The organism is Streptomyces lusitanus, from assembly GCF_042647945.1.
In the GTDB taxonomy this organism is placed as follows: domain Bacteria; phylum Actinomycetota; class Actinomycetes; order Streptomycetales; family Streptomycetaceae; genus Streptomyces; species Streptomyces pseudogriseolus.
The window spans coordinates 1-55,442 of the sequence record NZ_JBHRWL010000003.1 but is presented as its reverse complement, the minus strand read 5'-3'; the positions used below and the strand labels follow the sequence as shown (position 1 = coordinate 55,442).

The following is a 55,442-nucleotide window of genomic DNA, read 5'->3' as shown; positions in this document are numbered from 1 at the left end:
CCGCAGCCGCCGGCCGCCCGGACCCGCCCCACCACCAGGCCCCCGGCGCCCGCACGACCCGCGCGCGTCCCACCCGCCGAATCCGCTCCACACACGGCCGGAACGCCCCTGGCGGCGTCGGCCGCCCACCTCTGTCACCTGGAGGGAACAGTGAAGGCTCTTGTGCTCGCGGGGGGATCCGGTACGCGACTGCGACCGATCACCCACACGTCCAGCAAGCAGCTGGTCCCGGTTGCCAACAAACCGATCCTCTTCTACGGACTGGAGTCCATCGCCGCCGCCGGCATCACCGAGGTCGGCGTCATCGTCGGCAGCACCGCCGCCGAGATCGAGGCCGCGGTCGGCGACGGCTCCGCCTTCGGCCTCGACGTCACCTACATCCCGCAGAGCGAACCCCTCGGGCTCGCCCACGCGGTCCTCATCGCCCGCCCCTTCCTCGGCGACGACGACTTCGTGATGTACCTCGGCGACAACTTCGTCCTCGACGGCATCGGCGACGTCGTCGACGAGTTCCGCAAGAACCCCTGCGACGCGCAGATCCTGCTCACCCGCGTCGGCGACCCCAGCGCCTTCGGCGTGGCCGTGACCGACGACCAGGGCAACGTCGTGGACCTCGAGGAGAAGCCGAAGGCGCCCCGCAGCGACCTCGCCGTCGCCGGCGTCTACCTCTTCACCCCCGTCGTCCACGACGCCGTCCGCGCCATCCGGCCCTCCCCGCGCGGCGAGCTGGAGATCACCGACGCCCTCCAGTGGATGATCGACGAGCGGATGACCGTGCGCTCCACGGTCATCACCGGCTACTGGAAGGACACCGGGAACGTCACCGACATGCTGGAGGTCAACCGCACCCTCCTGGAGCGTCTCCAGCCCCGCGTCGACGGCTTCGTGGACGAGGAGAGCGAAATCATCGGGCGGGTCCGGATCGAGAACGGCGCCCAGGTCCGGCGCTCCCGGATCGTGGGCCCCGCCATCATCGGCGCGGGCAGCGTCGTGACCGACTCCTACGTCGGACCCTCCACGTCGGTCGCCGAGGACTGCCGGATCAGCCACAGCGAGATCGAGTACTCCATCCTCCTGCGAGGAGCGTCCTTCGACGGCATCCGCCGGGTCGAGGCCTCCCTGGTCGGACGGGACGTCAAGGTCACCCTCGCGCCCCGGCTGCCCGCCACCCACCGCCTCGTGATCGGAGACCACGGGCAGGTCCAGATCTCCTCATGAGCGCCATCCGTCTCCTCGTCGTCACCGCGGTCGCCGCCGAACGCGACGCCGCGGCCCGCGGGCTCTGCCCTGTCAGCACCTGCCCGCCGCCCCCGACTCCGGGACGCAACACCGTCCGCGTCACGACGGGCCGCGCCGGCCTCGGCCACCGGCCGATCCGCGCCGACCTCGTCGCCGGGGGAGTGGGCCCCGCCGCGTCGGCGGCCACCACCGCGGCCGCGCTCACCGCGGCGGCGGCCCGCGACGAGCCCTACGACCTCGTCATCTCCGCCGGCATCGCGGGCGGGTTCGCCCCCGTCGCCGCCCTGGGGTCCGTCGTCGTCGCCGACCGGGTCGTCGCCGCCGACCTGGGCGCCGACTCGCCCGACGGCTTCCTGTCCGTCGACACCCTCGGCTTCGGCGCCACCGAGTACCGCAGCGCACCCCACCTCGCCGCGGCCGTCGCCCGCGGCCTCGGCGCCGTCCACGCACCCGTCCTGACCGTCTCCACCGCCACCGGCACCGCCGAACGCGCCGCCGAACTGCGCGAGCGTCACCAGGCCGCCGCCGAGGCGATGGAGGGCTTCGGCGCCGCCGAGGCCGCCGCCGGCCAGGGCACGCCGTTCCTGGAGATCCGCACCGTCTCCAACGCGGTCGGCCCGCGCGACCGCTCCGCCTGGCGAGTCAAGGAGGCCCTGGCCGCCCTGCGCGACGCCTTCGGGGTCCTGCACACCGTGCTCACGCGGGGCGCTCCGCCGCCCTACAGCTGACCGCGGGCAGGCCGCCGGGGCGGCGAGGCCCCCCGGCCGGGCCATGGAGCGCCGCGGCCGGATCGGATCCGACGCTCCGGCCCGTATCCCGTACGGTGCTCCGGCCGCGTCCGATACGACGCTCCGGCCTGCGCGAACAGCGAGGCGCGGACGATTTCCAAGGGTTTCCCCAGACAACCCCGCCGGGAGCCGAAATCGGGTGACCGCGCGGGTCATGCTGTCCCCACCGCACGAGGAGATCACCACCGGCCGGGCCCACCCCTCGGGCCACCGGACCCACCGGACGACTGGACCACCGGGCGTCCGGTCCGGCACCCGACCTCCCCGCGGCACCACCCGTTCCGTCATCGAACCGAACAGCATGGGGGCAGTCCATGACGAAGGAAGCGCAGCTTCGGGACTACCTCAAGCGGGTCACCGTCGATCTCCACACCACGCGCCGCAAGCTGCGGCAGCTGGAGGCCCGCGACCAGGAGCCCATCGCCGTCGTCGGCATGAGCTGCCGGCTGCCCGGAGACGTGCGCACCCCGGACGACTTCTGGAACCTGCTGGTCTCCGGGACGGACGCGGTGACGGACTGGCCCGCCGACCGCGGCTGGCCCACCGCCCTCGGTTCCGACTCCGACCCCGGCCATCGCCGGGGCGGCTTCGTCCATGACGCGGACCGCTTCGACCCCGCCTTCTTCGGCATCTCCCCGCGCGAAGCCCTCGCCATGGACCCGCAGCAGCGCCTGCTGCTCGAAGTCGTCTGGGAGTCCCTCGAACACGCGGGCATCGACCCGGCCACCCTGCGTGGCAGCCGCTCCGGCGTCTTCGTCGGATGCAGCGACCAGGGCTACACCTCCGGTCTGACCGAGGTGCCCGACGACGTCCGCGGACACCTTCTCACCGGCAACTCCATGTCGGTCCTCTCCGGCCGCGTCGCCTACACCCTCGGCCTGGAGGGGCCCGCCGTCACCGTCGACACCGCCTGCTCCTCCTCCCTGGTCGCCCTCCACCTGGCGGCCCAGTCGCTGCGGTCCGGCGAGTGCTCCCTGGCGGTCGTCGGCGGAGTCACCGTCATGTCCAGCCCCGGCGCGTTCAACGAGTTCGCCCGCCAGGGCGGCCTCGCCGGCGACGGCCGCTGCAAGGCGTTCTCCGACGACGCCGACGGCACCGGCTGGGCCGAGGGCGCCGGCATCCTCGTCGTGGAGCGCCTGTCCGACGCCCGCCGCAACAACCACCCCGTGCTCGCGGTCGTGCGCGGCAGCGCCGTCAACCAGGACGGCGCCTCCAACGGCCTCACCGCCCCCAACGGCCTGTCCCAGCAGCGCGTCATCCTCGCCGCCCTCGCCAACGCCGGACTGCCCGCCGCCGAGATCGACGCCGTCGAGGCACACGGCACCGGCACCGCGCTCGGCGACCCGATCGAGGCGCAGGCACTGCTCGCCACCTACGGCCAGGGCCGCCCCGCCGACCGGCCCCTGCTGCTCGGCTCGGCCAAGTCCAACCTCGGCCACACCCAGGCCGCCGCCGGCGTCGTCGGCGTCATCAAGTCCGTCCTCGCCCTGCGCCACGGCGTGCTGCCCCCCACCCTGCACGCCGAACGGCCCTCCACCCGCGTCGACTGGGACGCCGGCCACGTCCAGCTCCTCACCGAAAAGCACGACTGGCCGGAGACCGACCACCCGCGCCGCGTCGGCGTCTCCGCCTTCGGCGTGTCCGGCACCAACGCCCACGTCATCGTCGAGCAGGCCCCGCAGCCGGCGGCCGAGGAAGGCGACGAGGCTGCCGCCCCGGAGCCGCGAGCGGCCCTTCCCGCCCTGCCGTGGGTCCTGTCCGCCCGTGACGAGGAGTCCCTGCGCGCCCAGGCCCGCCGCCTGGCCGACCACCTCGCCACCCGGCCGGACGCCGACCCCTACGACGTGGCCGCCTCGCTCGCCACGACCCGCACCGCCCACCCGTACCGCGCCGCGGTCGTGGGCGCCGACCGAGCCGAACTCGTCGCCTCCGTCGAGGCGTTGGCGCGCGGCGAAGCCGCCGCCGACGTCTTCACCGGCACCGCCCAGGGGCCGGGCAAGGTCGCGTTCCTGTTCTCGGGTCAGGGTGCGCAGCGTGCGGGGATGGGGCGTGAGCTGTACGAGGCGTTCCCGGTGTTCGCGGGGGCGTTCGACGCGGTGTGCGCGCAGGTCGGGGGTGAGCTGAAGGACGTCGTCTTCGGTGAGGACGCGGAGCGGCTGGGGCGTACGGAGTGGACGCAGCCCGCGCTGTTCGCGGTCGAGGTGGCGTTGTTCCGGCTGCTGGAGTCGTGGGGTGTTCGCCCGGACGTCGTGGGCGGGCATTCGGTCGGGGAGATCGCGGCCGCGCATGTGGCCGGGGTGCTGTCGCTGGAGGACGCCTGTGCGCTGGTGACCGCGCGCGGGCGGTTGATGCAGGCCCTGCCGGAGGGCGGGGTGATGGTCGCGGTGGAGGCGGCCGAGGACGAGGTGCTGCCGCTGCTCGAGGGCCGTACCGGCGAGGTGTCGGTGGCGGCGGTCAACGGCCCGCGGGCCGTGGTGCTCGCCGGTGCCGAGGCGGCTGTCACCGACGTGGCTGAGGCTCTGGCCGCACAGGGCTGCCGTACCTCCCGTCTCCGTGTTTCGCACGCGTTCCACTCGCCGTTGATGGAGCCGATGCTGGCGGAGTTCCGCCAGATCGCCGAGAGCCTGACCTACGCCGCTCCGGCCATCCCGGTCGTCTCCAACCTGACCGGCCGCCTCGCCGCCGATGGCGAGCTGACCACCGCCGACTACTGGGTCCGCCACGTCCGCGAGGCCGTCCGCTTCGCCGACGGTGTGAGCACCCTCGCGGCGGAAGGCGTGACCCGGTTCGTCGAAGTCGGCCCGGACACCACCCTCACCGCCCTCGCCCGCACGTGCGTGCCGGACGACCGGGGGATGCTCTTCCTGCCCGTCCAGCGCAAGCAGGGAGCCGAAGTCCGGCACCTGGTGGGTGGCTTCGCCCGCCTCCACCTGCACGGGGCGGCGGTGTCGTGGCCCGCGCTCCTCCCGGGCGCCGACGTCGTCGACCTGCCGACCTACGCCTTCCGGCGCGACCGCTACTGGCTGGAGCGTTCGTACACCGAGGACGGCGCGGCCGTCCCGTCCCTGCGGTCCGGGCCGCACCACGAGATCATCTGGACCCCGGCCCAGGGGCTTCCCGGAACGGCACGCCTGTCCGGCCGCTGGCTGCTCGTCCGGTCCACCCCGCTCGACGGCGACGACACCTGGCACGACGCGCTGACCACGGCGCTGCACGAGGCGGGGGCCGACGTGGTCACCGTCGAGCAGCACCACCTGGACAGGCGGACCGAACTCTCCCGTCGCATCACCGCCGCCGTCGAGGACGCCCCGGTGACCGGGGTCCTGTCCGTGCCCGCCGTCGACGGTCCGGCGGACGACATGACCGCAGGCGCGTCCGCGACCCTGGTTCTCCTCCAGGCCCTCGGTGACGCCCGTGTCGAGGTTCCGCTGTGGACGCTCACGCGCGGCGCCGTCGCCGCCGACGCCAACGACCCGGCGTCCGACCCCACGCAGGCCGCCGTCTGGGGCCTGGGTCGCGTGGCCGCCCTGGAACACCCCGACCGCTGGGGCGGTCTCGTCGACCTTCCGCCTCAGCTCGACCGGCGCTCCGCCGAGCGGCTCGTCGCCCTGCTCGCCGACAGCACGGACGGCACGCGCCGCACGGGGAGCACGGAACCCTCGTACCCGCGCGAGGACCAGGTCGCCGTCCGCGCCGACGGCACCTTCGCCCGCCGACTGATCTCCGCGGCCCCGTCCGCGGAAGCGGCCTGGCAGCCGGCCGGCACCGTCCTGGTGACCGGCGGCACCGGAGCGCTGGGAGCCAGGGTGGCCCGCTGGGCCGCACAGCAGGGAGCCGAGCGCCTCCTCCTCGTCAGCCGGCGCGGCGCGCAGGCCCCCGGCGCGGAGGCCCTCGGCGAGGACCTGCGGCGGCTGGGAGCCGACGTCACGTTCGCCGCAGTGGACCTGACGGACCGTGAGGCCGTCCGCGAACTGCTCGACGCCCATCCGGTCGACGCCGTGGTGCACACGGCCGGAGTCATCGCCGACGGGGTGCTCGACGGCCTCGCCCCGGAAGCGTTCCGCTCCGTCTTCGCGGCCAAGGTCACCGGTGCGCGGCACCTGGACGAACTGACCCGGGACCGCGACCTCTCCGCCTTCGTCCTGTTCTCCTCCTTCGCCGGAACGGTCGGCTCCGCCGGGCAGGGCAACTACGCCGCCGCCAACGCCGTGCTGGACGCCCTGGCCGAGCAGCGGCGGGCCGCGGGCCTGCCCGCCAAGTCCATCGCGTGGGGCCCCTGGGCCGGCGGCGGCATGGCCGCCGACGCCGGAGCCGAAGGCCGCCAGGTGCGCGGCGGTGTCGGCCTGCTCGACCCCGACCGGGCCCTGGAGGCCCTCGCGGCCCAGGCCGCCGGAGGCCCTTCCGCGTCCTTGGTCGCCGATGTCGACTGGAACCGCTTCGGCGCCGCTTTCACCGCCGTCCGCCCGAGTCCGCTGCTCGCCGAGGTCCACGACCGCCCCGCCGAGACCCGCACCGCCCCCGCCTCGACGGCACTGCGCGACCGCCTCGCCGGCCTCACCCCCGAGGACCGCCGGCGCGAGCTGCTGACCGAGGTGCGCACCCGTGCCGCCGCCGCCCTCGGCCACGCCGGCCCCGGGCAGGTGGGTGCGGAACTGGCGTTCCGCGACCTCGGCGTCGACTCGCTGATCGCGGTCGAACTGCGCAACACCCTTGCCGCCGTCTGCGGCCTCACCCTCTCGGCCACGGTGGTCTTCGACCACCCGACGCCGCAGGCCCTCGCCGCTCACCTGTACGACGAACTCTTCGGCGACATCCACACCGGCACCGTCGTCACGACCGTCGCCCCGGTCACGGCGGCGGCGGACGAGCCGGTGGCGATCGTCGGGATGGCCTGCCGTTTCCCCGGTGGCGTCGACTCCCCGGAGAGCCTGTGGGCCCTGCTGGAGGAGGGGCGCGACGGCATCACCGACTTCCCGGACGACCGCGGCTGGGACCTCGACCTGCTCTTCGCCCCGGACCCGGACAACGCCTACGCCAGCCACACCGCGCGCGGTGGTTTCCTCGACGGCGTCGACGGTTTCGACGCGGAGTTCTTCGGGGTGTCGCCGCGTGAGGCGTTGGCGATGGATCCGCAGCAAAGGCTTCTGCTGGAGTCGTCGTGGGAGGCGGTGGAGCGGGCGGGGATCGATCCGCGGTCGCTGCGAGGCGCACGGGTCGGGGTGTTCGCGGGTACCAACGGGCAGGACTATCCGGCGCTGCTGGGCATGTCGGAGGGTGACTTCGGCGGTTATGTCGGCACCGGGAGCGCGGCGAGTGTGCTGTCGGGCCGGCTGGCGTACGTCCTGGGCCTGGAGGGTCCGGCGGTCACAGTGGACACGGCCTGCTCGTCGTCCCTGGTGGCTCTGCATCTGGCGGTCCAGTCCCTGCGGTCCGGCGAGAGCGATCTCGCACTCGCGGGCGGTGTGACGGTGATGTCGACGCCGGGCGCGTTCGTGGAGTTCAGCCGTCAGGGAGGTCTGGCGGGGGACGGCCGGTGCAAGGCGTTCGCGGAGGACGCGGACGGTACCGGGTGGGGCGAGGGCGTCGGCGTGCTGCTGGTGGAGCGGCTGTCGGACGCCCAGGCCAAGGGCCACCGAGTACTGGCGGTCGTGCGCGGCTCGGCGGTGAATCAGGACGGTGCCTCCAACGGGCTGACGGCGCCGAACGGCCCGTCGCAGCAGCGGGTGATCCGTGCCGCGCTCGCGGACGCCGGGCTCACCGCATCCGACGTCGATGCTGTGGAGGCGCACGGGACGGGTACACGGCTGGGTGACCCGATCGAGGCGCAGGCGCTGCTGGCCACCTACGGTCAGGACCGGCCCGACGAGCGGCCCCTGTACCTGGGGTCGGTGAAGTCGAACTTCGGTCACACGCAGGCGGCCGCTGGTGTGGCCGGTGTGATCAAGATGGTGGAGGCGTTGCGGCACGGGGTCGTGCCGGCGACGTTGCATGTGGACGAGCCGTCGTCGCAGGTGGACTGGTCGACGGGCGCGGTGCGGCTGGTGACGGAGCGTCAGGCGTGGCCGTCGGTGGTGCGTCCTCGTCGTGCCGGTGTGTCCTCGTTCGGACTGAGCGGCACCAACGCCCACATCATCCTCGAACAAGCACCCCAGGAGACGGCCGCTCCCGCCGAGCCCGCCGAACCGAGCACCCTGCCCGTCATCCCCTGGGCGCTGTCCGGACGCGGCGCCGACGCGCTGCGCGCACAGGCGGCGCGACTGCTCGACACCGTACGGTCGGCCCCTGACACCGACCTGCTGAAGATCGCGTCGGCGCTGGTCACCACCCGTACCCCCTTCGAGGACCGCGCCGTCGTACGCGGCCGTTCCCGCGAGGAACTGCTGTCCGGCCTGACGGCCCTGGCGGACGGCGAGTCCGTCGCCCAGGTCACCGTCGGTGCCGTCACCGAGGGCCGCATGGCCTTCCTCTTCTCCGGTCAGGGCGCGCAGCGCGCGGGCATGGGACGTGAGCTGTACGAGGCGTTCCCGGTGTTCGCGGAGGCGTTCGACGCGGTGTGCGCGCACGTCGGCGCGGAACTGAAGGACGTTGTCTTCGGCGGTGACGCGGAGCGGCTGGGCCGTACGGAGTGGACGCAGCCCGCGCTGTTCGCGGTCGAGGTCGCGCTGTTCCGGCTGCTGGAGTCCTGGGGCGTGCGCCCCGACTTCGTGGGCGGGCACTCGATCGGTGAGATCGCGGCCGCGCACGTGGCCGGGGTGCTGTCCCTGGAGGACGCCTGCGCCCTCGTGACCGCGCGCGGTCGGCTGATGCAGGCCCTGCCTGAGGGTGGGACGATGATCGCGGTGGAGGCGGCCGAGGACGAGGTCCTGCCCCTCCTCGACGGCCGTGAGGCCGAGGTGTCGCTCGCGGCGGTCAACGGCCCGAAGGCCGTCGTCCTCGCCGGCACCGAGGCCGCCGTGACGGAGATCGCCGAGACTCTGGCGGCGCAGGGCAGCCGCACCTCCCGCCTCCGCGTCTCCCACGCGTTCCACTCACCGCTGATGGAGCCGATGCTGACGGACTTCCGTCAGGTCGCCGCGACCCTCACCTACAACGCCCCCACCATCCCGGTCGTCTCCAACGTCACCGGACGCCTCGCCGCCGACGGCGAGCTGACCACCCCCGACTACTGGGTCCACCACGTCCGCGACGCAGTCCGTTTCGCCGACGGCGTCACCACCCTGGCGACGGAAGGCGTCACCCGCTTCGTCGAACTCGGCCCCGACGCCCCCCTCACCCCCCTCACCCGCGCCACCCTCGACGACACCACCGACCTGGTCTGCGTGGCCGTACAGCGCAAGGACCGGTCCGAGACGGACGCCCTGGTCGCCGCACTCGCGACCCTGCACACCACGGGCGCCCCGGTTGACTGGGCCGCGATGTTCGGTGCCGTCGGTACCGTTCCGCTGCCCACGTACGCCTTCCAGCGCCGCCGGTACTGGCCCGAGCCCCGGCGTGTCGAGGCCGGGGCGTCCGGCGGGGCCGTCGCGCCCGCCGAGGACGCCTTCTGGCAGGCCGTCGAACGCGGGGACGCCCGTGAACTGGCCGACGCCCTGCACCTGGACGACGCCACCCTCGGCACCGTGCTGCCGGCCCTGTCGGCCTGGCGGCGCCTCCAGACGGAACAGCTCGTCGCCGACTCCTGGCGCTACCGCGTCCGGTGGCGGCGTCTCGACTCCGCCGGCGTCCGGGCCGGCGAGGACACCGGCCGGTGGCTGCTGCTCCAGCCGGCCGACGACTCCGCGTCCGGCGCCGGCGACACCGCACTCCCGGGCATCGAGGAGTTCCTCCCCGACATCGAGCGCCTGACCTGTCCCGCCGACGCCGACCGGGCCACGCTGGCCGCCCTGCTCAGCGACGCCGCCACCGCCGACGGAGGCGCCCCGCTCGCCGGTGTGCTCTCCGGCCTGCCCGGTGTCGCCACCACGCTGGCCGTCGTGCAGGCCCACGCCGACGCCGGCCTCACCGCGCCCCTCTGGCTGCTGACCAGCGGCGCCGTCACCGTCGGCGCCGGCACGGAGGCCGTCGTCGAGCCGAGTGCCGCCGCCGTGTGGGGGCTGGGCCGCGTGGCCGCACTGGAACACCCCGACCGCTGGGGCGGGCTGCTCGACCTGCCCGCCCGCCCGGACCGCCGTGCGCTCACCCGCGCCGCCGCCGTACTCACCTCGGGCGCCGAGGACCAGGTCGCCGTCCGCGGCGGCACCGCGCACGCCCGCAGGCTCGTCCCCGCTCCCGCGCCCGTGTCGGCCGCGACCGGGGAGTGGACCGCGCCGGAGCGTGTTCTCGTCACCGGCGGCACCGGCGCGCTGGGTTCCCGCGTCGCCCGCTGGGCCGTTGCGCGCGGTGCCCGTGAGCTGGTCCTCACCAGCCGTCGCGGCCCCGAAGCCCCCGGCGCAGATGCTCTGCGCGCCGACCTCGTCCGGCTCGGCGCGAAGGTCACCGTCGTCGCCTGCGACACGGGCGACCGCGATGCCGTGGCCCGGCTGCTGGCCGCCCACCCCGTCGACGCCGTGGTGCACGCCGCCGGCGTCCTCGACGACGAGGTCATCACCGGCTGCACGCCGGACCGGCTCGCCGCCGTCCTGCGGGCCAAGGCCGACGCGGCCGACCACCTCGACGCCCTCACCCGCGACAGCGACCTGTCCGCCTTCGTGGTCTTCTCCTCCGTCGCCGGCGTGTGGGGCAGCGGGGGACAGGCCGCCTACGCCGCCGCCAACGCCCACCTCGACGCCCTCGTGGAGCGCCGCCGCGCCCGCGGTCTGGCCGGCACGGCCGTCGCCTGGGGCCCCTGGGACGGCACCGGCATGGCCGCCGACCCGCAGGCGCAGGAGACGCTGCGCCGCCGCGGACTGCGCGCGCTCGACCCGGACGCGGCACTGACCGCGCTCGACCGTGCGCTCGTGGCCCGCGACACCGCCGTCGTCGTCGCCGACGTCGACTGGGCACGGTTCGTGCCCGCCTTCACCACCGGCCGCCCCAGCCCCCTGCTCGCCGACCTGACCGAGGCCGCCGCGCCGGCCGGCACCGGTACCGGCGCCACCACCTCCGGCACCATCGGCGCGGGCGGCGCGCTGCGCGACCGGCTCGACCCGCTGTCCGCCGAGGAGCGCACCGCCGCCCTGCTGGACCTCGTGCGCCGTCGCGCCGCCGTCGCGCTCGGCCACACCGACCCGGCCGCCGTCGCCGAGGGCCGTGCCTTCCGCGACATGGGCTTCGACTCGCTCACCGCCGTCGAACTGCGCGACGACCTCACCGCGGAGACCGGCGTCGCCTTGCCCGCCACCCTCGTCTTCGACCACCCCACCCCGGCCGCCGTCGCCGCCCACCTGCACGAGCAGATGTACGCGGAGGCGTACGGCGAGGCGTACGGGACGGGAGAACGCCGGGCGGCGACGGCCGTGACGGCCACCGGCACCGACCCGGTCGTCATCGTCGGCATGGGCTGCCGGCTGCCCGGCGGCGTCGACGGACCCGACCGGCTCTGGGAGCTGCTCGCGTCCGGCGGCGACGCCGTCGGCGGGTTCCCGGAGGACCGCGGCTGGGACCTCACGGTCCTGCGGGAGGCCAGCGACACCCTGGCCGGCGGATTCCTCGCCGACGCCTCCGCCTTCGACGCCGCGTTCTTCGGCATCAGCCCCCGCGAGGCCCAGGCCCTCGACCCGCAGCAGCGGCTCTTCCTGGAGACCTCGTGGGAGGCCCTCGAACGTGCCGGTATCGCCCCCACCGCGCTGAAGGGGTCCCGCACCGGCGTCTTCGCCGGCGCCGGCAGCTCCGGCTACGCCACCGGGCTCACCGAGGTGCCCGAGGGACTCGGCGGACATCTGCTCACCGGCCAGGCCGGCAGCGTGGTGTCCGGACGAGTCTCCTACACCCTCGGCCTGGAGGGCCCGGCCGTCACCGTCGACACCGCCTGCTCGTCCTCCCTGGTCGCCCTGCACCTCGCCGTGCAGTCGCTGCGGTCCGGGGAGTGCGACCTGGCCCTGGCCGGCGGCGTCACCGTCATGGCCGAGCCCGGGGCGTTCGTCGAGTTCAGCCTCCAGGGCGGCCTCGCGCCCGACGGCCGCTGCAAGGCGTTCTCCGACGACGCCGACGGCACCGGCTGGGCCGAAGGCGTCGGTGTCCTGGTCGTGGAACGGCTCTCCGACGCCCGCCGCAACGGCCACCCCGTCCTCGCCGTCGTCGAGGGCACCGCCGTCAACCAGGACGGCGCCTCCAACGGCCTGACCGCCCCCAACGGGCCCGCCCAGCAGCGCGTCATCCGCGAGGCCCTCGCCGCCGCCGGACTGCGCCCGCAGGACGTGGACGCCGTCGAGGGGCACGGCACCGGCACCACCCTCGGCGACCCCATCGAGGCCCAGGCCCTCCTCGCCGCCTACGGCCAGGACCGTCCCGACGACCGGCCGCTGTGGCTCGGGTCGGTCAAGTCCAACTTCGGCCACACCCAGGCCGCCGCGGGCGCCGTCGGCATCATCAAGACGGTCCTCGCCCTGCGGGAGAACCTCCTCCCGCGCACCCTGCACGCAGGGCGTCCCTCCTCCCGCGTGGACTGGGGCACCGGACAGGTGCGGCTGCTGAGCGAGCCCGTGGCCTGGCCGGCGGGCGACCGCCCGCGCCGCGCCGGCGTCTCCGCCTTCGGCGTCTCCGGCACCAACGCGCACGTCATCGTCGCCGAACCGCCCGCCGAGCCCGCCCGCCCGGCCCTGCCCGCCGCGCGCCCCGACCGCGCCGTCGCCTGGACGCTGTCCGCGGGCGGCCCGGCCGCGCTGCGCGACCAGGCCGTCCGGCTCCTCGCCCACCTCGAGGCGCGCCCGGGCCTGCACGCCGAGGACGTCGCCCACGCCCTCGCCCTCACCCGCGCCCCCCTGGAGCACCGCGCCGTCGTCACCGGCACCGGCCGCGACGCCCTGCTGTCCGCCCTCGCCGCGTTCGCCGCCGACGGCACCGCACCCGGCGTCGTCACCGGCGACACCCTCGCCCGCGGCGGCAACCCCGCTCAGGGCACCGCCCTCACCGGGGGCGGCACCGCCTTCCTCTTCGCCGGACAGGGCACCCAGCGTCCGGGCATGGGCCGCGCACTGTACGACGCCTTCCCGGCCTACGCCGACGCCTTCGACACCGTGTGCGGGCACTTCGACGGACTGCTGCCGCGGCCGCTCGCCGAGGTCGTCGCGGACCCCGACTCCGGCGACCTCGACCGCACCGAGTACGCCCAGCCCGCCCTGTTCGCCGTGGAGGTCGCCCTCTTCCGGCTGCTGGAGTCCTTCGGCATACGCCCCTCCCACCTCATCGGCCACTCCGTCGGTGAACTCGCCGCCGCCCACGTGGCCGGGGTGTTCTCCCTGCCCGACGCGTGCCGTCTGGTCGCCGCCCGCGGACGGCTGATGCAAGCCCTGCCGGAGGGCGGGGCGATGATCGCGGTCGAGGCGGCCGAGGAGGAGGTCCTGCCGCTGCTCGACGGGCGCGAGGACGCCGTGTCGCTCGCCGCCGTCAACGGCCTCCGCTCCGTCGTCGTCGCCGGCGACGAGGACGCGGCCGACGCCGTCGCCGCCCACTTCGCCGCCCTCGGCCGCAGGACCACCAGGCTCCGCGTCAGCCACGCCTTCCACTCGCCCCGCATGGACGCGATGCTCGACGGCTTCCGCGAGGTCGCCGCCGGCATCACCTACGCCGAACCGGGCCTCCCCGTCGTCTCCGACCTCACCGGCCGCTCCGCCGCTCCCGGCGAACTGACCGACCCCGAGTACTGGGTGCGGCACGTGCGGCACACCGTGCGGTTCGCCGACGGCGTGGCCGCCCTCGAGGAGCTGGGCACCGCCCACCTCGTGGAGCTCGGGCCCGACGCCACCCTGACCGCCCTCGCCCAGAACGCCTGGCAGGGCGCCGCCCCGCTCGCCGTGCCCACGCTGCGCGACGACCGCGACGAGGCCGAGACCCTGCTGCTGGCCGCCGGCGCCCTGCACACCCGCGGCGTCCCGGTCGACTGGCCCGCCCTGCTCGCCGCCACCGCCCCCGGCTCCCGCCCGGTGGACCTGCCCACCTACGCCTTCCAGCACCGCCCGTACTGGATCGCGTCCACCACCGCGGCCGGCGACCCGGCCGCCGCCGGACTCGTCGCCGCCGGCCACCCGCTGCTCGGCGCGGTCGTCCCCTCCGCGGTCGACGACACCCTGCTGCTCACCGGCCGGCTGACCGCCGCCGGCAACGGCTGGCTCGCCGCGCACCGCATCGGCGGGACCGCCGTCCTGCCCAGCACCGCCTTCCTCGACCTCGCCCTGCACGCCGGCGCCCTCGCCGGCCGCCCGCAGGTCCGCGAACTGGTCCTCCAGAACCCCCTGCCGCTGCCCGAGCACGGCGGCGTCACCCTCCAGGTCCGCGTCGAGGCCCCCGACGCCCGCGGCGACCGCCCCTTCGGCGTGTACACGCGGCCCGCGGCCGACGCCGACTGGACCCGCCACGCGGACGGCGTCCTCACCACGGAAACCGGCCCCCTCCCGTCGCACGACCTCACCGCCTGGCCGCCGCCCGGCGCGGCGGAACTGCCCACCGACGACCTGTACACGCGGCTGCGCGAGGCCGGACTCGACTACGGACACGTCTTCCGCGGCCTGCGCGCCGCCTGGCAGGACGACACCGCCGTGTACGCCGAAGTGGAACTGCCCGCCTCGGCCGCCGACGAGGCCACCCGCCACGACCTGCACCCGGCCCTTCTGGACGCCGCCCTGCACCCGCTCGGCCTCGGCGTGTTCGACGGCCTCGGCGAAGGACGCGTGCTGTTCTCCGCCCAGCAGGTCAGCCTGTCCGCCACCGGCGCCACCACCCTGCGCGTCCGCCTCGACCGCACCGGACCCGACACCCTCGCCCTCACCGCGGCCGACGCGGTCGGCGACCCCGTCCTCGCCGTCGGCTCCCTGCTGATGCGCCCGGTGCCCGGCGGCAGCACGCCCGCCACCGCGCCCGCCCCCCGGGAGACGGCCCCGGCGGCCGAACCGGTCCGCCGGCGCGCCGCAGCCCGCACCCAGCCCGCCGGCAGCATGCTGGAACGCCTGGCCGCCCGGCCCGCCGCCGAACGCGTCCGCACCCTGCTCACCACCGTCCGCGACCGCACCGCCGCCGTCCTCGGCCACGCCACCGCCGACGAGATCGAGCCCGCCCGGCCCTTCAACGACCTCGGCCTCACCTCCCTCACCGCCGTGGAGCTGCGCAACGGCCTCAGCGCCGCACTCGGCGTCACGCTCCCCGCCACCCTCGTCTTCGACCACCCCACCCCCGCCGCGCTCGCCGCACACCTCGACGACGACCTGTTCGGCACCGCGGCGGCCGGCACCCCCGTCGCCGCCGTCCGGCGCCCCGTCGACGACGACCCGATCGCCATCGTCGGCATGGCCTGCCGCTACCCCGGCGGCGTCGACAGCCCCGAGGACCTCTGGAACCTGCTGCGCGCCGGGGCGGACGGCATCTCGCCGCTGCCCACCGACCGCAACTGGAACCCCGAACGGCTCTACCACCCCGACCCCGACCACCCCGGCACCGTGTACACCCGCGAGGGCGGCTTCCTGCACGACGCCAGCCACTTCGACCCGGCGTTCTTCGGCATCTCCCCGCGCGAGGCCCTCGCCATGGACCCGCAGCAGCGCCTGCTGCTCGAGGTCTCCTGGGAGGCCCTGGAGCGGGCCGGCGTCGACCCGGCGGGCGCCCGCGGCTCCGACACCGGAGTCTTCGCCGGCGTCACCTATCAGGACTACGTCACGATCCTCGCCGCGTCCGACGACGACTTCGAGGGCTACGTCGGCACCGGCAACTCGCCGAGCGTCCTGTCCGGCCGCATCTCCTACGCCCTCGGCCTGGAGGGCCCGGCCGTCTCCGTCGACACGGCCTGCTCCTCCTCCCTGGTCGCCCTGCACCTGGCCGCGCAGGCCCTGCGCCAGGGGGAGTGCTCCCTCGCCCTCGCGGGCGGCGTCACCGTGATGTCGACGCCGGGCTCCCTCATCGAGTTCAGCCGTCAGCGCGCCCTCGCCGAGGACGGCCGCTGCAAGCCGTTCTCCGCGGACGCCGACGGCGCCAGCTGGGCCGAGGGCGTCGGCATGATCGTCCTCGAACGGCTCTCCGACGCCCGCCGCAACGGACACACCGTCCTCGCCGTCGTGCGCGGCAGCGCCCTCAACCAGGACGGCGCCTCCAACGGCCTCACCGCCCCCAACGGCCCCTCCCAGCAGCGCGTCATCCGCCAGGCCCTCGCCGCCGCCGGACTGAACCCGCAGGACGTGGACGCCGTCGAGGCGCACGGCACCGGCACCACCCTCGGCGACCCCATCGAGGCCCAGGCCCTCCTCGCCGCCTACGGCCAGGACCGGCCCGAGGACCGCCCGCTGTGGCTGGGCTCGCTGAAGTCCAACATCGGACACAGCCAGGCCGCCGCCGGCGTCGGCGGCGTCATCAAGATGGTGGCGGCGCTGCGCGAGGGCGTCCTGCCCCGCACCCTGCACGCCGAGAACCCCACCCCGCACGTCGACTGGAGCGCCGGACACGTCGAACTCCTCACCGAGGAGCGGCCCTGGCCCGAGACCGGCCGCCCGCGCCGCGCCGGCGTGTCCGCGTTCGGCATGAGCGGCACCAACGCCCACGTCATCGTGGAACAGGCCCCCGAGGACACGGCCGTACGGCCGCCCGCCACGGCCGAACTGCCCGCCGTGCCCGTCGTACTGTCCGCCCGCACCCCCGCCGCACTGCGCGCGCAGGCCGGCCGGCTCCGCACCCACCTGCGCGCCAGACCCGGCACCCCGCTCACCGACCTCGGCTACACCCTCGCCGTGGGCCGCGCCGCCCTCACCCACCGGGCCGCCGTCCTCGCCGACGACACCGCCGCCCTCGACGAGGCGCTCGCCGTCCTGGCCGCCGACGGGCCGCTCACCGCGCCCGCCCTGCTCGCCGACGCCGTCCCGGGCGGCACCGAACCCGTCCTCGTCTTCCCCGGACAGGGCGCCCAGTGGGCCGGAATGGGCCGCGAACTCCTCGCCGAGTCGCCGGAGTTCGCCCAGTGGATCGAACGCTGCGAGCAGGCGCTCGCGCCGTACGTCGACTGGTCGCTGAGCGCGGTGCTGCGCGGCGACGAGGACGCCGCCGACCTCGGCCGCGTCGACGTCGTCCAGCCCGCCCTGTGGGCCGTGATGGTCGCCACCGCCGCCCTGTGGCGGGCCCACGGGGTCCGCCCCGCCGCGGTGGTCGGCCACTCCCAGGGCGAGATCGCCGCCGCCTGCGCGGCCGGCGCGCTCTCCCTGGAGGACGGCGCCCGCGTCGTCGCCCTGCGCAGCCGCGCCCTCATTCGCATCGCCGGCACCGGCGGCATGCTGTCCGTGCCGCTGAGCGCCGACGACACCCGCGCCCGGATGAGCCCCTGGGAGGGCCGTCTCGCCCTCGCCGCCGTCAACGGCCCCACCTCCTGCGTCGTCTCCGGCGAGGCCGAGGCGCTGGACGAGATGCACGCCGCACTCGTCGCCGACGGCGTACGCGCCCGCAAGGTCAACGTCGACTACGGCTCCCACTCCCCGCAGGTCGAGCAGATCGAGGACGCCGTCCTGGACGCCCTGGCCGGTCTCGAGCCGCGCGACGGCGAGATCCCCTTCCGCTCCTCCCTGACCGGCGACTGGCTGGACACCACCACCCTGGACGCCCGCTACTGGTACACCAACCTGCGGGAGACCGTCCGCTTCGAGGAGGCCGTCCGCGGCCTGATCGCCGCCGGACACCGCACCTTCGTCGAGGTCGGCCCGCACCCGGTGCTCGCCGTCGGACTGCGCGACAGCCTCGACGCGGCCGGCGTCGACGGCGCCGTCCTCGGCTCCCTGCGCCGGGACCAGGGCGGGCTGCGGCAGTTCCTCACCGCGCTCACCGAGGCCCATCTGCACGGCGTGGACGTCGACTTCGAGACCGTGTTCGCCGGCACCGGCGCCGTCCGCACCGACCTGCCCACCTACCCCTTCGAGCGCCGCCGCTACTGGCCCGCCGTGCGCGAGACCGCCCCGGCCGGCACCGGGAACGACCTGGCGGCCGACTCCGTCGAGGCCCGCTTCTGGGAGACCGTCGAGCAGGAGGACCTGCGCGGCCTCACCGAGGCCCTCGCCCTGCCCGCCGACGCCCCGCTGTCCGACCTGCTGCCCGCGCTGTCGCAGTGGCGGCAGTCCGGACGCGAACGCGCCACCGCCGACGCCCTCCGCTACGCCGTCACCTTCAGCCCCCTCACGCCCGGCGCCGCCACCCTCACCGGCACCTGGCTGCTCGTCGCCCCCGCCGCCACGGCCGGGCACACCGCCACCGCCGACCGGGTCGCCGACGCCCTCACCGCGGGCGGCGCCCGCACCGTACGGCGGATCGTCCTCCCCGACGGCGCGCCGGACCGCGACGGACTCGCCGCCCTGCTCGCGGCGGGCACCGCCGACACCGACCGGCCCGCCGGCGTGCTCTCCCTGCTCGCCCTCGACACCCGCGACCACCCCGCCGTGCCGGACGTCACCGTCGGCCTGGCCACCACCCTCGCCCTCGTCCAGGCCCTCGGCGACCACGGCGTCGACGCCCCCCTGTGGTGCGCCACCCGCGGCGCCGTCGCGGTCGGCACCGCCGACCCCGCGCCCGTCGCCGCCCAGGCCATGATCTGGGGCTTCGGCCGGGTCGCCGCGCTGGAGCACTCCGAGCGCTGGGGCGGCCTGATCGACCTGCCGGCCGACCTCGACACCCGGACCGGCACCCGCCTGGCCGCCCTCCTCGCCGACCCCGGCCAGGAGGACCAGATCGCGCTGCGCGCCTCCGGCGCCTTCGGCCGCCGCCTGGTCCACGCCCCCGGCGCCGACGAACCCGCCGAACCGTGGCGCCCCCGCGGCACCGTCCTGGTCACCGGCGGCACCGGCGCCCTCGGCCGGCACGTCGCCCGCTGGCTGGCCGACCGCGGCGCCACCCGGCTGGTGCTCGCCGGACGCCGCGGCGCCGACGCGCCCGGCGCCACCGACCTGCGCGACGAACTCGCCGCCCGCGGCGTCGACGTCACCCTCGCCGCCTGCGACGCCGCCGACCGGGACGCCCTCACCGCACTGATCGCCGGCCTGCCCGCCGGCCAGCCGCTGGACGCCGTCTTCCACGCCGCCGGCTCCCTCGACGACGGAGTGATCGACTCCCTCACCCCCGAGCGCATGACCGGCGTCCTGCGCGGCAAGGCCACCGCGGCCCGTGTCCTGCACGACCTCACCCGCGACCTGGACCTCTCCGCCTTCGTCCTGTTCTCCTCCACCGCCGGCGTCCTCGGCGGCGCCGGCCTCGGCAACTACGCCCCCGGCAACGCCTACCTCGACGCCCTCGCCGCCGAGCGCCGCGCCGCGGGCCTGCCCGCCACCGCCGTCTCCTGGGGCCTGTGGGCCGACGGCGGCATGGTCGGCGACGCCGCGGGCGAGCGCATGCGCCGCCACGGCGTCCACCCCATGGACACCGCCACCGCCTGCCAGGCCCTCGGCCGCGCCCTCGACCTCGGCGACACCCACGTCGTCGTCACCGACCTGCGCTGGGACACCTACGCGCCCTCGTTCACCGCGCCCCGCCCCAGCACCCTGCTCGACGAACTGCCCGCCGCGCGGCGGGCCCTGGACGCCGCCCGCACCGGCGCGGCGGCCGACGCGGCCACCGAGATCTCGTCGCTGTCCGCCCACGTCGCCGCCCTGCCCGCGTACGAGAGGGCGGACGCCGTCCTGGACATCGTGCGCCGGCACGTCGCCGGCGTCCTCGGCCACGCCTCCGCCGACGACGTCGACCCCGCCCGCCCCTTCACCGACCTGGGCATCGACTCGCTCACCGCGGTCGAACTGCGCAACGGCATGAACCGCGTCACCGGCCTGCGCCTGCCCAGCACGCTCGTCTTCGACCACCCCACCTGCCGGGCCCTGGCCGACTTCCTGCTCGCGGAGATCGCCGTGGACACCGGCGCCGCCGCCGAGCAGGCCACGGCCGAGCCCGTACGGCGGGCCCCCGCCGACGAGGACCCGATCGCCATCGTGGCCATGGGCTGCCGCTTCCCCGGCGGGGTCGACACCCCCGAGCAGCTCTGGACCATGCTGCTGGCCGGCGAGGAGGGCCTGGTGCCCTTCCCGGAGGACCGCGGCTGGGACCTGAACGCCCTCTTCGACTCCGAGTCCGGCACCACGGGCACGGTCGCCACCCGCACCGGCGGCTTCCTCGACGACGCGGGCCACTTCGACCCGGCCTTCTTCAACATCTCGCCGCGTGAGGCCCTCGCGATGGACCCGCAGCAGCGGCTGCTGCTGGAGATGGCGTGGGAGACCTTCGAGCGGGCCGGGATCGATCCGCGCAGCCTGCGCGGCAGCCGCACCGGCGTCTTCGCCGGCACCAACGGCCAGGACTACACCGGCATGCTCGCCGCCTCCGGCGAGGACTTCGAGGGCTACATGCTGACCGGCACCGCCGCCAGCGTCGTCTCCGGCCGGCTGTCCTACACCTACGGCCTCGAAGGCCCGGCCGTCACCGTCGACACCGCCTGCTCCGCGTCCCTCGTCGCCCTGCACCTCGCCGTGCAGTCCCTGCGCGCGGGGGAGTGCGACCTCGCGCTCGCCGGCGGCATCACGGTCATGGCCTCACCGGGTCTGTTCGTGGACTTCAGCCGTCAGCAGGGTCTGGCGGCGGACGGGCGCTGCAAGGCGTTCGCGGACGCGGCGGACGGCACCGGGTTCTCCGAGGGCGGCGGTCTGCTGCTGGTGGAGCGGCTGTCGGACGCGCGGGCGAACGGGCATCCGGTGCTCGCGGTGGTGAAGGGCAGCGCGGTCAACCAGGACGGTGCGTCCAACGGCTTGAGCGCGCCCAACGGCCCCTCGCAGCAGCGGGTGATCCGTGCCGCGCTGGCGGACGCGGGGCTGACTGCGGCCGACGTGGACGCGGTGGAGGCGCACGGCACGGGCACCCGGCTGGGTGACCCGATCGAGGCGCAGGCGCTGCTGGCCACCTACGGGCAGGACCGTCCCGCCGAACGGCCCCTGTATCTGGGGTCGGTGAAGTCGAATGTGGGTCACACGCAGGCGGGTGCCGGTGTGGCCGGTGTGATGAAGATGGTGCTGGCGATGGCGCACGGGGTGCTCCCGGCGACGCTGCACGTGGACGCGCCGTCCTCGCACGTGGACTGGGATCAGGGCGCGGTGGAGCTGCTGACCGAGGCGCGCGAGTGGTCCACGGCCGGGGACCGTCCGCGGCGGGCGGGTGTGTCGTCCTTCGGGATCAGCGGCACCAACGCCCACGTCGTCCTCGAAGCCGTCGAGGACGCCACCGACGAGGAACACGAGGTCGAGGAACCGAAGAGCCCGGCCGTCACCCACGGCCTCCTGCCCTGGGTCCTCAGCGCTCGCAGCCGCGACGCGCTGCGCGCCCAGGCCGCCCAGCTCCTCGCCCACACCGGGCAGAACCCCGATCTCACCCCCGCGGACATCGGCCTCTCCCTGACCGCGACCCGCACCGTCTTCGAGCACCGGGCCGTCGTGCTCGGCGTCGACCGCGCCGCCCTCACCGACGGACTGCGGCTGCTCGCCGACGGGGAGACCGGACCGCACACCGTCACGGGCGTCCATCGCGGCCAGGGCAGGACCGCCTTCCTCTTCTCCGGGCAGGGCGCCCAGCGTCCCGGCATGGGCCGTGAACTGTACGACGCCTTCCCGGTGTTCGCCGACGCCTTCGACGCCGTGTGCGCGCACATCGGCGAGGAGCTGCGCGACATCGTCCTCGGTGACGACGCCGAGCGGCTCAACATGACCGCCTGGACCCAGCCCGCGCTGTTCGCCATCGAGGTCGCGCTGTTCCGGCTGCTCGAGTCCTGGGGCGTGCGGCCGGACTTCCTGGCCGGTCACTCCATCGGCGAGATCGCCGCGGCGCACGTGGCCGGGGTGTTCTCCCTCGACGACGCGTGCGCCCTGGTGGCCGCGCGTGGCCGGCTGATGCAGGAACTGCCCGCAGGCGGTGCGATGTTCGCGGTGGAGGCGGCCGAGGACGAGGTACTCCCGTTGCTCGACGGCCGGACCGACGCCGGGATCGCCGCGGTCAACGGCCCGCGCTCCGTGGTCGTTTCGGGTGCGGAGGACGCGGTGGCCGAGGTGGCCGCCGAACTCGCCGCCGCCGGACGGCGCACGACCCGCCTGCGCGTGAGCCACGCCTTCCACTCGCCGCTCATGGACCCGATGCTCGACGCGTTCCGCGAGGTCGCCGCGGGCCTCACCTACGCCGAGCCGACCATGGCCGTCGTCTCCACCGTCACCGGACAGGCCGCCGAACCCGGTCTCCTCACCGACCCCGAGTACTGGGTCCGCCACGTCCGGCAGCCCGTCCGCTTCCACGACGGCGTGTCCTGGCTGGCCGAGCACGGGGCCGACCGGTTCTGGGAGATCGGCCCGGACGGCACCCTGACCGCCCTCGCCCAGACCTGCCTGGGGGAGAACAGCGGGAACGTCCTCTTCGTCCCGTCGCTGCGCAAGGACCGCGAGGAGACCGGCGCCCTGCTCGACACCGCCGCCCGCGCCTTCGCCAAGGGCGTGGACGTGGACTGGCCCCGCCTCTTCGACGGCGCCGGCGCCCGTGTCGTACAGCTGCCCACGTACCCCTTCCAGCGCCGCCGGTTCTGGCCCCGGCCGCCCGCCCTGCTCGGGGACGTCACCGCCGCCGGCCTCGGCGCCAGCACGCACCCGCTGCTGGGCGCGGCCGTCACCCTCGCCGACGGTGACACCCACCTCCTCACCGGGCGGCTCTCCCTGCACTCCAGCCCCTGGCTGAAGGACCACGCCCTCACCAGCACCGCCCTGTTCCCGGCCACTGGCTTCCTCGACCTCGCGCTGCACGCCGGGGCGCAGGCGGGCTGCGAGAACGTCGCCGAGCTGACCATCCTGACCCCGCTCACCCTGCCGGAGCGCGGCGGAGTTCAGGTGCAGGTGCGTGTGGAGGCGCCGGACGCCACCGGCGCCCGCCCGCTGACCGTGCACGGCCGCCGCGACGACGCCGGCCCCGACGACCCGTGGACCCTCCACGTCAGCGGCCTGCTCACGTCCGCCGCCGACTCCTCGGACGTTGCCGCGTACGACTTCACCGCCTGGCCGCCGAAGGACGGCGAAGAGGTGTCCCTCGACGGCTTCTACGAGGCGTTCGCCGACCGCGGCCACCTCTACGGCCCGCTCTTCCAGGGACTGACCCGGGTGTGGACGCGCGGCGAGGAGGTCTTCGCCGAGGTCGGTCTGCCCGCCGACGCCGACCCCGCCGCCGACGCCTTCGACCTGCACCCGGCCCTGCTCGACGCCGCGCTGCACGCCGTGATGTTCGTGCCGATGGAGGACGCGGGACGGCTCCCGTTCTCCTGGAACGACGTCCGGCTCGACGCCGTCGGCGCCTCCGCCCTGCGGGTGCGCATGACCCTGCGGGGCCCGGAGTCCGTCGCCCTCGAACTCGCCGACCCGGCCGGCCGGCCGGTCGCCTTCGTCGGCTCGCTCACCCTGCGCGAACTGACCGGCGACCTCGACGGGGCCACCGTCGGCAGCCCCGAACGTCAGGGCCTGTACGAACTGGACTGGCAGCCGGTCGGCTCCCCGGCGCCTTCCGCCGCAGTGGCCCCGGCCGACTGGGCGGTCACCGGCGCCGCCGAGGCCCAGGAGCTGGCCGCGGCCCTGCGCGGTGCCGGGCACACCGTCACCGCCGCTCCCGACGCGGACGCCCTCGCCGCCGGGCGCGTGCCGGACACCGTCCTGTACGCCGTGCCCGTCACCGACGGCGACCCGGCCGAGCGGGCACGGGAGACCACGAGCGAGGTCCTGGCGTTCCTGAAGCGGTGGCTGGACGACCCGGCGTTCGCCGCGGCCCGGCTCGCCGTCGTGACCCGCGACGCCGTGCCCGCCGGCCCCCGGCCCGCCGACCCGGCCCAGGCCGCCGTCTGGGGCCTGGTGCGCTCCGCCCGCACGGAGAACCCCGGCCGCCTGGTCCTCGTCGACACCGACGGCACCGCCGCCTCCGCCGCCGCGCTGCCCGCCGCGCTCGGCGACACCGCGTTCGAACTGTCCGTGCGCGAGGGCGTCGTGACCGCGCCGCGCGTGGTGCCGCTGGCCGCCGACCGGGCCCTGGTCCCGCCGGCCGGCACCGAGGCGTGGCGGCTCGGCGTCGAGCGCCAGGGCACCCTGGACGGCCTGCGGCTCGTGCCCTGCCCCGAGGTCACCGGACCGCTCGGCCCGCGCGAGGTACGGATCTCGATGCGCGCCGCCGGCGTCAACTTCCGTGACGTCCTCACCGCGCTCGGCATGTACCCGGGCGACGCCACCGCCATCGGTCTTGAAGGCGCCGGCGTGGTCACCGAGACCGGCGCCGAGGTGACCTCCGTCGCCCCCGGCGACCGCGTGATGGGCATGTTCGCAGGGGCGTTCGGACCGGTCGCCGTCGCCGACGAGCGCATGGTCGCGCCGATCCCCAAGGGCTGGAGCTTCGCCGAGGCCGCCACCGTCCCGATCACCTACCTCACCGCCTACTACGGGCTCGTCGACCTCGCCGCGCTGAAGCCCGGCGAGAGCGTCCTCGTCCACGCCGCGGCCGGCGGCGTCGGCTCCGCCGCCGTACGGCTCGCCCGCCACCTCGGCGCCGAGGTCTACGGCACCGCGTCCCCGGCCAAGTGGGACGCGCTGCGCGCCGCCGGACTCGACGACGCCCACCTCGCCTCCTCCCGCGACCTCGGCTTCGAGGAGCGGCTGCGCACCGCCACCGGCGGCCGCGGCGTCGACGTGGTCCTGGACTCCCTGGCCCGGGAGTTCGTGGACGCCTCACTGCGGCTGCTGCCGCGCGGCGGACGCTTCCTGGAGATGGGCAAGACCGACGTCCGAGACCCGGACACGGTCGCGGCCGACCACCCCGGCGTCGACTACCGCGCCTTCGACCTGATCGAGGCAGGACCCGACCGGATCGGCGAGATGCTGCACGAACTCGTGGAGCTCTTCGACCGCGGGGTGCTCGGGCCGCTGCCGACGACCGTGTGGGACGTACGCCGCGCCCCCGAGGCGTTCCGCCACCTCAGCCAGGCCGCGCACATCGGCAAGGTCGTCCTGACCCTGCCGGTCGCCCCGGACCCGGAGGGCACCGTGCTGCTCACCGGCGGCCTCGGCGGCATCGGCCGGACCACCGCCCGCCACCTGGTCGCCGAGCACGGCGTCAAGCACCTGCTGATCGCCGGGCGGCGCGGCCCCGGCACCCCCGGCGCGGCCGAGCTGCGCGACGAACTCGCCGCCCTCGGCGCCGAGGTGACCGTCGCCGCCTGCGACGTCGCCGACCGCAGCGCGCTCGCCACGCTCCTCGCCGGCATCCCCGCCGACCGGCCGCTCACCGCGGTCGTGCACACCGCCGGCGTCCTCGCCGACGGGGTGCTCACCTCGATGACGCCCGAGCGGCTCGCCGAGGCGCTGCGCCCCAAGGCCGACGCGGTCGTCGCCCTGCACGAGCTCACCCGCGACCTGGACCTGGCCCGGTTCGTGGTCTTCTCCTCCGTCGCCGGCACCTTCGGCGGCGCAGGACAGGCCAACTACTCCGCCGCCAACGCCTTCCTGGACGCCTTCGCCCAGCACCGGCGCGCCCTCGGCCTCCCGGCCGTCTCGCTCGCCTGGGGGACCTGGCTGCCGGACGCGGGCATGACCGGCGAGCTCACCGACGCCGACCGGGAACGGCACGCCCGCACCGGCATGGTCCCGCTGGACCCGGCACGGGGCATGCGCCTGCTGGACGCCGCGTCCGTCTCGGACCGGGCCGCCCTGCTGCCGATGGACCTCGACGCTGCAGCCCTGCGCGCCCACCACGACGTGCTGCCGGTCCTGCTGCGCGGCCTGGTGCGCACCCCCGTACGCCGCCGCGCCGACGCCGCCCCGGCGGCCGCCGCCACCGCGGCGGCCGAGCAGAGCCTGGCCGAACGGCTCGCCGCGCTGTCCGCCGCCGACCGCGAGCAGCTGCTCCTCGACGTCCTGGCCGAACAGGCCGCCGCCGTCCTCGGACACGGCTCGGCCGACACGATGGAACCCGACCAGACGTTCAAGGAACTCGGCTTCGACTCCCTCACCGCGGTCGAGCTGCGCAACCGGCTCGGCGCGGTCACCGGCCTGCGGCTGCCCGCCACGCTGGTCTTCGACCACCCGACGCCGCTCGCCCAGGTACGGCACCTGATGAGCCGGCTCGACCTGCCCGAGCCGCCCGGCACCGCGCAGGCCCTGCTCGGCGAGATGGACCGCCTGGAGAGCGCCCTGCACGACGCGGCCGTGGACGGCGAGGACCGCGAACGGGTCACCGCCCGGCTGCGGGACCTGCTGGCCCGCTGGCAGGACGCGCCGGTCCCCGCCGCCACCGCCACCGCGCCGGCGGAGGCGGACGAGGAACTCGCCGGGGTCGAGACGCCGGACGACCTCTTCGACCTGATCGACCGCGAGCTGGGAGACGCATGAGCACCCCGCCGCCCTCCCGACCGCACCCGACGCCCCGGCCCCACCGGGTTCAAGGAAGTGACACACGTGGCTGACGACGACAAGTACGTGGAATACCTCAAGCGGGTCACGGGCGAACTGCGGCAGACCCGCCGCCGGCTGCGCGAGGTCGAGGACCGGGCCCGCGAGCCGATCGCCGTCGTCGCGATGAGCTGCCGCTTCCCCGGCGACGTCCGCGGCCCCGAGGACCTGTGGCGACTCGTCGACGAGGGCGGCGACGCCATCGGCGCGCTGCCCGCGGACCGCGGCTGGGACATCGAGGACCGCTACGACCCCGACCCCGACAACCCCGGCACCTTCTCCACCCGCGAGGGCGGCTTCCTCGGCGACGCCGCCTCCTTCGACGCGGCCTTCTTCGGCATGAGCCCCCGCGAGGCCCTCGCCACCGACCCCCAGCAGCGCCTGCTCCTGGAAGCCTCCTGGGAACTGCTGGAGCGGGCCGGGATCCGCCCACAGACCCTGCGCGGCAGCGCCACCGGCGTGTTCGTCGGCGCGGCCACCTCCGGCTACGGACAGGGCCCCGTCGAGGTGCCCGAGGACGTCCACGGCCTGATGCTGGCCGGCAACGCCACCTCCGTCGCCTCCGGCCGCATCTCCTACGTCCTCGGCCTCGAAGGCCCCACCGTCACCGTCGACACCGCCTGCTCCTCCTCCCTGGTCGCCCTGCACTGGGCGGTGCAGGCCCTGCGCAACGGCGAGTGCGACCTCGCGCTGGCCGGCGGTGTCGCCGTCATGGCCACCCCCGGCCTGCTGTTCGAGTTCAGCCGGCAGCGCGGCCTCGCCCCCGACGGACGCTGCAAGGCGTTCGCCGACGGCGCCGACGGCACCGGCTGGTCCGAGGGCGTCGGCCTGCTCCTGGTGGAACGCCTCTCCGACGCCCGCCGCAACGGCCACCCCGTGCTCGCCGTGGTCCGCGGCTCCGCCGTCAACTCCGACGGCGCCTCCAACGGCCTCACCGCCCCCAACGGCCCCGCCCAGCAGCGCGTCATCGAACAGGCCCTCGCCAGTGCCGGCCTCACCACCGCCGACGTCGACGCCGTCGAGGCGCACGGCACCGGCACCACCCTCGGCGACCCCATCGAGGCGCAGGCCCTCCTCGCCACCTACGGCCAGGACCGGCCCGCCGACCGGCCGCTGCTGCTCGGCTCCCTGAAGTCCAACCTCGGCCACACCCAGGCCGCCGCCGGAGTCGCCGGCGTCATCAAGACCGTGATGGCGCTTCAGCACGGCCGGCTGCCGCGCACCCTGCACGTCGACCGGCCCTCCACCCACGTCGACTGGGACGCCGGGCACGTCCGCCTGCTCACCGAGCCCGCCGACTGGCCCGCCACCGGCGACCGCCCGCGCCGGGCCGCCGTCTCCTCCTTCGGCATCAGCGGCACCAACGCCCACGTGATCCTTGAGGCCGCGCCCGAACCGGAACCCGAGCCGGAGTCCGAGGCCGCCGACACCCCGGCCACCGAGACCACCGCGGCCGGCGTTCCCGCGGCCGGCGCGACGGCCGCACCGGCCCGACCGCTGCCCCTGGCCCCCTGGTTCGTGTCCGCGCGCAGCGCCGAGGCCCTGCGCGGCCAGGCCGCACGGCTCCTGAAGCACGTCGCCGACCACCCCGACGACGACCCGCACGACACCGCCCGCGCCCTCGTCACCACCCGGCAGACCTTCGAACACCGGGCCGCCGTCCTCGCCCCGGACACCGCCGCCGCGCGCGACGCGCTGCGCGCCCTCGCCGACGGCGAGGAGCACCCGGCGCTCGTCACCGGCCGCACCCTGCGCGGCGCCACCGCGTTCCTCTTCCCCGGACAGGGCGCCCAGCGCCCCGGCATGGGCCGCGACCTGTACGCCGCCTTCCCCGCCTTCGCCCGCGCCTACGACGAGGTCTGCGCCCACCTCGACCCCGAACTCGGCCTGTCCCTCAAGGACACCGTCCTGCACTCCGGCGACGAGGAGGCCCTGCGCGCCACCGGCCTCGCCCAGCCGGCCCTGTTCGCCTTCCAGGTCGCCCTGTTCCGCCTGCTCGAATCCTGGGGCATCACCCCGAAGTACCTCCTGGGCCACTCCCTGGGCGAGCTGACCGCCGCCCACGTCGCGGGCGTCTGGTCGCTCGCCGACGCCTGCCGCCTGGTCGCCGCCCGCGGCCGGCTCCTCCAGGCCCTGCCCGAGGGCGGCGCCATGATCTCCGTCGAGGCGGCCGAGGACGAGGTCGCCCCGCTCCTCGCCGAGCACGGCGACGCCGTCTCCGTCGCCGCCGTCAACGGGCCCCGCGCCACCGTCATCTCCGGCGACACCGCGGCCGTCGAGGCCGTCGCCGCCGAACTCGGCGCCCGCGGCCGCACCACCCGCCGGCTGCGCGTGTCGCACGCCTTCCACTCCGCCCATATGGACGGCGCCCTCGAGGACTTCCGGCGCGTCGCCGCCGGCGTCACCGCCCGCCCGCCGCGGATCACCGTCGTCTCCGACCTCACCGGCCGCCCCGCCACCGCCGACGAACTGGCCACCGCCGACTACTGGGTACGGCACGTGCGCCACACGGTCCGCTTCGCCGACGGCATCGAGGGGCTCGTCGAACGGGGCGTCACCCGCTTCCTCGAACTCGGCCCCGACGCCACCCTCACCGCGCTCGCCCGCACCTGCCTGCCCGAGGACACCACCGAGCGGATCTGCCTGCCCCTCCAGCGCAAGGACCGCCCCGAGCCGGCCACCCTGCTCGCCGCCGTCGCGGGCGCCCACGCCCACGGCGTCCCCGTCGACCACGACCGCCTCCTCGGCGCACCCGCTCAGGGCGCCCCCCGGATCGAGCTGCCCACCTACGCGTTCACCCGCGAGCGGTACTGGCTGCGGCCCGCCGACAGCACCGGTGACGTCACCGGCGCCGGGCTCGCCGGCACCGGACACCCCCTGCTCGGCGCCGTGGTCCGCGTCGCCGACGAGGACCGGGTCCTGCTCACCGGACGGCTGTCCACCCGCGCCCAGGCCTGGCTCGCCGACCACACCGTCGCCGGGACCGTCCTGCTGCCCGGCACGGCCTTCGTCGAACTCGTCCTGCGGGCCGGCGACGAGGTGGGCTGCGGCCTGCTCGACGAACTCACCCTGGAAGCCCCGCTGGTCCTGCCCGACGGCCACGGCGTGCAGCTCCAGATCGTGCTCGGCGCCCCCGACGACACGGGCCGCCGGACCGTCACCGTCCACGCCCGCCCGGACGCCGACGACGACACCCCCTGGACCCGGCACGCCACCGCCGTCCTCGCCCCGGCGGCCGCCGCCCGCCCCGGTGACGCCCTCACCGCCTGGCCGCCCGCCGGCGCCACCCCCGTCCCGCTGGACGGCTTCTACGACGCCCTCGCCGACCAGGGCTACCAGTACGGCCCCGTCTTCCAGGGACTGCGCGCCGCCTGGCGCGACGGCGACGTCCGCTACGCCGAGATCTCCCTGCCCGAGGACGAGCACCGCGACGCGGCCCGCTACGGACTGCACCCCGCCCTCCTCGACGCCGCCCTGCACGCCCAGCTCACCGGCACCGACGAGGACGGCGGCGAGGACGGCCGGGGCGGGGGAGTGGGCCTGCCCTTCGCCTTCGGCGGCGTCACCCTGCACGCCGTGGGCGCCACCACCCTGCGCGTCCGGCTCGAACGGAACGCCGGCGGCGCGGTCACCCTGCACGTCGCGGACGGCACGGGACAGCCCGTCGCCACCGTCGACTCCCTCGTCAGCCGCCCGCTGTCCGACGGCGCCCCGCGCCCCGCCCGCGCGGCCGACGGCGCCCTGTACGCGGTGCGCTGGACGCCCGCCGACCTGCCGCGGACGCCCGCCGCCGACACCCGGGCCGCCGGCTCGTCCGAGGACGACGGGAGCACCCCCGCCGTCCTGTCCTTCACCTCCGAGCCCGGGGAGAACCCCGCCTCGGTCGCCGCCCGCGCCCTGGACGCCCTGCGGACAGCGCTCGCCGACGACCGCACCCGGGAGACCCCCGTGGTCGTCGTCACCCGCGGCGCCGTCGCCACCGGCGGCGAGGAGGACGTACCGGACCTGTCCGCCGCGGCCGTGTGGGGCCTGGTGCGCTCCGCCCAGACCGAGAACCCCGGCCGGATCGTCCTCGCCGACCTCGACGACACCGACGCCTCCCGCGCCGCCCTCTCCGCCGCGGTCGCGTCCGGCGCCCCACAACTCGCCCTGCGCGAGGGCCGGCTGCTCGTCCCGTCACTGACGCGCGCCGCCGTGACGCAAACCGCCGACGACACCGACCGGTCCGCCGCCTGGGACCCCGACGGCACCGTCCTGATCACCGGCGGCACCGGCGCGCTCGGCGCGCTCGTCGCCCGCCACCTGGTCACCACGCACGGCGTGCGCTCCCTGCTGCTGCTCTCCCGCAGCGGTCCCGACGCCCCCGGCGCCGCGGAGCTCACCGCCGAACTCACCGCTTACGGCGCCGCCGTACGCGTCGAGGCCTGCGACGCGGCCGACCCCGAAGCCCTCGCCGCCGTCCTGGCCGCCGTCCCCGCCGAGCACCCGCTGCGCGCCGTCGTGCACACCGCCGGCGTCCTCGACGACGGCGTCCTGAGCTCCCTCACCCCCGACCGCTTCGCCACCGTCCTGCGCGCCAAGGCCGACTCCGCGCTCGCCCTGCACCACGCCACCCGCGACGCCGACCTCACCGCCTTCGTGCTGTTCTCCTCCGCCGCCGGCCTCCTCGGCGGCGCCGGACAGGCCAACTACGCCGCCGCCAACACCGTCCTGGACGCCCTGGCCCACCACCGCCGCGCCCAGGGGCTGCCCGCCGTCTCACTCGCCTGGACCCTGTGGGACCACGACGGCGGCATGACCGGCGGCCTCGACGCCGACGCCGTACGCCGCATCGCCGCCTCCGGACTGCCCGCCCTGGACCCCGCACAGGCCCTGCGGCTGCTGGACGAGGCGCTCACCGCGGACGAGGCCGTCCTCGCCCCGCTGCGCACCGAGCCGGCCGCGCTGCGCGCCGCGGCCGCCGCAGGCCGGCTGCCCGCCCTGCTGCACGGACTCGTTCCCGCGCCGGCCCGGCGCACCGCCCGCGCCGCGGACGCCGGCTCGTCCGAACTCGGCCGGCGCCTGGCCGCCCTCACCGAGCCCGAGCAGGAACGCCTGCTGCTCGACGTGGTGCGCCGCCACGCCGCCGTCGCCCTCGGCCACGGCTCGGCCGGCGCCGTGGACGGCGAACAGTCCTTCAAAGACCTCGGGTTCGACTCCCTCACCTCCGTCGACCTGCGCAACCGGCTGAACGCCGAGACCGGGCTCAGGCTCCCCGCCACCCTGGTCTTCGACCACCCCCGGCCCAGCGCCCTCGCCCGCCACCTGCGCGACGAACTCGCCGGCGGCACCGAGACGGCCCGGACCGCCGCCGTCGCCGCGGACGACGACGACCCCGTCGTCATCGTCTCCATGGCCTGCCGGTACCCCGGCGGGGTCACCTCCCCCGAGGAGCTGTGGCGGTTCGTCTCCGAGGGCGGCGACGCCATCGGCGCCTTCCCCGCCGACCGCGGCTGGGACCTGGACCGGCTGCCCGGCCTCCAGGCCGGATTCCTGCACGACGCCACCCACTTCGACGCCGCCCTGTTCGGCATCTCCCCGCGCGAGGCCCTCGCCATGGACCCGCAGCAGCGGCTCCTCCTGGAGACCTCCTGGGAGGTCTTCGAACGCGCCGGGCTCGACCCGCTGGCCCAGCGCGGCGGCCGCACCGGCGTGTACGTCGGCGCGATGGGCTCCGGCTACGCCTCGGGCCTCGCCGACATCCCCGAGGGCATGGAGGGCTACATCGGCCTCGGCGTGTCCGGCAGCGTCATCTCGGGCCGCGTCGCCTACACCTTCGGCCTGGAAGGGCCGACGATGACCGTCGACACCGCCTGCTCCTCCGCCCTGGTCGCCCTGCACCTCGCGGCCCACGCGCTCCGGCAGGGCGAGTGCGCGATGGCGCTGGCCGGCGGCGTCACCGTCATGGCCACCCCCGGCACCTACACCGAGTTCACCGCGCAGAACGGCCTCGCCGCCGACGGACGCTGCAAGGCGTTCGCCGCCTCCGCCGACGGCACCAGCTTCTCCGAGGGCGTCGGCATGCTCCTGCTGGAACGCCTCTCGGACGCCCGGCGCAACGGACACCCGGTGCTCGCCGTGGTCCGCGGCTCCGCCACCAACCAGGACGGCGCCTCCAACGGCCTGACCGCGCCCAGCGGGCCCTCGCAGCAGCGCGTCATCCGCGCCGCCCTGGCCTCCGCCGGGCTCGCCCCGGCCGACGTGGACGCCGTCGAGGCGCACGGCACCGGCACCACCCTCGGCGACCCCATCGAGGCGCAGGCCCTCATCGCCACCTACGGGCAGGACCGGCCCGACGACCGCCCGCTGTGGCTCGGCTCCGCCAAGTCCAACTTCGGCCACACGCAGGCCGCCGCGGGCGCCGCGGGTGTCATCAAGATGGTGATGGCGATGCACCACGGCGAACTGCCCCGCACCCTGCACGTGGACGAGCCGTCCCCGCACATCGACTGGTCCGCCGGTGCCGTGCGGCTGCTCACCGAGTCCCGCCCGTGGTCCGCCCCGGACGGACGCCCCCGCCGGGCCGGCGTCTCCTCCTTCGGCATCAGCGGCAGCAACGCCCACGTCGTCCTGGAGGAACCCCCCGCGCCCGCCCCCGCGCCCGAGCGGGAGGCGCCGGCCGGCGCCCCGCGCGCGTACCCCGTCTCCGGGCACACCCCCGACGCCCTGCGCGCCCAGGCGGCCCGGCTGCGCACCCACCTCCTCACCGCCGGCCACGACCCGCGCGACCTCGCGCACACCCTGGCCACCGCCCGCCCCGCGCTCGCCCACCGCGCCGTCGTCGTGGCCGAGGACCACGAGGAACTCCTCGCCGGGCTCACCGCCCTCGCCACCGGCGACCAGGCCGGCCACGTCGTCACCGGCAGCGCCGACGGCGGCCGTCTCGCCCTTCTGTTCAGCGGCCAGGGCGCCCAGCACCCCGGCATGGGACGCGACCTGTACGCCGCCCACCCGGTGTTCGCCGACACCCTCGACGCCGTCTGCGCCGAACTCGACCGGCACCTCGACGGACCGCCCCTGCGCGAGGTGATGTTCGCCGCCGAGGGCAGCGCCCACGCGGAGCTCCTGGACCGCACCGCCTGGACCCAGGCCGCCCTGTTCGCCTTCGGCACGGCCGCCCACGCCCTCACCGCGTCCTGGGGCGTCCGGCCCGACGTGCTGGCCGGGCACTCCATCGGCGAACTCACCGCCGCGCACGCCGCCGGCGTCCTCGACCTCGCCGACGCCTGCGCCCTGGTCGCCGCCCGCGGCCGGCTCATGCAGGCCCTGCCCGAGGGCGGCGCCATGACCGCGATCGAGGCCACCGAGGCGGAGGTGCTGCCGTACCTCGAGGACCGCGCCGACCGGATCGCCGTCGCCGCCGTCAACGGCCCCGCCTCCGTCGTCGTCTCCGGCGCCGAGGACGACGTGGCCGCGGTCGCCGGGGAGTTCGCCGCGCGCGGCCGACGCACCCGGCGCCTCCGCGTCTCCCACGCCTTCCACTCGCCGCTGATGGACGCCATGCTGGAGGACTTCCGGCAGGTGGCCGAGCGCGTGCGCTACGCCCCGCCCGCCGTCCCCGTGGTGTCCAACCTGACCGGCGCCCTGGGCACCGGTGAGGACCTGTGCACCCCCGGCTACTGGGTGCGCCACGTCCGCGAGGCCGTGCGCTTCGCCGACGGGGTGCGCACCCTGCGGGACGAGGGCGTCACCCTCTGCCTGGAACTCGGCCCCGACGCCACCCTCACCCCCCTCGTCCGGGACTCCGCAGGCGACCCCGACGCCGTCACCGCCGTGTCCCTGCTCCACCGCGACCTGCCCGAGACGCGCGCCGCCCTGCTGGCCGCCGCCGCCCTGCACACGTACGGCCGCGCGGACCTGCCCCCCGCCCCCGCCGACGCCCGGCCCGTCGCCCTGCCGACGTACGCCTTCCAGCGCGAGCGCTACTGGCTTCAGACCTCGGCGCGGCCCGCCGCGCCCACCGCGGACGGCGCCTTCTGGGAGCTGGTCGAGGCCGCCGACCCGGCGGCCCTGGCCGAGCGGCTCGACGTCGACGCGGACGCCCCGCTCAGCACCGTCCTGCCCGCCCTCGCCGCCTGGCGCGGCACGGACCGCAGGCAGCGCGAGGAGCAGCGCTGGGACCACCGCGTGACCTGGCGGCCCGCCGCCGACGGCGCCACCGCCGCCCTCACCGGCACCTGGCTGCTCGCCGTCCCCGAGGACCTGGACGGCGGCCCCTGGGCGTCCTCGGTCGCCGAGGCCCTCACCGCGCACGGCGCGCACGTCCGCGTGCTGCCCGTGGACTGCGCCCGCGCCGACCGCCCCGGCCTCGCCGCCGCCTACGACACCGCCCGCGAGGACGGCCCGGCCCCCGCCGGCGTGCTCTCCCTGCTGGCCGCCGACACCCGGCCGCTGCCCGGCCACCGAGCCGTCCCGGCCGGGCTCGCCGCGACCACCGCCCTCGTCCAGGCCCTCGCCGACCGCGGCACCGGCCCGGACACCACCCGCCTGTGGGCCGTCACCGCCGGCGCGGCCGGCGTCCTCGGCCACGAGGCGCCCGCCGCACCTGAACAGGCCGCCGTCTGGGGCCTGGGCCGCACCGCGGCCCTCGAACACCCGCAGCTGTGGGGCGGCCTGATCGACCTGCCCGCCGGCACCTTCGCCGCCGTCGCCCCCGACGTGGCCCGCCGGCTGTGCGCGGTCCTGGCCGGCGGCACCGGCGAGGACCAGACCGCCGTCCGCCCCGACGGCACCTTCCTGCGCCGCCTCGAACACGCGCCCGCCGACGCGCCCGCCGGGACGCCGGCCGACTGGACGGGCACCGTCCTGCTCACCGGCGCGACCGGGGCGCTCGGCCTGCGCACCGCCGCCTGGCTCGCCGAACGCGGCGCCACCAGGATCGTCGCCGTCAGCCGCTCCGGCGCCGGATCGCCCGGCGCCGCCCGCCTCAAGGAGGCCCTGGCCGGCACCGGCGCGGAACTCGTCCTCGCCGCCTGCGACGCCGCCGACCGGGACGCGCTCGCCGCCCTGCTGGCCGAGCACCCCGTCGACGCCGTCGTGCACACCGCCGGCGTCCTGGACGACCGGCTCCTCGACGCCATGGACACCGACGCCCTGGAGACCGTGCTGCGGCCCAAGCTCGCCGCCGCCCGCAACCTCCACGACCTCACCCGCGACCGCGACCTGACCGCGTTCGTCCTGTACTCGTCCGTCTCCGGCACCCTCGGCACCATCGGCCAGGCCAACTACGCCGCCGCCAACGCCTACCTCGACGCCCTCGCCGAACAGCGCCGCGCCGCCGGACTGCCGGCCACCTCCCTGGCCTGGGGCCCCTGGGCCGGCGGCGGCATGGCGACCCGCGACGCAGGCACCGAGAACCGGATGCGCCGCGGCGGCATCCAGCCCCTCGACCCCGACCGGGCCGTGGAGGCGCTCGGCCGGGCCACCGCACGCACCGACGCCGTGCTCACCGTCGCCGACATCGACTGGGCCCGGTTCGCCCCCGGCTTCACCACCTCACGGCCCAGCCCGCTCCTCGCCGAACTGCCCGAGGTGCGCGAGCTGTCGGGCACCGGACAGCGCGGCGCGGCCGCCGACGCCGGACAGGCCCTGCGCGCCCGGCTGGCCGGACAGACCCCCGCCGAACGGGACCGCACCCTGATCACACTGGTGCGCACCGAGGCCGCCGCCGTCCTCGGCCACGCCTCCACCGACCGCGTCGGCGCCGCCCAGGCGTTCAACGCCCTCGGCTTCGACTCGCTGACGGCGGTCGAACTGCGCAACCGCATCGGCGCGGCCACCGGCCTCGCCCTGCCGGCCACGCTCCTGTTCGACCACCCCGACGCCACCACCCTCGCCGGCTACCTGCGCGGGCGGCTCACCGAGGACACCGACGGGGGCGGCGCCGTCCTCGCCGAACTCGACCGCCTGGAGGCGGCCCTGTCCCAACTGGCGGCCGACGACGCCCGGCGCGACCGCATCGGCGCGCGCCTCCAGTCGCTGCTCGGACGCCTCGGCGGCGGCGGTGGCGCGGCCGGCGCCGCGCCGGCCGCCGCGACCGGCGACGGCGACATCGCCGACCGCCTGGAGTCCGCCGCGGCGGACGAACTCTTCGACTTCATCGAGAACGACCTCGGCATCTCCTGACGGAGACGGCCACGGGACCTGCGAAACGGGTGAGGAACGCATGAGCGATGAGGACAAGCTCCTCGGCTACCTGAAGAAGGTCACGGCCGATCTCCACCAGACGCGACAGCGCCTGGCGGCGGCCGAGGCCCGCGGACACGAACCGGTCGCGATCGTCGCGATGGGCTGCCGCTTCCCCGGCGGCGTGTCCGGCCCCGACGACCTGTGGCGGCTGCTGGAGGACGGCACCGACGCGATGACCGACTGGCCGCGCGACCGCGGCTGGGACACCGAGGCCCTCTACGACCCGGAACCGGGCACACCGGGACGCAGCTACACCCGCACCGGCGGGTTCATCGACCGCGTTGCCGACTTCGACGCCTCCTTCTTCGGCATCTCCCCGCGCGAGGCCGTCGGCACCGACCCCCAGCAGCGGCTGCTCCTGGAGATCTGCTGGGAGGCCCTGGAACGCGCCGGCGTCGACCCGCTCTCCCTGCGCGGCAGCCGCACCGGCGTGTTCGCCGGCACCAACCTCCAGGACTACCCCACGCTGCTGGCGCACTCCGACAACGCCGGCGACGACGGCGTCGGCAACTCGCCCAGCGTCCTGTCCGGCCGCATCTCCTACACCCTCGGCCTGGAAGGCCCGGCCGTCTCCGTCGACACCGCCTGCTCCTCCTCCCTGGTCACCCTGCACCTGGCCGCGCAGGCACTGCGCGCGGGGGAGTGCGACCTGGCCCTGGCCGGCGGCGTCACCGTCATGTCGACGCCCACGGTCTTCCTGGAGTTCAGCCGCCAGCGCGGACTGGCCCCGGACGGGCGCTGCAAGGCGTTCTCCGACGACGCCGACGGCACCGCCTGGGGCGAGGGCGCCGGCGTCCTCGTCGTCGAACGGCTGTCGGACGCCCGCCGCAACGGCCACCCCGTGCTCGCCGTGCTGCGCGGCTCCGCCGTCAACCAGGACGGCGCCTCCAACGGGCTGACGGCGCCCAACGGCCCGTCCCAGGAACGCGTCATCTGGCAGGCCCTGCGCTCCGCCGGGCTCGCCCCGGCCGACGTGGACGCCGTCGAGGCGCACGGCACCGGCACCACCCTCGGCGACCCCATCGAGGCGCAGGCCCTCCTCGCCACGTACGGGCAGGACCGGCCCGCCGACCGGCCGCTGCTGCTCGGCTCGGTGAAGTCCAACCTCGGCCACACCCAGGCCGCCGCCGGCGTCGCCGGCGTCATCAAGACGATCCTCGCCCTGCGCGCGGGACGGCTGCCGGCCACCCTCCACGTCGGCCGGCCCAGCCGGCACGTCGACTGGAGCGCCGGACACGTCGAACTGCTCACCGAGGCCCGCGACTGGCCCGCCGCCGGCGACCGGCCGCGCCGGGCCGCCGTCTCCTCCTTCGGCGTCAGCGGCACCAACGCCCACGTCATCCTCGAACAGGCCCCCGAGGAACCGACTTCCGAGCCGGCCGCGTCCACCGACGACACCCCCCGCGCCCGCGCCTTCCCCGTCTCCGGCCGCACCACCGCCGCCCTGCGCGCGCAGGCCGCCCGCCTCGCCGCCCATCTCCGGTCCGCCCCGGACGGCACGCCCCGCCCCGCCGACCTGGCCTGGTCCCTGGCCGCCACCCGGCCCGCCCTGGAACACCGGGCCGTCGTCGTCGCCGACGACCTGGACCGGCTCCTGCGCGGCCTGACCTCCCTCGCCGAGGGCACACCCGACCCGGCCGTCGTGCGCGGCGTCGCCGACACCGACGGCGACCCGGTCTTCCTCTTCCCCGGGCACGGCCCGCAGTGGGACGGCATGGCCGTCGAACTCCACGCGGCCGAACCGCGGTTCCGCCGCTTCTTCGACGAGGCCGCCGCCGCGGTCGAGGCGCTCACCGACTATTCGGTTCTCGACGTGCTGCGCCGCGCCCCCGGAGCCCCGCCGCTGGAGCGCCTCGACGTGGTCCAGTCCGCCATGTTCGTGGTGTGCGTCGCCCTGGCCCGGCTGTGGATGGCCTGCGGGGTGCGCCCCGCCGCGGTGGCCGGACAGAGCCAGGGCGAGATCGCCGCCGCCCACATCGCCGGGATCCTCACCCTGGAGGACGCCGCCCGCGTCGTCGTCACCCGTGCCCGCGCACTGACCGCCGTCGCCGGCCGCGGCGGCATGGTGGCCGTGCCCCTGCCGCTCGCCGAAGTGGAACGCCTCCTGGCTCCCTACGAGGGCCGGCTCTCGGTGGGCTCGATCACCGGACCCCGCTCCGTCAGCGTCTCCGGGGACGCCGAACCGCTCGCCGAGCTCCTCGCCTCCCTCAACGAGGCCGGGGTCCGCGCCCGCCGCGTCCCCATGGAGTACGCCTCCCACTCCGCGCACGTCGAGGAGGTGCGCGACGAACTGCTCGCCGGGTTCGCCCCCGTCCGCCCGCGCCCCGCCGAGATCCCCTTCCACTCCACCGTCACCGGGGAGCGCGTCGAGGACACCACCACCCTCGACGCCGCCTACTGGTACGACAACGTCCGCCGCCCGGTCCTCTTCGAGACCGCCGTGCGGGGCCTCGCCGACGCCGGCCACCGTGTCTTCGTCGAGACCGGACCGCACCCGGTGGTCACCACCCCCGTCGGGGACACCCTGGAGGACCTCGGCATCACCGACGGCGCCGTCCTGGGCACCCTGCGCCGCTCGGAGGGCGGACCCGAACGCTTCCTCGCCTCCGTCGCCGCCCTCGCGGTACGCGGCGGCCGCGTCGACTGGGCCGCCGTCCACGACGAGCCCGCCCACCGCGTCGACCTGCCCGTCTACGCCTTCCAACGGCGCCGCTACTGGCCCGCGTTCACCGGAGCGCGGACGGGGGACACGGCAGCCGGCACCGCCGACGCCCCGTTCTGGCAGGCCGTCGAGACCGGCGACCTCGACACCCTGGCCGCCGCCCTCGGCCTGGACCAGGACACCGTGTCCTCCGTAGCCCCCGCCCTGGCCGGCTACCGCAGACGCAGCACCGACCGGGCCACCGCCGACGCCTGGCGGTACCGCATCACCTGGCACCCCCTCGCCGACCGCCCCGCCCCCGCCCTGACCGGACGCCGGCTGCTGCTGGTGCCCCGCGGCCACGAGAACGGCCCCGAGGCCACCGCGATCCACGCCGCTCTCACCCGGGCCGGAGCCGACTGCGTCCCCGTCGTCGTCGACACCGCCGCCGGCCGGGACGCCCTCACCGCCGCCCTGTCCGGCGCGGCCGACGGAGCACAGGCCGTCCTGTCCCTCCTCGCCCTCGACGACACCCCGCACCCCGGCCACCCGCTGCTGCCGAACGGGTTCGCGGCCACCGTCGCCCTCGTCCAGGCGATGGACGGCCTCGACACCCGGCTGCCGGTGTGGTTCCTGACCCGAGGCGCCGTCGCCACCGCGCCCGGAACAGCCCCCGACCGCCCGTCGCAGGCCCTGATCTGGGGCTTCGGCAGGGTCGTCGCGCTGGAACAGGCCGACTGCTGGGGCGGGCTCGCCGACCTGCCCGCCGACCTCGACGACCGCGCGGCCGACCGCCTGATCGCGGTCCTCGCCGGCGCCGACCACGAGGACCAGATCGCCGTCCGCCCCACCGGCGTCCTCGGCCGCCGCCTGGAACGCGCCGCCACCGGCGGACTGCCCGGCCGCCGCACCTGGAAACCGGACGGCACCGTCCTCGTCACCGGCGGCACCGGCGCCCTCGGCCGGCACGTCGCCCGCTGGCTCGCCCGCTCCGGCGCCGCCCACCTGCTGCTGGTCAGCCGCTCCGGACCCGACGCGGAAGGCGCCGCCGCCCTGCGGGAGGAGCTCGCCTCCCTCGGCGCCCACGCCGAACTGGCCGCCTGCGACATCGCCGACCGGGACGCCCTCGACTCGCTCCTGGCCGGCATCCCCGCCGACCGGCCCCTGACCGCCGTCTTCCACACCGCGGCCGTCCTCGACGACGGCGTCATCGGCTCCCTCACCCCCGACCGGCTCGCCGACGTCCTGCGGGTCAAGGTGGGCGGCGCCCTCAACCTCGACGCCGCCACCGCCGGCCTCGACCTGTCCGCGTTCGTCCTGTTCTCCTCCTCGTCAGGCGTCTTCGGCAGCCCCGGACACGGCAACTACGCCCCCGGCAACGCCTTCCTCGACGCCCTCGCCGAGGACCGGCGCGCCCGCGGACTCCCCGCCACCGCCGTGGCCTGGAGCGGCTGGGCCGACGGCGGCATGGCCTCCGGCAACGTCGGCGAACGCCTCGAACGGCACGGCGTACGCCTGATGGACCCCGCCGTCGCCGTCACCGCCCTCCAGGACGCCCTGGACCACGACGACACGGCGCTCGTCGTCAGCGACATCGACTGGGAGGTCTTCGGCGCCGAACTCGACAAGGGCCGCCCCCGCCGCCTGTACGCCGCCCTGCCCGACCTCGTGCGGCTGCGCGCCAACCGGCCCGCGCCCGGCGGCGTCGGCGACGGCGCCGAGCCGGGGGAGACCGGCGAAGGACTCCTCGCCCAGCTGGCCGCCCTCTCCGACGCGGACCGCAGGCACGCGCTGCTGCACCTCGTCCGCGCCCACATCGCCTACGTCCTCAACCACCCGAGCCCCGACGACGTCGAGCCGGCCCGCGCCTTCCGCGAACTCGGCTTCGACTCCCTCACCTCCGTCGAACTGCGCAACGCCCTCGGCGAGGCGACCGGCATGCGGCTGCCCGCCACCCTCGTCTACGACTACCCGACCCCGGCCGCGCTCGCCGAGCACCTCGACGAACAACTCGCCCCGAGGCAGCGCCCGTCCGCCTCCGCCCCCGCGGCCACCACGGTGTCCCGCGCGGACACCGCGGAGGACCCCGTCGTGATCGTCGGCATGGCCTGCCGCTTCCCCGGCGACGCCGACACGCCCGAGGAGTTCTGGCGGCTCCTCGCCGACGGCGCCGACGTGATGGGCCCCTTCCCCGAGGACCGGGACTGGGACTTGGAGACACTGCACGACCCCGAGCCTGGACGGGCCGGCCACACCTCGACCCTCACCGGCGGTTTCCTCGCCGGCTTCGCCGACTTCGATCCGAGCGTGTTCGCCATCTCGCCGCGTGAGGCCCTCGCGATGGATCCGCAGCAGCGGCTGCTGCTGGAGATGGCGTGGGAGACCTTCGAGCGGGCCGGGATCGATCCGCGCAGCCTGCGCGGCAGCCGCACCGGCGTCTTCGCCGGCACCAACTACCAGGACTACACCTCCCGTCCCATCGCACCCGGCGACGAGGTCGGGGCCCACCTGAGCAACGGCACCTCCGCCGCTGTCATGTCGGGCCGCCTGTCGTACACCTTCGGCCTCGAAGGCCCGGCCGTCACCGTCGACACCGCCTGCTCGTCCTCCCTGGTCGCCTTGCACCTGGCCGTGCGGTCGCTGTACGCGGGGGAGTGCGACCTGGCCCTCGCCGGCGGTGTCACCGTGATGTCGACGCCCGGCCTGTTCGTGGACTTCAGCCGTCAGCAGGGTCTGGCGGCGGACGGGCGCTGCAAGGCGTTCGCGGACGCGGCGGACGGCACCGGGTTCTCCGAGGGCGGCGGTCTGCTGCTGGTGGAGCGGCTGTCGGACGCGCGGGCGAACGGGCATCCGGTGCTCGCGGTGGTGAAGGGCAGCGCGGTCAACCAGGACGGTGCGTCCAACGGCTTGAGCGCGCCCAACGGCCCCTCGCAGCAGCGGGTGATCCGTGCCGCGCTGGCGGACGCGGGGCTCACTGCGGCCGACGTGGACGCGGTGGAGGCGCACGGCACGGGCACCCGGCTGGGTGACCCGATCGAGGCGCAGGCGCTGCTGGCCACCTACGGGCAGGACCGGCCCGCCGAACGGCCCCTGTATCTGGGGTCGGTGAAGTCGAATGTGGGTCACACGCAGGCGGGTGCCGGTGTGGCCGGTGTGATGAAGATGGTGCTGGCGATGGAGCACGGGGTGCTCCCGGCGACGCTGCATGTGGACGCGCCGTCCTCGCACGTGGACTGGTCGGCCGGTGCGGTGGAACTGCTGAGCGAGGCACGCGAGTGGCCCACGACCGGGGACCGTCCGCGGCGGGCGGGCGTGTCGTCCTTCGGGATCAGCGGCACCAACGCCCACGTCGTCCTCGAAGCCGCCCCCGAACAGCCCGTTCCCGAGACGCCCGCGCGACAGGAGCCCTCCGGGGACGTGCCCTGGGTCGTCAGCGGCCGTGACCCGCAGGCCCTGCGCGACCAGGCCCGCCGCCTGCTCGACCATGTGCGGGCGCACCCCGGCGTGGCGCCCGCCGACACCGCCCTGGCCCTGGCCACGACCCGGACCGCCTTCCCGCACCGCGCGGTGCTCGTCGGCGCCGGCCACGACGAACTGACCGCCCAGCTCCGCGCCCTCGCCGACGGAGCCCCGCTGCCGCCCACCGTCACCGGCACCGCCCGCACCGGCGGACGTACCGCCTTCCTGTTCACCGGTCAGGGCGCCCAGCGTCCCGGCATGGGCCGTGAACTGCACGACGCCTTCCCGGTGTTCGCCGACGCCTTCGACGCCGTGTGCGCACGCGTCCCCGGGCTGCGCGAGGCCGTGTTCGGTGACGACGCCGAGCTCGTGCACCGCACCGAGTACGCCCAGCCCGCGCTGTTCGCGTTCGAGGTCGCGCTGTTCCGGCTGCTCGAGTCCTGGGGCGTGCGGCCGGACTTCCTGGCCGGGCACTCGATCGGTGAGATCGCCGCGGCCCATGTGGCCGGGGTGTTCTCCCTCGGGGACGCGTGTGCGCTGGTGGCCGCGCGTGGCCGGCTGATGCAGGAACTGCCCGCCGGTGGTGCGATGTTCGCGGTGGAGGCGGCCGAGGACGAGGTACTCCCGTTGCTCGACGGGCGCGCCGACGCGGGGATCGCCGCGGTCAACGGCCCGCGTTCCGTGGTCGTTTCGGGTGCGGAGGGCGCGGTGGCCGAGGTGGCGGCCGAACTCGCCGCCGCCGGACGGCGCACGACCCGCCTGCGCGTGAGCCACGCCTTCCACTCGCCGCTCATGGACCCGATGCTCGACGCGTTCCGCGAGGTCGCCGCGGGCCTCACCTACGCCGAGCCGACCATGGCCGTCGTCTCCACCGTCACCGGACAGGCCGCCGAACCGGGCCAGCTCACCGACCCCGAGTACTGGGTCCGCCACGTCCGGCAGTCGGTCCGCTTCCACGACGCCCTGCTGCGCCTGCGCGCCCTCGGAGCGCGTCGCTTCCTCGAGGTCGGCCCCGACAGCCGGCTCACCGCCCTCGCCGAGACGGCCCTGACCGGGACGCCCCTGACGGGGACGGCCCCCACCGGGACCGAGAGCGGGACCACGGCCGCGACGGCGCCGTCGACCGCGCAGGAACCGGTGTTCACCGCCGCCGTCCTGCGCGACCGGCCCGAACGGCACCGGCTCCTCACCGCCGTCGCCACCCTCTTCGCCCACGGCGTCGACCCCGACTGGACGGCGCTGCTGCCCGGCGCCCGTCCTGTGCCGCTGCCCACCTACGCCTTCCAGCGGCAGCGCTACTGGCTCCCCACCGTGCCGCTCGCCACGGCCGCCGGGACGGACCCGGCCGGCCACCCGTTCCTCGACGCCGAGATCACCCGGGCGGGCTCGCAGGAACTGCTGTTCACCGGGCGGCTGTCGACGCGCACGCACCCCTGGCTCGCCGACCACGCCGTCCTCGGCCAGGTCATCCTGCCCGCCACCGGCCACCTCGACCTCGCCGTGCACGCCGGCGACCGGGCCGGCTGCGGTCACCTGAGCGAACTCACCCTCCTCAGCCCGCTCGTCATACCCGAACGGGACGCCGTTCCCGTCCAGGTCACCGTCGACGCCCCCGACGAGGCCGGCCGCCGTGCCTTCGGGATCTGGTCGCGTCCCGGCGGCGACGGCGCCGAGTGGCGTCTGCACGCCCAGGGCGTCCTCGCCCCGCAGGCGCCCTCCCTGCCGGCCGGCGACCTGGCCGCCTGGCCGCCGCCCGGCGCCGTCGTCGTCTCCGGCGAGGACCCCTACGCCGCCTTCGCCGAGGCCGGGTTCGCGTACGGTCCCGGCTTCCGCGGACTGCGCACGGTGTGGGAGCGCGGTGACGAGGTGTTCGCCGAGGTCGAACTGCCCGAGCCGTACCGCGGGGACGCGGCACGCCACGGTCTGCACCCCGCCCTCCTGGACGCCGCCACCCACGCGCTCCTGGTGCGCCGCCCCGGCGTGCGGGCCGACGACGAAACCGCCGCGCCGATGCTGCCGTTCGCCTGGACCGGACTGACCCTGCACGCCACCGGCGCCACCGCGCTGCGGGTACGGCTGGCCCCCGCCGGTCACGACCACGGATACTCCGTCCTCGTCACCGACACGGCCGGCAGGCCGGTCGCCACCGCCGACGCCGTCACCCTGCGCGCGGCGGCCCCCGCCCCCGCCCAGGACCGGCCCGAACTGCTGCGCTTCGACTGGCGGGAGACCCTCCCGGCCCCGGCCGTGCCGGCGGCGGAGACGGTGCGCTGGATCGTCCTCGGCACCGGCGACGACCGCGTCGCCGCGGCCCTGGACGGGGCCGGCGTGCACCTGGAGACCTACGCCGACCTGGAGGCCCTCGCCAAGGCGGTCGACACCGGCATGACCATGCCCGACGTGGTCCTGGTGGCCCCCGAACCCCGCCGCCCCGACGGGCAGGCCGTGCCCGACGCGGTACGGGGCCTGCTGACCCGGACGCACGAGCTGATGTGCGGCTGGCTGGCCGACGAGCGCTTCGCCGACTCCCGGCTGGTGTTCGTCACCCGCGCCGCCGTCACCGCGGGCCCGGCCGGCGCCCGGGCCGGTGTGGTCCTGCCCGACGTGGCCGGGGCCGCACTGTGGGGCCTTGTACGCGCCGCCCAGGCCGAGCACCCCGGCCGGTTCCAGCTCCTGGACCTGCCCGGCGACCCCGCCGACGCCGACGACCGCGCGCTGCTCGCCGCGGTGGCCGCGGGACAGCCGCACGGCGCCGTCCGCGACGGCCGGGTCCTGCACCCGGACGTCGCCCCCGCCGCCGTCGACGTCACCGCCCCCGGCCTGGCCGCCGGCACCGTCCTGGTCACCGGCGCCACCGGCGCCCTCGGCCGGGCCGTCGCCCGCCATCTGGTCACCCGGCACGGCGTACGCTCCCTGCTGCTCGCCGGCCGCCGCGGCCCCGCCGCCGAGGGCGCGGACACCCTGGTCGCCGAGCTGACCGCGCTGGGAGCGCGGGTGCGCCTGGAGGCCTGCGACGTATCCGACCGTGCCGACGTGACCCGGCTGCTGACGCTGCTGCCCGAGGACGCCCCGCTGACCGGCGTCGTCCACGCGGCCGGCGTCACCGACGACGCCGTGCTCACCGCCCTCGACCCCGGCCGGCTGGACACCGTGCTGCGCCCCAAGGCCGACGGCGCCTGGCACCTGCACCGCGCCACCGCCCCCCACGACCCGGCCGCGTTCGTGCTGTTCTCCTCCGCGGCCGGCGCCTTCGGGGCACCCGGCCAGGCCAACTACGCCGCCGCCAACGCCTTCCTGGACGGACTCGCCGCCCACCGGCACGCGCTGGGCCTGCCCGCCGTCTCCGTCGCCTGGGGACCCTGGGCCGACGACGGCGGCATGACCTCCCGCCTGTCCGACACCGACCGCGGCCGGCTCGCCCGCGGCGGACTGCGCCCGCTGGCCGCCGACGAGGCCCTCGCCCTGCTGGACGAGGCGCTGACCGGCACGGACCCCGCGGTGATCGCCGTCAGCACCGGCTCGGGCAGCGCCGGAGTGCGCGCCCTGCTCCGCCCGGCGCCCGCCGCGCCCGCCCGCCGCACCGTCGAGGCCGGACCCGCCGGCCCCGTCACCTCGACGCTGCTCGCCGGCGCCACGCCCGAAGAGGGCCGCGCCCGCCTGCTCGGCCTGGTCCGCGACCTGGCGGCCACCGTGCTGGGCCATCCCTCGTCCGACGCGATCGAACCCGACCGCCTCTTCACCGAACAGGGCTTCGACTCCCTGACCGTGGTGGAACTGCGCAACCACCTCGCCTCGGCGACCGGCCTCAGGCTGGCCCCCACCCTGCTGTTCGACCACGCCACCCCCGAGGCGCTCGCCGCCCACCTGCACCAGCGCCTGGACGCGGAGCCCCACCCGGCCGCCGCACCCGCCGACGGCACGGCGCAGGACGGCCCGCCGGTCCGCGCCGAGGACACCATCGGAGGCCTGTTCAAGGCGGCCTGCCTGGACGGCCGGGTGGACGACGGCTTCGCCCTGCTCCAGGCGGCGGCCGGACTGCGCCCCACCTTCAGCGCCCCGGCCGAGCTGCCGTCCCTCCCGGAGGCGATCCGCCTCTCGACCGGCGACGCCGCCTCGCCGCTGGTCTGCTTCAGCTCCTACGTCGCCCTCGCCGGCGTGCACCAGTACGCCCGGTTCGCCTCCCGCTTCCGCGGCCGGCGCGACGTGTGGGCCCTGCCCACCCAGGGATTCGGCGCAGGGGAGCTGCTGCCCGCCACCTTCGACGCGGTGGCCGACCTGCACGCCGACGCGGTGCACCGCACCGTGGGCGACACGCCGGCGGTCCTGCTCGGCTCCTCCTCCGGCGGCATCCTCGCCCTGTCCGCGGCCCGGCGCCTCCAGGAGCGGGGCGCGCCGCCGGCCGCCGTCGTCCTCCTCGACACCTACATGCCGCGGGCCGACTCGCCGTTCCTGCGGTTCTCCCAGCAGATGCTGGGCGGCATGTTCGAACGGGAGTCGATGTTCGCGCACATGGACACCGACCGGCTGACCGCCATGAGCTGGTACGTGGCGCTCATCGGCGAATGGGAGCCGGGGCCGCTGGACTGCCCGGTGCTGCTGGTGCGCTCCAGCGAGCCGCCGGTGCCCCCCGCCCCCGGCGAGGAACTGCCCCCGCAGGAGTGGCAGACCACCTGGGAACGGGCCCACACGGTGCTCGACGTCCCCGGCAACCACTTCACCATGATGGAGGCCTACGCCCGCTCCACCGCCGACGCCACAGACGACTGGCTGACCGGCCTCGGCGCCTGACACGCCCCGGAGCTCCGCGCCCGCCCCGGCCGGGGCGGACGCGGACCCGGCAGGAGGGTCCGTCGCGGGCGCCCGGCCGGCACGGCGAGGCCCGCCACTCCCACCAGGAGGGTGGCGGGCCTCGTGGTCCGGCATTCGACGCGGCGAGGCCCCCGCGATCGCGGCCCCCGCCCCAACCGGGCGGACGCGGACCCGGCAGCAGCGGCCGTCGCGGGCGCCCGGCCCGCACGTCAAGGCCCGCCGCCCTCACCAGGAGGGGCGGCGGGCCTTGACGTGTCCGGTATGTGAGGGAGGCGGGCCCCCGCGCACGCGGCGCGGTCACTCCGCCCAGTGCGGCACCTCCGTGACGGTGACCACGGCCGCGCTGCACAGCCAGCCCGGCCCCTGCGACACCAGCAGCACATGGTCGCCGGGGGACACCGCCCGGGTGCGCACCAGATGCTCCAGGGTGATGAACACGTCCGCGCCGCCCACGTGCCCCACCGCCCGCCCGAAGTCCCAGCTGCACCGCTCCATCGTCAGCCCCAGCGGCATCATGATCGAGTACTCGATCATCCGGCCGTCCATGTTGATGGGGACGACCATCGCCAGGTCCGACGCGTTGATGCCGGCGTCCACCAGGGACCGCTGGATGATCTCCAGATCGAACAGGGTCAGCTTCTCCATCGTCTCCGACAGCGGCATCTCGCTGTCGGTGAACCGCTGCGCCCGCTCGGCCATGTCGGACATCGATCCGGCGTCCTCGCGCAGGATCAGCGGACCGTCGCCGCGGTGCCACTTCTCCAGCTCGTGCAGCACCCCGGAGTTCAGCGACCGCACCTCGGCGAACCCGCCCTCGTCGCTGACCAGCGCCGCCGCCGCGCCGTCACCGAGGATGTACGCCTGCCCGAAGCCCCGCCAGCGGTCCATGGTGGGGGAGGAGAAGTTCTCACCCGTCGTCAGCAGCACCGACCCCGCCTCGGCGGCGCCGGTCAGCTTGCCGATCGCCACCTCGAGCGCGCTGAGCATGCCGTCGCAGCCCTGCTGGAGGAACAGCGCGGGCAGCCGGCCGAGGCCCAGTTCACGCAGGATGTAGCCGGGCGGGTAGGCGCCCTCGGGGGCCTGGTAGTGGACCGCGCTGTGGATGTGCGCCCCCAGGTCCTCGGGGTCGATCTTGGAGCGGTCCAGCGCGATCCGCGCCGCCGACACCGCCAGGTCCATCGCCGGCACGTCACCCGCGACATGGGCCCCGGTCAGGCCGTTCGCGGCCTGGATCTCGGCGTCGAGGCGGCCTTCGGCCACCGCCTGTTCGGCGCTGGCCCAGTCGGGCAGCACCACGCCCAGCGACTCGATGTGGACGTTCTCGACACGCATGTCTTCCTCCTCCTGGCCGGCCCGCGGGCCGGCGTCCGTGGGTGGCAACGAAAACGACGCCGGGCGGCAGGACGCCAACTCGGCGCCCCGCCGCCCGGCCCACCAACCCGCCTCAGCCGGCGAGCAGTTCCCCGCGCAGATGACGGGCCAGACCCGCCGGCGTCGCGAAGTCGAACACCACCGACGCCGGCAGCGAGAGGCCGGTCGCCGACTCCAGTGCGTCGCGCGCGGTCAGCGCGGTCAGCGAGTCGAAGCCCAGATCGCGGATCTCCCGGTCGGCGGGCACCTGCCCCGCGCCCGCGCGGCCCAGCGCCGTGGCGAGGTGCGCGCACACCAGACGAAGCAGGACCTCCTCCTGCTCGGCGCCCGTGAGCGCGGCCAGCCGGTGCCGCAGCCCGCCCGGGTCGTCCACCGCGTCCCGCGCGGCCCGCCGCACGGTGCCGGACGACAGGCCGCGCAGCAGCGCGGCGCTCGCCGTGAGCGGCGCGACGGTACGCGAGCGGGGGATCTCGGGGCGCTCGGCGGTGACCGCCGGACGGCCGGCGGCGACCGCCGCGGCGAACAGCCCGGCGGCCTCCTCCGGCGGCCCGTCCGGACCGCGCAGCGCCACGGCCGTCACGCCCGCCTCCCGCAGCCGGCGCGCGCACGCCTCGAACAGCGCCGCGAGGGCCGCGTCCGCGGGACCCGCCGCGCGCGGGCCGGGCGTGACGAACACCACGGACGTCACCCCACGCCCGGGCGCCGAACGGGCCAGCTCCAGAGCGGGGTCCACGACGGGCCGCAGCGCCACGTCCACGTCGGCGTCCCGCTCGTCCGGCACGGAGGCGGCGAACACCACTGTCGCGGGACCGCCGTCGAGCAGGGCCCGCACCGATCCGGCCGGGTCCTCCGGCTCCCACGGCAGCGCGTCGCCGGGCCCGGCGGACACCGGCAGCCGGTCGGCCGCGTTCTTCGCGAACGGGCCCGCCAGCAGCGGCCGTTGCCCTCCCTCGGGCCGGACGGCGGACAGGAACGCCGCGGGCCCGGCCGCCTCGCCCGCCGCGAACAGCGCGACCCGCCCGGCCACGGGCACATCGGCCAGGGCCCGCGCGGACAGCCGGGCGGCCCGGGGCCGGCGCACCTCGCCGCCGTGCAGCGCGAGCCGCGGCTCGCCGGAGGCGACCGCGTCCTCGACCCGCCGCCAGGACCGCTTGACGCCATCGGTCTCGATCAGCGTGAAGCGGCCCGGTGCCCGGTCCTGGGCCGCGCCCATCAGACCCCACACCGTGGCGGCGGCCGGATCCGGCGGCGCCGCGTCCTCCCGTACGGCGACCGCGCCCCGGGTCAGCACCACCAGGCGGCTGCGCGCGAAACGGGCGTCGGCCCAGTGCCGTACCCAGTCCAGGGCCTCGCCGACGGCCGCGCGGACCCCGTCGGCGGCCGGCGCGCCCCCGGGTGTCCCGGTGGGCGACACGACCACCACGTCCGGCGCCGGCGCGCCCTCCTCCACCGAGGCGAGCAGCGCCGGCAGGCCGGGGTGGGTCTCGCAGTAGCGGCCGGCCGACATCAGTCCCGCGCGGGCCCGCAGCGCGTCCGCGCCGACGACCGCCCAGCGTTCCTGCCGTGACGCCGCGCGCGGCAGCTCACGGACCTCCCACACCTCTTCGAACAGGCCGTCCTGCTGGGCCGCGGACGCCGCCAGGACCGTACGGCGCTCCGGCGGCGCGAACGCCACCTCACGCGCCGTGAGCACCGGGTCCCCGGCGCCGTCGAAGGCGTCGACCGCCCAGGTCCCGTCCGCCGCGGCCCGCATCCGTGTCCGCAGCACCGACGCGTCCACCGCGTACAGGGACACCTCGCGCCAGGACACCGCGGCCACCCGCTCCGCCGGCTGCCCGGTCGCCGCCGCGAACGCCGCCTCCAGCAGCGCCGGATGCACCTCGAAGCCGTCCCGCGCGGTGGCCCGGTCGGGCAGCGACACCTCGGCGAACACCTCGCCGTCCCGCCGCCACACCCCGTCCGGCGCCCGGCCGTCCGGCGCCCGGCCGTCCGGCGCCGCGTCCCCGGCGTCCTCGCGGCGCGCGCCCGAAGGCGGCCACACGGCCGCCGGCTCGTCCGGCTCCGGCACGGCGGCGGGCGCCACCGAGCCCGTGGCGTGCCGGGTCCACGGGCGGCCCGCCGCGCCGTGCGCGTCCCACCGCCCGTGCACCTCCACACGCCGGACGCCGTCGGCGTCCGCCGCGCCCACGGTCACCCGCAGCTGCACACCGCCCTCGAGCGGTACCACCAGCGGGTCCGGGGCGGACAGTTCCACCACGCGGGCGCAGCCGGCCCGGCCGGCCGCGTAGAGCACCAGGTCCAGCAGCGCGGACCCGGCCAGGACCCGGCCGCCGTCGGTCCGCCGCAGCAGCGAGGGGTCGGTGCCGGCCGCGGTGAGACGGCCGGTGTGCACGGTCATCCACCGGCCGGGCCCCTCCGGGCCGGGCAGTTCGACGCACGCGGTCAGCAGCGGGTGACCGGTGTCGTCCAGTCCCAGGTCGGCGGCGCCCGAGTACCGCGGGGCCGACTGCGGCTCCTGCCGGCTGCGCCGCCACAGCAACCGCCCCTGCAGACCGGCCAGTTCCTTGCGCACGATCTTCCCGGCCGGATTGCGCGGGACCTCGGCGACCTCGTGGATCTCCTCCGGCAGCTTGAACGCCGACAGCCGCTCCCGGCACACGGCCAGCACGTCCTCGACGTCGACCCCGTCCGGGCCCGGCACCAGATACGCGGCCGGGACCTCGCCGAGCGACGCGTGCGGGACGCCCGCCACGGCCGCGTCGGCCACCCCGGGAGCGGCGAGGAGCGCCTGCTCCACCTCGCGCGGATGGATGTTCTCCCCGCCGCGGATGATGAGTTCCTTGAGCCGGCCGGTGATCGTCACATAGCCGTCGGCGTCCTGCCGGGCCAGGTCCCCGGTGCGGTACCAGCCGTCCGACAGGACGGCGGCCGTCTCCTCCGGCTGCTGGTGGTAGCCCAGCATCAGCGCGGGGCTGGACACCCAGATCTCGCCCTCGGCGCCCGGTTCCACCTCCGCCCGGGTCCGCGGATCGGTCAGCCGCAGCGTCAGCCCCGGCAGCGGGACACCGCACGAACCCGGCACGTGCGGGCCGTCCGGCAGGTTGGTGGTGATCGCGCCGCCGGTCTCCGTGGAGCCGTAGCTGTCCAGCAGCTTGATGCCGAACACGGCCCGGAACTCCTCGTGCAGGGACTGAGGGCAGGACGAGCCCGCCACCATGCACACCCGCAGCGGCGGCGCCTCCACGGCGCCGGAGCGGGCCAGCTCCACCATGTGGTGGAACAGCGTGGGCACGCCCACCAGGAAGGTGGCGTCCTCCTCCCGCGCCCGGCGCAGCACCTCCTCGGCCGCCAGACCGTCCGTGATGCGGGCGCTCGCGCCCACGGCGACCACGCCGAGCACACAGATGTTGTGCGCCACCGCGTGGAACAGGGGCATCGGCCACAGGACACGGTCCTGAGGCGACAGCCCGAGCAGCGGGGCGTTGCACGCCGCCGTCGCCCACAGCGAACCGCGCTGGGTGGACACGACGCCCTTGGGACGACCGGTCGTGCCGGAGGTGTAGAGCATCCACGCCGGCTCGTCCAGACCCAGGTCGTCGCGGGGCGGACAGCGCAGCGACCAGGTCGACGCCAGGACCTCCCAGAGCGGCAGCGTCGCGCCGGCCGCCTCGGCGAAGCCCGGCTCGCTCTCGTCCCCGACCAGCACCACCACGACGTCCGGCCGGTCCGCGAGGACCCGGCGCACCTGCGGCAGCTGCGCCGCCCCCGTGATCACCACGCGGGCCGCGCAGTCGTCCAGCAGCAGGACCAGTTCCGGATCGGTCGACTGCGGGTTCAACGGCACGCCCACCGCGGCGGCACGGGTGACGGCGAGGTAACTTTCCACCGTCTCCAGCCGGTTGGGCAGATAGATCACCGCCGACTCGCCCCGGCCGAGCCCCAGGTCCGCCAGATGCCCCGCCACCCGTGCCGTACGCCGGTCCAGTTCGGCCCAGGTGACCGCGCGGCGGCCGTCGGCGAAGGCGACACGGTCCGGCCGCCGGGCCGCGTGCCCGGCGAGCAGTTCGTGCACCGGCCGGATCAGATCCGCCCGGAACGCGGCGTCCGTCATCAGGTTCTCCCCTTCACGAACCGGCCGTACGGTAGCGGCGCACCGCGAGCGCCCGGCACACCACGGCGATGACCACCGACCAGACCACCGAGACCAGCACCGGATGCTGCGCCGGCCACGCCCCGGTGGCGGAAAGCCCCGGATTGCCGAACAGTTGCCGCGCCGCCTGCACCGTCGCGCTCAGCGGATTCCACTCGGCGGCCCAGCGCAGCACCGTCGGCAGCGTGGACGGCGCCACGAACGCGTTGGACAGGAACGTCAGCGGGAACAGCCACAGGAAGTTGCCGGTCGCCGCGGCCTCCGGCGCACGCACCGACAGCCCGACGAGGACGCCCACCCAGGACAGCGCGTACCCCATGAGCAGCAGCAGCGCGAACGCCGCGAGCGCCCGCAGCAGCCCGTTGTGGACGCGCCAGCCGACCAGCAGCCCGCACAGCACCATCACCATGACCACCGCCGAGTTCTGCACCAGGTCCGCGACCGTGCGCCCGGTCAGCAGCGCGCCGCGCGCCACCGGCAGCGACCGGAACCGGTCCACCATGCCGCTCTGCACGTCCGTGGCCATGCCGACACTGCTGTTGCTGGCCGTGGCGAACGCGATGGTCTGGGCGAAGAACCCCGGCATCATGAACTCCCGGTACGCCTCCGGACCCTCAGCGCCGGGCAGCCCGAAGGAGCCCGCGAAGAGGTAGGCGAACAGCAGCACGAACACCACGGGCTGCACCAGGCCGAGGATCAGCACCTCGGGGATCCGCACCATGCGGACCACGTTGCGCCGCGTCACCACCAGCACGTCGCGCACGGCCTTCGCGGCCGTGCCCGGCTTCAGCTCGGGCACGACCGGTTCCGCTGCCGACACGTTCACCACTCCTTCTCGCTCGGCCCGCCGGCGCCCACCACGACGCGCCCGTCGCTCCGGGGTCCGTCCCCGGTCAGGGCCAGGAACACCTCGTCCAGGGTGGGCCGGCGCAGCCCGATGTCGCTGATCTCGACGCCTTCGTGCTCCAGCGCGGCGACGACCTGCGCCAGCAGCCGCACCCCGCCGTCGGCCGGCGCGGACACCGTGGACCGGGCCCGGTCGACGTCCGGGGGCCGGCCGACGAGCCGGGCCACCAACCAGGCCGCGGCGTCGAGCTGCTCGGGCCAGGACACGATCAGCTCGATCCGCCCGCCGCCCGCCCAGGCCTTGAGGTCGTGCGAGGTGCCGCGCGCGATGACCCGCCCGTGGTCCACGACCGCGAGGTAGTGGGCCAGCCGGTCGGCCTCCTCCAGGTACTGCGTGGTGAGCAGCACGGTGGTGCCTTCGCGCACGAGGTCCTCGACGGCGTCCCACAGCAGCAGCCGGCTGGTCGGGTCCAGCCCGACCGACGGCTCGTCCAGGAACAGCACCGGGGGCTGTGCCACCAGCGCGCAGGCCAGGTCGAGGCGGCGCCGCATACCGCCGGAGTACGTGCCCGACCTCCGGTCGGCGGCGTCGGTCAGGCCGAACCGGTCGAGCAGCTCGTCGGCGCGCCGCCGGGCCGCGCGGGAGCGCAGCCCGTACAGCGCGCCGGTCATGCGCAGGTTCTCGCGGCCGGTGAGCCGGTCGTCGACGGCTGCGAACTGGCCCGACAGGCCGATCGACAGCCGCACCGCGTCCGGGTCGCGGACCACGTCGTGACCGGCCACGACCGCGGTGCCCGCGTCGGGGCGCAGCAGGGTGGTGAGCAGACGCACCACGGTGGTCTTGCCCGCTCCGTTGGGGCCCAGAAGCCCCAGCACGCCGCCTTCCGGTATGTCCAGGTCGATGCCGTCGACGGCCCGGACCCGGCCGAAGGTCTTCACCAGACCGGTGGCGTGAAGGGCGCCCGCCATGGGCTTCTCCGTCCTTGTACGCAGGGATGGGGTGGGGGAAGCCCGGGGCTCAGGTGGCGGCGATCAGCTTCAGCTCCGGATGGGCGGTGCCGCCCTCGATGGCGGTGGAGGACACGTGCGAGACGATCCGCTCGTCGACGGGGTCGTTCGCCGGGTCGTCGTGCACGAGGAGGTGCTCGTACGTCGTCGAGCGCTGCGCCGGGACCCGGCCGGCGGTGCGGATGAGGGTGATCAGCTCCATCAGGTTGGAGCGGTGCTTGGCGCCGGCGGAGGAGACGACGTTCTCCTCCAGCATGACCGAGCCGAGGTCGTCCGCGCCGTAGTGCAGGGACAGCTGCCCGACCTCCTTGCCGGTGGTCAGCCACGAGCCC

General features: G+C 76.1%; 8 protein-coding genes and 2 pseudogenes. 5 read left to right on the top strand and 5 right to left on the bottom strand.

Annotated features, from left to right (window positions below; all coding sequences use genetic code 11):
* Window positions 1–150: 150 nt before the first annotated feature.
* The 5 genes and pseudogenes from ACFOSY_RS04855 to ACFOSY_RS04835 all read left to right on the top strand — a co-directional run.
* Entirely contained in the window at window positions 151–1,218 is a 1,068-nt protein-coding gene (locus ACFOSY_RS04855) for a glucose-1-phosphate thymidylyltransferase (protein WP_394305452.1), read from the top strand.
* On the top strand, window positions 1,215–1,967 hold the full coding sequence (locus tag ACFOSY_RS04850; RefSeq protein WP_394305451.1) for a futalosine hydrolase: 753 nt from the start codon (window positions 1,215–1,217) through the stop codon (window positions 1,965–1,967). Before ACFOSY_RS04855 ends, ACFOSY_RS04850 begins: the two co-directional genes overlap by 4 nt.
* A gap of 374 nt (window positions 1,968–2,341) precedes the next feature.
* Window positions 2,342–26,539, top strand: coding sequence for a type I polyketide synthase (locus ACFOSY_RS04845; RefSeq protein ID WP_394305450.1), 24,198 nt, complete (start codon window positions 2,342–2,344; stop codon window positions 26,537–26,539).
* Window positions 26,540–26,605: 66 nt separating this feature from the next.
* A complete protein-coding gene (locus tag ACFOSY_RS04840) occupies window positions 26,606–36,763 on the top strand; it encodes a type I polyketide synthase (RefSeq protein ID WP_394305449.1) in 10,158 nt (3,385 codons plus the stop codon).
* A gap of 76 nt (window positions 36,764–36,839) precedes the next feature.
* Window positions 36,840–47,714 (top strand): annotated as a pseudogene (locus ACFOSY_RS04835) (type I polyketide synthase); the annotation flags it as partial.
* A 318-nt stretch (window positions 47,715–48,032) separates the two neighbouring features.
* Here ACFOSY_RS04835 and ACFOSY_RS04825 read toward each other — a convergent pair.
* From ACFOSY_RS04825 to ACFOSY_RS04805, 5 genes and pseudogenes are all read right to left on the bottom strand, one after another.
* Entirely contained in the window at window positions 48,033–49,067 is a 1,035-nt protein-coding gene (locus ACFOSY_RS04825) for a ketoacyl-ACP synthase III family protein (protein ID WP_394305448.1), read from the bottom strand.
* A 112-nt stretch (window positions 49,068–49,179) separates the two neighbouring features.
* A complete protein-coding gene (locus tag ACFOSY_RS04820) occupies window positions 49,180–53,217 on the bottom strand; it encodes an AMP-binding protein (protein WP_394305447.1) in 4,038 nt (1,345 codons plus the stop codon).
* Window positions 53,218–53,230: 13 nt separating this feature from the next.
* Complete coding sequence (locus ACFOSY_RS04815; protein WP_374204573.1) at window positions 53,231–54,076, bottom strand: ABC transporter permease; 846 nt, start codon at window positions 54,074–54,076, stop codon at window positions 53,231–53,233.
* A gap of 2 nt (window positions 54,077–54,078) precedes the next feature.
* Entirely contained in the window at window positions 54,079–55,071 is a 993-nt protein-coding gene (locus tag ACFOSY_RS04810) for an ATP-binding cassette domain-containing protein (protein WP_394305446.1), read from the bottom strand.
* Between the two features lie 49 nt (window positions 55,072–55,120).
* Window positions 55,121–55,442, bottom strand: a pseudogene (locus tag ACFOSY_RS04805) (dehypoxanthine futalosine cyclase); the annotation flags it as partial.

Bases quoted from the DNA above. Each gene is read 5' to 3' on its own strand.
- ACFOSY_RS04850 (WP_394305451.1), top strand. From the start codon at position 1,215: ATGAGCGCCATCCGTCTCCTCGTCGTCACCGCGGTCGCCGCCGAACGC.
- ACFOSY_RS04845 (WP_394305450.1), top strand. From the start codon at position 2,342: ATGACGAAGGAAGCGCAGCTTCGGGACTACCTCAAGCGGGTCACCGTC.
- ACFOSY_RS04825 (WP_394305448.1), bottom strand. From the start codon at position 49,067: ATGCGTGTCGAGAACGTCCACATCGAGTCGCTGGGCGTGGTGCTGCCC.
- ACFOSY_RS04820 (WP_394305447.1), bottom strand. From the start codon at position 53,217: ATGACGGACGCCGCGTTCCGGGCGGATCTGATCCGGCCGGTGCACGAA.
- ACFOSY_RS04810 (WP_394305446.1), bottom strand. From the start codon at position 55,071: ATGGCGGGCGCCCTTCACGCCACCGGTCTGGTGAAGACCTTCGGCCGG.